The sequence below is a fragment of the Chromobacterium sp. LK1 genome, assembly GCF_001043555.1.
In the GTDB taxonomy this organism is placed as follows: domain Bacteria; phylum Pseudomonadota; class Gammaproteobacteria; order Burkholderiales; family Chromobacteriaceae; genus Chromobacterium; species Chromobacterium aquaticum.
In genome coordinates this window covers 1-53,541 of record NZ_LDUI01000043.1, presented here as the reverse complement: position 1 = coordinate 53,541, position 53,541 = coordinate 1, and the positions used below count along the sequence as shown (strand labels likewise).

Here is a 53,541-nt window from a genome sequence, read left to right as displayed (position 1 = left end):
GGAATACCAGGCGGCGATGCGCTGGTTGGCGCGCATGTCCCAGCCGCCGGAAAAGTCGATCACGCCTCTGACGGCCACGCGCTTGGCGATATAGGCGGCCATGCCGCCGCCTTGGGATTGGCCGGCCAGCACGATCTTGCTCCAGTTTATGGCTTGCTGGTTCAAGTATTGCTCCCAATGGCCTTGCGGGTCGGTCTTGGACAGGTAGCGCAGCAGGGCGGTCAGCCGATAAACAATGGCGTCCTTGGGCTGGTCCTGGATCAGCGTGGTGGCGTTTTCGCCAAAGGCGCGCTTACGGCGCAGTTGTTCCGCGCAGTCTGGCTGGCTTGTCAGCACCGGCCGGGTGCAGACCTGGGAAACGGCCGGGGTATCGATATAGGACAGGATGATGAAGCGGTAACCCTGGGCCAGCGCGGTGTCGATGAAGGCCTGTTCGCCCACCACGGTGCGAGTGGTTTCGCCGCCGGTTCCGGGCAGGAAAACCAGCAGCGGCGCATGCCCGCCCTTCTCCGCTGAGAAAACAATGTGCGGCCCGCTGTTCTTCACGATCCCGCCATCGGTGTCCGCCGGGGGCACATCCTTGCGGACAACGTCCGCCCATGCCGCCGTGGCGATGCTGAGCAGCAGCGCCGCCGCAACCAGCTTGCAAATCCTATCGGCCAAGACTGTCATTGCATTCCTCAGAACCTGTTTACGATCTGCTGCGCGTCGGCGGGATGGATAGAAATGGGCGTTGAAACCAAGCTCAAAATGCTCATGTACCACGAGTACATTCCGCTTTTTCGCCCGTTTTCGCCTTGTCTCGCCTTAGCTCGCGAGATCGTAAACAGGTTCTCACATCTTAAATGAGTGGATTGAATTGCCCCGACTACCTGGACTTGCATGAGCCCTTGGCTAGTTTGCTCAGACTCTACTCGCGATGCCCGGTGCGCGAAAGCGCGGCGAGCACGCATGGCCACCGCGGCGCAATCTCCAAACCGGCTTGACCGCTGGCTGGCCGCCAAGCCTTGGGCGATGGGATGCAGACAAAACAAAACCCTCCCGGCTGGGAGGGTTTGGCGTGTACCAGGCGGGTGGTATCAGTGCTGATGCCCGTGCTCGCCATGCACATGCTGGTGAGCAATTTCCTCTGCCGTTGCCGCGCGCACGTCGACGACTTTAACCACGAAGCGCAGGGCTTTGCCGCACAGCGGGTGGTTGCCGTCCAGCAAGACGGTGGGGCCTTTGATCTTGGTGACGAAGTAGTAACGCGGCTCGCCATCCGGGCCGAAGCGCTGGATCTGTCCGCCTACCTTGATGCCGGGCGGGAAGTCGGCCTTGGGCATGGTGGTGACCAGGGCTTCGTCGCGCGCGCCGAAGGTGTCTTCGGTCGCCAGTTCCAGCGAGGTTTGAAAGCCGGCTTCCTGGCCTTCAAGCGCGGCTTCCAGCTTGGCGAACAGGTTGTCGTAATCGCCATGCAGGTAGGAGACGGGCTTTTTGCCATCGTCGTAAACCAGGCCCTGGCTGTCGGTGACTTTCATGCGCAGGGTGACGGCGGTGTTGGCGGTGATTTTCATGGCGGGCAATAGCAAAAAAATGGAAGCCGGAAGGTTGGCAGTTCAGTGGCGGGGTGTCAACTGAATCGCCCCGCGTTTGTTTGGTGCGTCTGGGCTTGGAGCCGCCGCCGCGACCGGAAACGGTTTCAAGGGAGACGGTTTCAACGCCGTATCGCCGCAGAGCAGCAGACTATGAACAGGCTCTAAGAACCTGTTTACGATCTGCTGCGCGTCGGCGATACAGCGTTGAAAACAGCTTCGAAATGCTCATGTACCACACGTACATTCCGCTTTCTCAGCTGTTTTCGCCTTGTCTCGCTCTAGCTCGCGAGATCGTAAACAGGTTCTAAGCCCCCAGCCGCGCGAAAAAGTCCCGATACACCTCCGCTTCGCTCACCGGCTTGGTGCGGGAATCACCATTGCTGTCCCAGATGGTGCGCTGGAAACGGGCGCGCAGCCAAACGCCCTGGCCGCCAGCGGCCGGGCGCAGGGTGATCAGCGCTTCCAGGCTTTGGTGGTCCGGTTTGCCGGGCAGGCCCATTTTCATTTTCAAAAGGCCGCGCAGCACTTCCCGGCTGGTGCTGACCAGTTTTTCATGGCGTTCGGCGCGCAGCAGGGAGAAATCCGCGTCTTCTTCCAGCCGGCCGTACCCCATCGCCGCCAAGGCCTTGCCGCCGGCGCGCAGCGCTTGCGCCACGGTGGCGCCGCGCCAGTAGAAATCGCGGGCGTTCTGATAGGCGGCGTTTTCGGCGGCGTCCAATTCCACCCGCACCTGGGTGGAGCTGTAGCGCAGTATGCGGCCGCCATCACCCACCACTTGTTCCTTGTCCGCCGCGCAAACGGCGGCGCTCAGGCTCAGCGCCGTCAGCGTCATGGCGAAGGCGGCGCGGCCGCGCCGGACGTCAAACGCGCCACGGCGTGACGCTGGGCGTTGTTTTAAGCGCAACAGGAGATGCAAGCAGGATGTTTTCATCGCGTCCGTATTATTTTGACATTTGAAAACTTTAACACAGACATTATGGCGTTTAAATTGCCAACAGCATGACTTCTGTCTTGGGTGGCGCCCTGCCCGGCCATGGGCCCGGTAACGTCCGCGCCGGCCCGGACATACACCCTATGTTCCCACTTTGCGATGCAAAAATAACCATTAGGACTATCGGTGCGGCGTGAATTATGATTGGGCCCATTCAATGAACGTCGCACCGCTTCCGCCTCCGTCACGAGGAGGGGCGCTGGCATTGAAACACTCCGTCGCACCGGCCTGTGGGCCCATTCCTGATGTTCCAGAATCCCGGCCCCGGCTGGAGTCCGTGCCAGCATGAAGCGCTGCGTCTTCACACATTGATGCAATCGCCAATTCATATGCGTTTGCTATGAAAAAAGATGAATATCAGCGCCAATGGGGGGCATTATGTTAAGTCAATTCACGATCGGGCAGCGCATCGCCGCGCTGGCGGGCAGTCTGCTGTTTGCAGTGGCTCTGGTGGGCGGTTCCGGCTGGTGGTCGTTGAACCAGATGGATGGCGAGCTGACCTCGCTGTTTGACCAGAAAATCGCGTTCCGCTATCAGATGAACGCCATGCAAAGCAGCATGCTGCACATCCGCCAGGATGAGAAGAACATCTTCATCAGCATCGGCAATCCGGACAACTCGGATCAGAGCATCCAGACCAACAAGCAGTTGCTGGACAAGCATATCGCCGAGTTCAAGAACCAGGCTTCCACCGCCAAGTCCATGGCCATGGCGGCGGATCACCAGAAAACCTTCGACAGCATGCTGACCGGCCTGTCCGGCTATGAGCAGGGCATGAACGGGCTGTACCAGAAGATCGCCAGCGGCGAGATCAGCCGGGCCAATGTCGGCGACGAGGGCATCACCCCGTTCAAGCCCAAGCTGTACGAGGCGCGCGACGCGCTCAACAGCCTGAGCAAGCTGGCGGACGATTCCGCGCAGGCCGCGGAGGACGCGCTGGCGGTCAGCATGAAGAACACCCGCAATATGATGCTGACCATCCTGGTGCTGGCGCTGGTGGTGGGCGTGGGCCTGGCTTTCGCCATCGTCCGCTCCATCACCCGCCCCTTGCAGGCGATGCAGCAGACCATGCGCCACGCGGCGGAACAAAACGATTTGACGGTGTCGGTGGATCAGACCGGCCGCGACGAGGTCAGCGAAACCGGCCGCGCGCTGGCGCAACTACTGGGCAATCTGCGCGCCTTCCTGCGCCAGACCCGCGACGATGCCAAGCAGGTGAACGACACCGCCCACGCCTTGTCCGGGGTGTCCAAGCGCATTGCCGAGGCGTCCCAGGTGCAAACCGACGCCTCTTCGTCCACCGCCGCCGCGGTGGAAGAGATGACGGTGAGCATCAATCTGGTGGCCGAGCACGCGGTGGAAATGGCCGGCGAGGCCAAGAGCAGCATGAACGAGGCGGTGAGCGGCAGCGAGGTGGCCGGCCAGGCCGCGCAGCAGATGTCGGAAATCGCCAGCGTGATCAGCCGTTCCGAAACCATCATCATCGGCCTGAACCAGCGTTCCGATGAGATCGGCAATATCGTGGACGTGATCCACGACATCGCCGAGCAGACCAATCTGCTGGCCTTGAACGCGGCCATCGAGGCGGCGCGCGCCGGCGAAACCGGCCGCGGCTTCGCGGTGGTGGCGGACGAGGTACGCAAGCTGGCGGAGCGCACCGCTCAGGCCACCGGCGAGATCTCGGAAAAAATCAAGGCGGTGCAAGGCGACACCACCACGGCGGTGGCCAGCATGCGCGAAGCCACCGAGCGGGTGGAAGCCGGCGTGGCGCTGAGCGGCACGCTGTCGGAACGCCTGGCGCAGATCCGTGTGCTGTCCACGCGCTTGCTGGAGAAAACCAGCGAGATCGCGGAGGCGATGCGCGAGCAGAGCACCGCCAGCAACGAGGCGGCCAAGAACGTGGAGCGCATTGCCAATATGGGCACGGAAAACGGCTTGTCGGTGGAGGAGTCCTCCGCCATGGCGCAGCAGTTGTCCGGCCTGGCGCATGGGCTGGATGCGGCGATCAACCGCTTCCGCGCGGATTGAGATAAAAAGCGTCGCGCTTGAGCAGCTTCCATCAGGTCTAGCTTCTCCATCATGAGGGCGCGTCCGGCTTGGTCCGGGCGCGCCCGCAGAACGTGTTTACAATCTCGCGAGCAAGAGCGAGACAAGGCGAAAACGAGCGAAAAAGCGGAATGTACAAGTGGTACATGAGCATTTTGAGGGCGTTTTCAACGCTGTATCGCCGAAGCGCAGCAGATCGTAAACAGGTTCTCATGCCACAATCCAGGTTTTCGCCCGCCCTCTTCTTCCCATGTCCGTCCTCGAGCCGCTGTACGCGCCGTTCGCCTCCTCTGCCGCCGTGCTGCTGTGGCCGGCGCTCTTCCTGCTGCTGAGCCGCCAACTGCGCCGTCGCGCCTGGTTCTGGCCCTATGTGGCGCTGTCGCTGCCGGGCACGGTGCTGCACGAGCTGTGCCATTTCCTGGTGGGCTGGCTGCTGCGGGCACGCCCCAGCCGCTTCAGCGTGTGGCCGCGCCGCAACGGCCGGCAGCTGACGCTGGGCCAGGTGGGCTTCAGCCGGCTGACGTGGTGGAACGCGCTGCCCATCGGCATCGCGCCCTTGCTGTTGCTGCCGCTGGGCTGGGGCCTGCTGGCGCTGGCGGCGCGCGGGCCGTGGCTGAGCCCGGCGGCGGCCGGCCTGGGCTTTCTGGCGGCGCAGTGCTGGGACGGCTGCCTGCCCAGCAGCACGGACTTAAGCCACGCCGGACGCTCCGCGCTGGCTTACGGCGCGCTGCTCTGTGCGCTGTTTGGCGCTTACTCGCTGCTGCACTACGGTTTCCGCGCGCTGGCGGGGCAATAAAAAACCGCCGGGAGACCGGCGGTTCTTAACTGAAGAAAACGCGGACTTAGGCCGGCGCCATCCCCATCCAGCCCTGCGGGATGGACTCCAACAGCTTACGGGTATAACTCTGCTGCGGTTCGCGGTAGATCTGGTCCGCGTCCGCCTGCTCCACCACTTCGCCCTTGTTCATCACCATCACCTGGTCGGAGATGTGCTTCACCACCGCCAGATCGTGCGAGATGAACAGATAGGACAGGCCGTATTCGTCCTGCAGGTCTTGCAGCAGGTTCAGTACTTGCGCCTGCACCGACACGTCCAGCGCCGACACCGATTCGTCGCAGATCAGCACTTCCGGCTTCAAGGTCAGGCAGCGCGCAATCGCGATGCGCTGACGCTGGCCGCCGGAAAATTCGTGCGGATATTTCTGCAGCGCTCCGGCCGGCATCCCTACTTTGTCCAGCAGCTCCTGCGCCAGCTTGCGCCGCTCGCCGCCGTCGCGGCCGATGCCGTGCAGCTGCATCGGTTCGCTCAGGATCTGCTCCACGGTGAAGCGCGGGTTCAGCGAGGCATAGGGGTTCTGGAAGATGATCTGAATGCGGCGCTTGTAGGCGTGGAAGGCCTTGGCGTCCATGCCCAGCAGGTCCTGGCCGTGGAACAGCGCCTGACCGCCGCTGGCCTGGTGCAGCCGCACCAGGGTCAGCCCGACGGTGGTCTTGCCGGAGCCGGATTCGCCGACGATGCCCAGGGTTTTACCCTTGGCCAGCTTGAAAGACACGTCCTTGACCGCGTGGAACTGGCGCTTGCCGAACAGGCCTTCGCGCACGTCGAAGGATTTGCTGAGCCCGCGCACGTCCAGGATGATTTCGTCGTCGTCCCGGTAGCCGCGCTCGCGCTGCGGCGGCTCCACATAACCGCCCGGCCGCAGGAAGTCGTCGATCACCGCCAGCCGCTGCGGCCGCCGGTCCAGATGCGGGCGGCAGGCCAACAGCGCCTTGGTGTAGGCGTCCTGCGGCGCGTCGAAGATTTGCTGCACGCTGCCCTGTTCGCGGATTTCGCCGTGACGCATGACGATGACTTCGTCGGCGAACTCGCCCACCACGCCCAGGTCGTGGGTGATGAACAGCACCGCCATATCGTGCTTCTTCTGCAGATCGGCGATCAGTTGCAGGATCTGCTTCTGAATGGTCACGTCCAGCGCGGTGGTGGGTTCGTCGGCAATCAGCAGCTTGGGTTCGCAGGCGATGGCCATCGCGATCATCACCCGCTGCTGCTGACCGCCGGACAGTTGGTGCGGGTAGCTGTCCACCTTGCTTTCCGGTTCCGGCAGGCCCACTTCGCGCAATAGTTCGATCGCACGCCGGCGCGCCGCGCGGCGGCCCAGCTTGGCGTGTAGCATCAAGGCTTCCATGATCTGCTCGCCGACGCTGAACACCGGGTTCAGCGAACTCATCGGCTCCTGGAAGATCATCGCGATGTCCTTGCCGCGCAGCGCGCGCATCTCGGCGCCGCTGGCGCGCAGCAGGTCGCGCCCGTGCAGCAGGATCTGGCTGTCCGGGTGGATTTGGGCGTGCTGCGGCGACAGCAGGCGCATGATGGCCATCGAGGTCACCGATTTGCCGGAGCCGGATTCGCCCACCAAGGCGACGGTGCGCTTGGCCGGGATGTCGAAGCTGACGCCCTTGAGCGCCTGGAATTCGCCGCCGTTCTCCTGGCGGAACGCCACTTTGAGATTGCGTACCGACAGCAGGGTCTGGTTCTGGGTCATGGTCTGTTCTCCCCCTCTCACTTCACGGCCGCGCGCGGGTCCAGCGCGTCGCGCAGCGCATCGGTCAACATGCTGAAAGCGGTGACCAGGGTGGACATGAACAGCACCACCATGGCCAGTTGCCACCAGAAGCCTTGCAGCAGTTCTTCCGGCACTTCCGCCAGCATCGAGCCCCAGCTCACCTGGCGCACATCCACGCCGAAGCCGAGGAAGGACAGGATCACTTCATACTTGATCAGGCCCACCATCAGCAGGGAGAACTGCACCAGCAGCAGATGGGAGATATTGGGCAGGATGTGGATGAACATGCGCCGGCTGTGGCTGGCGCCGATCGCATCCGCCGCCTGCACGTACTCGCGCGAGCGGTTCTTGATGAACTCGGCGCGCACCAGGCGGAAGGTACCGGTCCAGCTGGTCAGCGACAGCACCAGGATGACGGTGGCGATGCCGCGGCCGGCCACGGCGGCGAAGGCGAGCAGCAGCAGCATGTCCGGCACCGAGGTGAACACACTGTAGAACCACATCAGGAAATCGTCCACCTTGCGGCCGAAATAGCCGGCCATCGCGCCCAGCGTGCTGCCGATCAGGATGGACAGCAAGGCGCCGAAGAAGCCGACCAACAGCGAGGTGGCGGTACCCTTGATCACTTTGTCCAGAATGTTGCGGCCACGCTGGTCCGCGCCAAAGGGCAGCGATTCCACTTTCTTCACTTCCGGCTGGGCATACTCGGCGGCATGCGGGCGCGCGGCTTCCATCCAGTCGTGGATGGGGTCTTCCGACGGTTTCAAGCGCTCGGTGGGCACGATGGCGGTGGAGGCCGCGCCGCTGGTGGCCGGGGTTTCCTGCTGGCGGTATTTCTCCAGCAGCAAGGTCGGCGGCGCGTAGGAGGCGGCGATTTCGTCGTTCCAGCCGCGGCCGGCCAGGTTGAGCCAGCCGGCGGCGGCCAGCAGCATGAAAGCCACCACCACCCACAGCGAGAAGAAGCCGATGCGGTCGCGCTTCAGGCGTTGCCAGCCCAGCGCCCACAGGCTGCGCGAGGGGGCGGCCGGCGCGGCGCCGGCGGTATTTTGCAATGTCGTCATGTCTTGTGCTCCGCGCTTACTTGAGTTGCACGCGTGGATCGATCCACTTGTAGATGATGTCGGCCAGCAGGTTGAACACCATGGCGGCGCCGGCGATGGTCACGGTAATGGCCTTGATCACCGGGAAATCGCTCTTGTCCACCGCCATCAGCAGTTCATTGCCCATGCCGGGAATGCCGAAGAAGCGCTCCAGCAGCATCGAGCCCAGCACCAGGAAGGGCAAGGACATCATCACCGCGGTGACCACCGGGATCAGCGCGTTGCGCAGCACATGCTTGAACAGCACGGTTTTTTCCGACAGGCCCTTGGCGCGCGCGGTGCGCACATAGTCGTGGCCCAGTTCTTCCACCACGAAGCTGCGGTAGAAACGCACATTGGGCGCCAGCGACACCAGCATGCCCAGGATCAGCGGCAGCGGCACGTAGATCAGCAGGCTGCGCAGCAGGCTGTCGTCGTCCCAGCCCATCACCGGGAACCAGTCCAGTTTGAAGGCCAGCAGGTATTGGCCGACGATGATGTAGGCCAGCGAGCTGACCGACATCGCCACGGTGCAGATCAGCGTCACCATGCGGTCGGTCAGCGTGCCGCGGTAGTAAGCCACGGCGATGGCGATGGGCAGCGCGGTCAGCAGTTCGAACACCAGCAAGGTGCCGGTCAGCGTCAGCGAGGGACCGATGCGCGAGGCCAGCGTGGCGGTGACCGATTGCTGGGTGGACCAGGAGGTGCCGAAGTCGAAGGTGGCCACTTGCTTGACGAAGAGCCAGAACTGCTGCGGCAGGCTCAGGTCCAGGCCCAGCTGGGCGCGGATATTGGCCATGATTTCCGGCGTCAGGCGTTTGCCGGCCAGGATGTAGGTGGGGTCTCCGCCCACCCAGTTGAATAGCACGAACACCAGCAGCATGACGCCGAACATCGTCGGCACCATCTGCCAGATCCGGCGGATGATGAAATTGAACATCTGCTTCTCCAGAATATAGCGGCGCGGCTGCGCCCCGGATCAAGATAGTTAGCGGCGCTTGCTCAGGTCGATGTCGACATAACGCCAGGACGCCCCTATCGTGGCCAGCGGATGCGGTTTGTAACCCTTGAGATAGTCGTGGCTGACGACGTTTTCGAAGCGGGTCACGCCCAGCACATAGGGCTGATAGGCGGCGGCCACCCGATTCATGCGGTCGAACAGCGCGTCGCGCTCAGGGCCGTTGGGCAGCACTTGCGATGCTTCATAAGCCTTGTCGAACTCCGGCCGGCTGAAGAACGGCAGGTTGGCGATGCCAATCTGCTTGCTCCACAAGCCGGTGACGAAGTCATCGCCGTCCGGAATGGCGGCGGAACCACCCAAGGACCACATCTGCACCTTGCCGGCATAGGCGGCCTTGAGGTTTTCGTTCCACTTGGCCACTTTGAAGGTGACGCGCAGCTTGATGCTGTCGAAAGCCTTCTGCCAGATCTGGTTGAACTGCTTGTCGAATGCGCTGCCCTGGGTGGACTGGGTGATCAGCAGCGGCTGACCGTTGGGCTGGCGGCGGTAACCGTCCGGGCCGATCTTGTAGCCGGCCTGATCCAGCAAGGCATTGGCCAGCGCCGGATCGAAGTCCGTCGCGCCGTGGAAGCGCGGATCGTTGCCCACCATGTTCAAGGGCACCAGATTCTGCAACTGGATGGCTTGGCCGCTGTACAGCAGCTTGATCACTTCCTGGCTGGGGTAGGCCATGGCGATGGCGCGGCGCAGCGCGATCTTTTGCTTGCTGTAGCCCCCTACCACCGGGTCGCGCATATTGAAGAAGGCGTAAGTCAGGTCCATGCCCAGATTGTGATGCAGGCGGATGCCGCGCTGCGCCAGCGTCGGGTTGAGGCTGGCCTGGAAGGGATTGGCCTCGCTGCTGTGCACGGTGGACGGAATCGCGGACTTGGGCACGCCGATGTAGTCGATCTGCTTGTTGAGGAAGGACAGCCAGCGCGGCTGTTCTTCTTCTATCACCTTGATATCGATGCGGCCGATGACCGGCAGGGTCTTGCCGCGCAGTTGATCGGCGATTTCGCGGTCCTGCGGCGGCGCGTCGGCGGCCGGCTCGTCGGCGAACACTTCCTTGCGATAGCCGGGGTTGGCTTCCAGGATGATGCGGTTGCCCGGCTTCCATTCCTTCAGCACGAACGGCCCGGTGCCCACCGGGTGGGCATTAGTGTTGCTGTCGTAGGCTTCAATCACCTCGCGCGCCACCGCGCCGCTGAATTTGGCGGCCACGGTGTAGAGGAAGTTGTAATTGGGCTTTTTCAGCGTCAGCTGCAGGGTGTAGCGGTCCAGCGCCTTGATGCCATCGATGGGCTTGTCGTAATCGAAGCGCCCTTTTTTGCTGGCGGCGCTGCCCGCCTCCGCCAGCCCCAGCACGTAGTCGGTATAGGAGGTGGCGTTGGGCGAGCTGACCTTGGGATCGGCGAAACGCTTGATGCTGTAGGCGTAGTCCGCCGCGGTCAGCTCGCGCTTCTTGCCCTTGAAGGCCGGATCGTCGGCAAAATAGATGCCGGGCCGGATTTTGAAAGTGAAGACCTTGCCGTCCGCCGATATTTCCGGCAGTGCCTGGGCGGTGCCGGGTTTGAGCTTGAGCGGCCGCGCCAGATAGTCGTACCTGAGCAGGTTGTCGAAGATGTTCTCGATCACGCCCAGCGAATAGATGTCACTCATCTTGGCCGGGTCGAAGCCGGTCTCGGGCGCCAGGAAGGACACCTTCAGCGTCTTGGTCATATCGGCCGCCTGCGCGGACGCGAACAGGCCCGCCCCCGCCAGCAGCAGGGGCAGCCATTTCCAGCGATTCATCTCGCTTACTCCTTTGTGTCACGGAGCCGGGAATCCCGGCATCTCAATATTTGTTATGCCTGCTCCGGCATGAGCAAATGCCATGAGCAAGTGCCGTGACTGTAAAGCGAATCGCCAGACTAGATCAACAAGAAACTATCAAAATGTCATCTAAGAAAAAACATGACTATGCATAGAAAAACTCATGCTAAGCCAAAGACTTGGCCGTGCATCAGGTCGCCGCGCGCAAGGCCCAGTCAAAACAACGGGTTGGCAACAGACGCCGCAGCCACCAGTACAGCTTGGTGGGGAAAGTCACCCGATAGCGCGCCGCCGGCTTGGCCGCGGTAATCGCGCGATACACCGCCTCCGCCACCGCGCTGGCCGGCAAGGTGAACGGCGCGGCGTGGCCCTCTTTCTTCAGCCGCGCCAGCTGCTGCTGATAGGCGTCGCGGTGACAGCTGGCGTCGATGTCCACGTTCTTCAGGAAACGCGCCAGCGCATTGGGGCGGAAGCGGCTTTCTATCGGCCCCGGCTCCACCAGCGACACATGGATGTCGCTGCCGTGCAACTCGTGGCGCAGGGTGTCGCACAAGCCTTCCATCGCGAACTTGCTGGCATTGTAGGCGCCGCGCCAGCGCATGGCGGCGAAACCGAGGATGGAGCTGTTGAACACGATGCGGCCATGGCCCTGGGCGCGCATCACCTTGAGCGCGGCGTTGCTCAGTTCCCAGGGGCCGAACAAATTGGTCTCGAACTGCTCGCGCATCGCGGCGCGGCTGATGTCCTCCACCGCGCCGGGCTGGCCAAAGCCTGCATTGTTGAACAAGGCGTCCAGGCGGCCGCCGGCCAGCTCCAGCGCCTGGGCCAAACCGGCGTGTATGGAACCGGTATCGTTCACATCCAGCTGGATGCAAGTCATGCCCTCGCTGCGCAGGCGCTCCACGTCGGCGGCGGCGCGGCAGCTGGCGATCACGCGCCAGCCGCGCTGGGCCAGGATGATGGCGGTGTGATAGCCGATGCCGCTGGAGCAGCCGGTAATGAGTATCGATGCTTGAGATTGCATGCTGGCCCCTGTCGTTTTCTATTGGCGACACCCTACCGCAAATGCGGACGACGGGGAATTGTCCGCTAGGCGCGTTCCCTTCCTGGACGATTACCATTCCAACCGCGTCCCGGCTTGCCAAAAGCGCTCAATCGCCTCTGTCGCCACACCGGGAAATTGGACTAGAATGACGGCCTTAAAGAGCCGCCCGCGCCCACGCGACACCAATAGAAAACGCACGGCCCGGCCACCACAAAGCACAATAAGGAAAACGCCATGGCTAAAGCCAGCAAAGCGCCGGCCAGTTTCGAAACCGCACTGGCCCAACTGGAAGACATCATCCAGGCGATGGAAAGCGGCGACATGCCGCTGGAAACGGCGCTCGGCTCCTACAAGCAGGGCATAGAATTGATCAAGTTCTGCCAAGGCAAATTGGCCGACGCGGAACAGCAGCTGAAAATACTGGAAAACAACGAACTCAAAGCACTGGAATTGTCCAATGGCCAATAAACCGTTCATGGCCTGGATGACCGAGATCCAGCAGCAAGTGGAAGGCGCGCTGGAACGCCTGCTGCCCTCCGGCCAGCACACGCCGCAAAAGCTGCACGAGGCGATGCGCTATGTCAGCCTGGGCGGCGGCAAGCGGGTGCGGCCGCTGCTGGCCTTCGCCGCCGGCGAACTGGTGGGCGCCAGCGCCGACAATCTGGCCCGCGTGGCCGCGGCGGTGGAAATGGTCCACGTCTATTCCCTGGTGCACGACGACATGCCCTGCATGGACGACGATGTGCTGCGCCGCGGCAAGCCCACCTGCCACGTGGCTTACGACGAGGCCACCGCGCTCCTGGTGGGCGACGCGTTGCAAACCCTGGCTTTCGACGTGCTCTCCACGCCGATGGCCGGGGTGGAAGCCCGCGCGCAGCTGGCGATGACGCACACGCTGGCGCGCGCCGCCGGCCACGCCGGCATGGCCGGCGGCCAGGCCATAGACCTGGCCAGCGTGGGCAAGGCGCTGAACCAGCCGGAACTGGAATACATGCATTTGCTGAAGACCGGCGCGCTGATACGCGCGTCGGTGCTGCTGGGCGCCATGGCCGGCCGGCCGCTGAGCGAGAACGAAACCGCCCGCCTGGACGTGTTCGCCAAGCGCATGGGCCTGGCCTTCCAGGTGGTGGACGATGTGCTGGACTGCGAGGCGGATACCGCCACGCTGGGCAAGACCGCCGGCAAGGACGCCGCCCACGACAAGCCCACCTATGTCAGCCTGATGGGGCTGGCCGAAGCCAAGCAGTTTGCCCGCGACTTGCGCGACGAGGCTTTTGCCGCGCTGGAAGGATTTGGCGATTCCGCCCAACGATTGAAAGAACTGGCCGACTACATCGTCGCGCGCTCGTTCTGAAGAAGCTGAAAACTATGTACCCCTTGCTCGAGACCATTCAAAGCCCTGCCGACCTGCGCAAGCTGTCGCGCCAGCAGCTCACGCCGCTGGCCACGGAACTGCGCGACTTCCTGGTGGAAAGCGTCAGCAAGACCGGCGGCCACTTCGCCTCCAACCTGGGCAGCATCGAGCTGACCATCGCGCTGCACTATGTATTCAACACCCCGGACGACCGCCTGGTGTGGGACGTGGGCCACCAGACCTACCCGCACAAAATCCTGACCGGCCGCCGCGAGCGCATGGGCAGCATGCGCCAGAAAGGCGGCCTGGCCGGCTTTCCCAAGCGCGACGAATCGGAATACGACACCTTCGGCGTCGGCCATTCCTCCACTTCCATAGGCGCGGCGCTGGGCATGGCGGTGGCGGCCAAGACCCAGGGCATAGAGCGCAAATGCGTGGCCATCATCGGCGACGGTTCGATGACCGCCGGTCAGGCCTTCGAGGCGCTCAACAACGCCGGCGCGATGGACACCGATCTATTGGTGGTGCTCAACGACAACGAGATGTCGATCTCCCCCAATGTCGGCGCGCTGAACAACTACCTGGCCAAGCTGATGTCCGGCCGCTTCTACGCGGCGATGCGCGAAGGCTCCAGCAAGGTGCTGGGCATCGCCCCGCCATTGAAGGAGATCGCCAGCAAGGTGGAAGAGCACGTCAAGGGCTTCTTCACCCCGGGCACCTTGTTCGAGGAATTCGGCTTCAACTACATCGGCCCGATCGACGGCCACGATGTGGACGTGCTGGTGGACACCCTGAGCAATATCCGCAGCCTCAAGGGCCCGCAGTTCCTGCACATCGTCACCAAGAAGGGCCACGGCTACAAGCTGGCGGAAAGCGACCCGGTCAAATACCACGGCGTCACCAAGTTCGACCCCAGCAACGGCCTGGCCAGCGGCAAGGGCGGCGGCAAGCCGCAATACACCCAGGTGTTCGGCGACTGGATCTGCGACATGGCCAAGCGCGACCCGCGCCTGATCGGCATCACCCCGGCGATGCGCGAGGGCTCCGGCCTGGTGCGCTTCGAGCAGGAGCACCCGGACCGTTATCACGATGTGGCCATCGCCGAGCAGCACGCGGTCACCTTCGCCGCCGGCCTGGCCTGTGACGGCGCCAAACCGGTGGTGGCGATCTACTCCACCTTCCTGCAGCGCGCATACGATCAACTGATCCACGATGTGGCGCTGCAGAACCTGCCGGTGCTGTTCGCCATCGACCGCGCCGGCCTGGTGGGCGCGGACGGCCCCACCCACGCGGGCGCCTTCGATCTGTCCTTCCTGCGCTGCATCCCCAATCTGACGGTGATGGCGCCATCGGACGAAGACGAATGCCGCCAGATGCTGTACACCGGCTTCATGCTGAACAGCCCAGCCGCGGTGCGCTACCCGCGCGGCACCGGCCCCGGCGCCGAGATCCAGGCCGAGATGACAGCGTTGCCGCTGGGCAAGGGCCGGCTGCGCCGCGAAGGCGAAAAAGTGGCCATCCTCGCCTTCGGCAGCATGGTGACGCCGGCCCTGGCCGCCGCCGAGGCGCTGAACGCCACCGTGGCCGACATGCGCTTCGTCAAGCCGCTGGACGCGGAACTGGTATGCCGGCTGGCGGAAAGCCACGACCTGGTCATCACCGTGGAGGAAAACGTGGTGATGGGCGGCGCCGGCTCGGCCTGCCTGGAGGCAATGCAGGCGATGGGCATCCTCAAGCCGGTATTGCAGCTGGGCCTGCCGGACGATTACGTCGAGCACGGCGATCCGGCCGGCATGCTGGCCGATTGCGGCCTGGACGCCGCCGGCATCGAGCGCAGCGTGCGCCAGCGGCTGGCGATGCTATAAGAAGGTTTGTCGTCCAACTTCAACGCCCGGCTCCGCCGGGCGTTTTGCTTTGACGACGCGAGCCCACCCGCCTAACGCCACGAACGGCCTGCCGCACCCCCTGCCCTACACGACATGTTCAGCATTTGTCAGCTGCGCCAATTTGCCAATGACATAGAATTGATTCGGTGCGCGACACCGCCGCGTCATTCAACTTCCATGGAGTCATTCAATGTCAAATAATTGGGATTATATTGCCGAGTTTAAGCATGATATCGATGAACTGCTGGAGAAGATCAGACAGCGCACCGATGAATTATCGCGGGCCAATCATCACATCATCGCCGCCGTAGCCGACGAGAAAGAAAATCCGGCCAAGGGCGTGGTGTTTTATGCGCCGGCCAACCAGGGCAATATCCAGAAGAACAATGCCGGCTGGCAAAAATTCTATATCGAGGCCAAGCCCAAAGGCGACGATCAGGCCGCCTACAACGCAGAACTATTCGACAAGATTCGCAACAAACTGAACAACTTGTCGCCGTCCGAGGCTTTCGGCGCCAAGCTCTTGCTGTCGGACAGCAAGGAGGGCAAGGCCACCATCACCCTGTTCTATCCCACCACCTACATCAAACCACCCATTCCGCATACTCCCTGGCTATACACCTGCGACTTCGAGCGCTATATCGAAAACGTGGCCGACAAGCTGAACTTCGCCCTGAATCACATCGACCCCAGCTTCTCCCTGCTCGCTTACTCCGACGAGGATGGCTCTGACGCCAAAGGCGTCATTTATCACAAACTGGGACTGGCCAACCCCGAGCTAGCTCATGTCGGCCATGCTTGGGCACTGAAAACCTACTCCACCGAGGCCGACGGCAAGTCCCAAGCCACCTACAAGGCCGAGCTGTTCGACAAGATCAAGACCGACCTGAACTCCCTGCCGGAACAGCATCTGCTGTTGGCACAGCTGTTCTTGACCGACCGCTCCGGAGGCAGGGCCCATATCGCCCTGCTTTACCCGCAAGAAATCCGTCCCATCTAGCCCGCCTAGAAGCGGCAGCGCTTCGCCGCTCAAACGCAAGCAGCAGTCAAAACGGAAGCCCGCGGGCTTCCGTTTTTTGCGCCGCCGGATCCCGGCTCAGGCCTCCAGCAGGTCCAGTATCCTCCGCGCCGTTTCCACCGGCCGTTCCAGCGGAAACAGATGGCTGCCCTGCTGCATCTGCACCTCGATATTGAAGTGCTTGCGCATGAAGCGCAGATCCGCCGGCTTGAGTACATCCGAACCGGTGCCGGCAATAAAGGTGGCCGGCACTTTCAATTGACCGCGATAACGCGGAAAATCATGCGGCAGCGCGCAGTAGATTTCATGCTCGATCTGCGGACGGAACTTGAGCTTGCGTCCGCCCTGGCCGTCGTCCACCGTGCCGTGCTCGGCGTAGTCGGCCAGGCAGTCCGGGTCGAAGCGGGCGAACATCGGCTTGCGGGCGAAGTAGTCGTGAACCATGGCCACCGACGCCCAGTTGTCGCGCCGCTTCAGGGTATTGCCGCCCGGGGTGACGCGATCGATGAAGCCCAGCTTCTTGGCCAGCCAGATGCCGCGCGAGCGGAACGGCCCCATCAGCGGCGAATCCAGGATCACGATGCGTTTGAACAGCTCCGGCCGGCGCAAGGCGGCGTAGAACATCAGGAAGCCGCCCAGCGAATGGCCGACGCCAACCACCGGCCCCTGGCTGTGGGCTTCGATATGGGCGATGGTTTCCTCCACCAGGTGCGGCCAGCAATCGGTGACCGGATAGCGGGGATCGTGGCCGATGGCGTCGAGGAAACCCACCTGGTGGCGTTCGCCCAGCGTGGCCAGGAACTTGCGGTAAACCGAGGCTGGAAAACTGTTGGCATGAGCAAAGTGAATCGTTTCTCGCATGATGTCTGGTGTCGTACCCTAGTTTTTATATAAATATTCTATCTTACCGTTTGCCCGTGAATTGAATTTAATGCATATTGTTTTCGCATAGCAAGATGCGGTCGCGACCAAAACCGCCGCCTTCCGCGCCCCGCCCGGCCGCCACGGAACCAATGCCTGTGCGCGCCGGTCATTCAAACGCTAACGACCATAAACCATAGAGTCATCCCGTGCCAATCAACTTATCGCTACTCTCATCCCGAATCGTGGGCTTGCTCGCGATCTCGCTGGCCTGCCTGGGCTTGAGCCTGCCCGCGCACGCCATCAACCAGGACGACCTGCTGCCGGCCGAGCAAGCCTTCGCCGCCAAGGTGGAACGCGTCGGCGACCAGCTCAAGCTGACGCTGGACGTGGCCCCCGGCTACTACCTGTACCGCGACCGCACCCAGATCAGCAGCCAGCCGGCCAATCTGGTGGGCGCGCCGCAATTCCCGGCCGGCAAGGAAAAGAACGACCAGTACTTCGGCAAGCAGACCGTGTTTCTCGGCAAGAACGTGGTGACCGTGCCCCTGCAGCCCAACGCGCCGGCCGAGTTCGAGCTGCAGGTCAAGCTGCAAGGCTGCGCCGACGCCGGCGTCTGCTACCCGCCCTACACCCACAAGCTCAAGGTGGGCGGCACGCCGGCCGCCGGCGGCAAGCTGGGCGAATGGCTGTCGGAGGCCTCCCCGCAGGGAAAGTCCCCGGCCGGCAACAATGAGCTGGCAGCCCAGGGTTGGCTGACCACATTGGGCACCTTTCTGCTGGCGGGCATAGGCATGGCCTTCACCGCCTGCATGTATCCGCTGCTGCCCATCGTTTCCTCATTGATTGCCGGCCAGGGCGCAACACTGACCCGTCGCCGCGGTTTCCTGCTGTCCTTCACCTATGTGCAAGGCCTGGCGCTGACATACACCTTGGTCGGCGTCATCGCCGGCCTCACCGGCTCGCTGCTGACGGTATGGCTGCAACAGCCGGCGGTGGTGCTGAGCGCCAGCGCGCTGATGGTGGTGTTCGCGCTGTCCATGTTCGATCTGTTCACCATCCAGCTGCCGTCGGCGCTGCAATCGCGGCTGGCCGACACCTCCAATCATCTGTCCGGCGGCAAGTTCGCCACCGTGTTCGCGATGGGCGCGCTGTCCGCGCTGATCATCGGTCCCTGTGTCGCGCCGCCGCTGGCGCTGGCGCTGGGCTATATCGGCAGCACCGGCGACGCCGCCCTGGGCGGCGCGGCGCTGTACGCGATGGCGCTGGGCCTGGGCCTGCCGCTGATCCTGATCGGCACTTTCGGCGGCCATGTATTGCCGCGCGCCGGCGGCTGGATGAAAACCGTCAAGGCCGGCTTCGGCGTGGTGATGCTGGGCCTGGCCATCTGGCTGGCCGCGCCCTTCCTGCCGGGCGCGCTGGTGATGCTGCTGTGGGCCTTGCTGCTGATAGGCAGCGCGGTGTCGTTGGGCGCGCTGGAAGCGCTGCCTGGCAACGCCGGCGCGCCGCGACGGCTGGGCAAGGCCGCCGGCGTGGCGCTGCTGTTGATAGGCGCGGCGCAGTTGGCCGGCCTGCTGGCCGGCGCCGACAATCCGCGCTATCCGCTGCGCTGGCTGGGTCAAGGCCAGGCGGAGGCCCGCGCCGAGGCCGTGTTCCAGCCCGCTGCCAGCAACGCACAGCTGGACGCCTTGCTGGCCAAGGCCAAGGCGGACGGCAAGCCGCTGCTGCTGGACTTCTACGCGGACTGGTGCGTGTCCTGCAAGGAGATGGAGGCGGAAACCTTCCCGGACCCGGCGGTCAGCCGCCAGATGCAGGGCTATGTGCTGGTCAAGGCCGATGTCACCGCCAATAACGCCGAGCACCAGGCGCTGCTCAAGCGCTTCGGTCTGTTCGGCCCACCCGGCATCATCCTGTTCGACAAGCTGGGCCAGGAGGCGGACCGCGTGGTCGGCTTCACGCCGGCGGCGGCCTTCGCCAAGACCCTGGCCGCGGCGAACCCGCAATAGCCGCAAGCGCCAATTGCATTCAGCTCCATTGCATTGCAGAATCAGCGGGCCGATCCAGATCGGCCCGTTTTTCATTTTCCGAGAGCCCCATGGCCATCAATAAAGCATTCCCCAATGTCAGCATTCTGGCGGTGTTCCAGATCGCCATCATCGCCCTGCTGGTGATGTCCTGCCTGCGCGTGATCCAACCGTTCCTGGGCGCCCTGACCTGGGCCTCCATCATCGCCATTTCCGCCTGGCCGCTGCATTGCCGGCTGCGGCAAAAACTGGGGGAACGCCACAAGCTGGCCGCCCTGCTCATCGTGCTGGCGCTGGCCCTGGCGCTGGCGATTCCCATCGGCCTGATGGCGCTGACCCTGGCGGACACCCTGCCCCATCTGTCCGGCCTCACTCACGACCTGACCCAGCTGACCCTGCCCAACGCGCCGGCCTGGCTGGCCAATATCCCGGTGGTGGGTGAAAGTCTGCAAAAGCTGTGGGGCAGCGTGCAGGCCGACCTGCCCGGCTTCTTCGAAAAAATCCGCCCGGCGGTGAACCAGGGCGCGCTGTGGCTATTGTCCGGCGGCGCCAATCTCAGCCTGAGCCTGCTGGAAATCGTGCTGGCCATCATCGTATCCGGCCTGCTGCTGATCAACGGAGACCGGCTGTGGGACATGGTGGAGCTGATCGTGATCAAGCTGGGCGGAGCGCCGGCCGGCGAGCTGCCGGACGTGATCGCCCGCACCATACGCAGCGTCACCACCGGGGTGGTGGGCACCGCGCTGGCGCAGACCATTCTGTGCGTGATCGGCCTCTTGATCGCCGGCGTGCCCGGCGCGCTGGTGCTGGGCTTCCTTTGCTTCATCGTCGCGGTGGCGCAGATGCCGACGCTGATCGTCTGGCTGCCGGCCGCCGCCTGGGTGTTTTACACCGGCAACACCGGCCTGGGCATCTTTCTGCTGGTCTGGGGCTTTTTGCTGATCAACACCATAGACAACATCCTGAAGCCCTTGCTGATCAGCCAGGGCGCGCAGATGCCGCTGTCGCTGATCTTCCTCGGCGTGATCGGCGGCCTGATCGCCTGGGGGGTGATAGGCTTGTTCATCGGCCCCACCCTGCTGGCGGTGGCGCTGACCATGCTGCGCCACTGGCTGCGGCCGGAGTGCCCGGAGCCCAAGAACGCAGATGAAGACTGCGCGGAACAGACCGCCGATTAAGCGCGTGCAGACCATCCCGCGAGCAAGAGCGAGACCTTGAACAGGCTCAAAGCCGCTGCAACAGGAGAATCCCGACCATGACCCTCGCTACCCTGCTCGCCTTCGCCTTCATCATGGCCGTGGGCATTCTCACTCCGGGGCCCACGGTCTTGCTGGCGCTGAACAATGGCTCCCGCTTCGGCCTGCGCTACGCGCTGTATGGCATGCTGGGCGCGGTGCTGGCCGACTTGCTGCTGGTGCTGTTGGTGGGCCTGGGTTTCGGCGCGCTGCTGGCGGCATCGGAAACCCTGTTTCTGATCGTCAAATGGCTGGGCGTGGCCTTTCTCGCCTATGTCGGCCTGCAAATGCTGCGCGCCAAAAGCGGGCTAGCCTCGGTTGATGACGCCGCGCGCCAGCCCTCGCGCTGGGCCGCCGTCGCCAAGAGCTTTTCCGTGGCCATGGGCAACCCCAAGTATTATTTCTTCATGTCCGCGCTGCTGCCGCAGTTCGTCGCGCCAGCCGAGGCCCAACTGCCCCAGTACCTGGCCTTGGCCACCGTGATCGTGGCGATAGACGTGCTGGCGATGAGCGCTTACGCGCTGCTGGGCGCGAAATCGCTGCAGCTGTGGCGGGAAAACGGCGTGAAGTGGCTGAACCGCGTCAGCGGCGGCGCCTTGCTGGCCTTGGCGGGGTCGATCGCGCTGTACCGCAGGAGCGCTTGAGCGACCAATGCAATAAACAAGGGCCCCTACGGGCCCTTTTTGTTGGCGCTCAAAACGCCGGACACTCCACTTCCCAGTCGTCATCGCTCAGATGCAGATGACAGGCCAGCCGCCACGGCCGCGCCTCGGTCCAGCTTTCGCTGGCGGCCTGGGCGGCGTCAATCGCGCCGGCGCGCAGCAACACATTGCGCTCCTTGCGGCTGGGCCGCTGCTCCGCCTCCGGCGTCGCCAGCCTCACCTTGCAGGTGCCGCAAGTGCCCTGGCCGCAACGCCAGTGCAAGGGCACGTCCGCCAGCCGCGCCAGGTCCAGCAGATTGTCGCCGGGCGCCGCCTGCTGTTCGCCGAGCAGCGCGCCGTTTTCATCGACGAAGCGGATGGTGGGCACGGCTCACTGCACCAGCGGCAGATAGGCCAGCATGTCGCCGCACGCCACCGCCTGACCCGGCTCCAAGCGCACCAGGCCGTCGGCCCAGGCGCAGGACATCAGCACGCCGGAGCCTTGCTGCGGGTACAGTTCCAACTGCCAGCGGCCGTCGACGCACACGCGACGCACGCGGATGAACTCGCTGCGGCGCGCATCCGGCCGGGTCCAGTCAAAAGCCGCCGGGTACGGGCCTTCCGGCGCCAGCGCCGATACCGGCAGGCCGGCGCGACGCTCCAGGAAGGCGCGCGCCAGCACCTGGAAGGTGACGAAGCCGGATACCGGATTGCCCGGCAGGCCGATGAAGTCCGCCTGCCCCACCTTGCCATAGGCCAGCGGCTTGCCCGGCTTGATCGCCAGTTTCCACAGGTCCAGCGAGCCCTCGGCCTCGACCGCGGCCTTGACGTGGTCTTCCTCTCCCACCGACACTCCGCCGCAGGTCATGATCACGTCGGCGGCGTCGGCGGCGTCGCGCAGCGCCTCGCGGGTGGCGCCCAGGGAATCGCGGACGATGCCCAGGTCTATCACCTCGCAGCCCAGACGCATCAGCGCCGGCGCCAGCCAGTAGCGGTTGGAGTTGTAGATCTGACCGGCGGCCAGCGGCCGGCCCGGCTCCACCAGCTCGTCGCCAGTGAAGAACACCGCCACCCGCAGCGGGCGGCGCACCGTCAGCGTTTCCACCCCGATGGACGCGGCCAGGCCGATGTCGGCCGGGTTCAGCACTTTGCCGGCCGGCAGGATTTCCTGGCCAACGCGGATGTCTTCGCCGCGACGGCGGATGTTCTGGCCGGCGCTGGCCGGCTGGCTGAAGCTGACCGTGCCGTCGGCGGCGGTTTCCGCCTGTTCCTGCATGATCACGGCGTCCGCGCCGGGTGGGATCGGCGCGCCGGTGAAGATGCGCGCCACGCTGCCGGCGATCAATGCCTGCGGCACGCTGCCGGCCGGCACCCGCTGCGACACCGGCATCGCCGCCGCTTGTTCGGCGGCGCGCAGCGCGTAGCCGTCCATCGCGCTATTGTCGTGCGGCGGCACGTCCAGCGTGGCCAGCACCGGTTCGGCCAGCACGCGGCCGGCGGCGGCCAGCAGTTCGACTTGTTCGGTGGCGCTCAGCGGCTGGGCGCGCTGCAGCAGCCAGTCGCGGGCTTGTTCAAAGCTCAGCATGGGGCAGATCCAATCGTGTAATCAGGAAGGCGGCGACGGCGTCGGCGTCGTCGCGGTGAAACCAGGGAAGGTCCAGCGTTTGCGGCAGATCGCCGACCACGGCCAACACTTGGCCATCATGCAGATGCAACGCCGGCGCGGCCAGCGCGCTGTTGACCACTTCTATCTTGGGAATCGCTTCGTGTTTGAAGCCTTCGGCCAATACCAGATCGCAAGGACCCAGCATCGCCAAGTGGGCGGCCAGCGGCAAATCATTGCTGTCCGCCAGTTCCTCCACCAGCATGCGGCGGCGGGCCGAGGCCAGCAGCACTTGGGTGGCGCCGGCCTGGCGATGGCGCCAGCTGTCCTTGCCCGGCGTGTCCCAGTCCACATCGTGGTGGGTGTGCTTGACCACGGCGACGCGCAGGCCGCGCGCGGTCAGACGGGGAATCAGTTTTTCCAGCAAGGTGGTCTTGCCGCTGCCGGAATAGCCGGCGAAACCCAACACGCGCATGACGCCGACCCCCATAAAGATTCAGGCGGCCATGATAGCATGGCCGCCCGCGGGCTTGACTCCTACCAAAGAGCTAGCCGTCTAAGCCGCGTGAGCGAGCTTACCGGCCTGCTCCGGCGTCTCAAAACGCTTCCAGTCCACGATCATCACCTGGGTCAGGCCGCAGTCCACCGCCAGCTGCGCCTCGATTTCCTCCAGCACCTGATGGCAATGGATCACGCCGTTGATCACCACTTCGGCCCGGCGCATCACGCTGTCGTCCGGCGTGACAAACCATATGCAGTAATGGCCCATATTCGCTCCCCCAGGTGGTTTCATCACGACGACGAGCGCGTTTGGCCATCGTCAACTACAAATATCGTCCCAGTTGCCGCCAAACTTCAAGTTTTCTGTCAAACGCCAGCGTATGCGCCGGGCTGGAAGAAGGCAAGGCCAGAATGTCCAGCCCCAGGCCATCCAGCTGTCCGGCCGCGCGCGCGGCGGTGGCGCCGTTGAAGGCGACCGCGCGCAACCGCGGCAGGCTCTGCGCCAGCTCGCGCAGATCGTTGGCGCGCTGATCGCGGATGGAGGTATCCAGGCTGCCGCGCCGCCGCGCGCTGGCGATCACGTCCCACAAGGCCACGCCGGCTCCTTGCAGCGCGTCCAAGCGTTCGGCGTAGGCCAGTTCGACCAGCGGCCGGCCGGTGATCGCCTGCAGCAGCGGCCAGAATTGATTGCGGGGGTGGGCATAGTACTGGCCGGCCTGCAGCGAGGCGTCGCCGGGCAAGGAGCCCAGCACCAAGACGCGGGCATCGGCGCGCGCCACCGGCGGGAAACAGGATTTGGCGGCCTCGCCGCTCAAAACAATTGCCCCTGCTGCCGCGCCAGCCAGGCCTTGACCGGGCCGAAGCTCTTGCGATGCGCCGGCAAGGCGCCGTGCTGCTCCAGCGCGGCCAGGTGTTCCGCGGTGGGATAGCCTTTGTGGCGGGCGAAACCGTATTGCGGATGCAGCGCGTCCAAGGCCACCAGTTCGGCGTCGCGCGCGGTCTTGGCCAGGATGGACGCGGCGGAAATGGCCGCCACCTTGGCGTCGCCCTTGACGATGGCTTCGCCCGGCACCGGCAGGCCCTTGGGCACGCGGTTGCCGTCGATCAGCGCGCGCGTCGCCTGCGGCTGCAGGCCTTGCACCGCCCGCGTCATCGCCAGCATGGTGGCGTGCAGGATATTGAGCTTGTCGATTTCCTCGACGCTGGCGCTGGCGATGCACCAGGCCAGCGCGTCACGCTTGATCAACAGCGCCAGCTCGTCGCGGCGGGCCTCGCTCAGCACCTTGGAATCGGCCAGGCCGGCGATGGGTTTGGCCGGGTCCAGAATCACCGCGGCGGCGAACACCGCGCCGGCCAGCGGGCCGCGGCCGGCTTCGTCCACTCCGGCGATCAGTTCCAGATCAAGCCCGCTCATTGCCGCCCCACCACGTGCAGCACCGCTTCCGCCGCCAATGCGGCGGTGTCCTGGCGCAAGGACTGATGCAGTTCGGTGAAGGCGTCCACCATCTCGCGGCGCGCGTCCTGATCCTCGTACAGTCTTTGCATTTCCGCCGCCAGCTTGGCCGGCGTCGCTTGCTTCTGCAGCAGCTCCGGCACCACGAAGCGGCCGCACAGGATATTGGGCAGGCCGACGTAAGGCAGGCGGATCTTGCGCTTGACCAGGCGGTAAGTCAGCGCGGACAGCTTGTAGCTGATCACCATCGGTTTCTTGGTCAGCGCCACTTCCAGCGTGGCGGTGCCGCTGGTGACCAACACCGCGTCGCTGGCGATCATCGCCATCTGCGCATGGCCGAACAGCTTGCGCAGCGGCAGGTCCCAGCCCTTGTGGCGGCTCAGCATGCGGTCGAACAGCGCCATGGTGGGACGGGTGGCCAAGGGCACCAGGAACTGGGCGTCCGGATAGGTTTTCAGCAGCAGTTTGGCGGTTTCGATATACAGCGGCGCCATGTGTTCCAGTTCGCTGACGCGGCTGCCCGGCATCAGGGTGAACACCGGCGCGCGCTGCGGCAGGCCCAGCTGCTCGCGCATCGCGCCCTGGTCCGGCCGCAGCGGAATCTCGCTGGCCAGCGGGTGGCCGACATAGGTGACCGGCACCCCGGCCTGGCGGTACAGCGGCGGCTCCATCGGAAACAGGCACAGCATGTGGCTGACGCTGCGGCCTATCTGCTGCACCCGCTCCGGCCGCCAGGCCCAGACCGAGGGGCTGACGTAATGGATGGTGGGAATGCCGGCGCGCTTGAGCGTGGCCTCCAGGTCCAGGTTGAAGTCCGGCGCGTCGATGCCGATGAAGACGTCCGGCTTTTCGGCCAGCAATCTATCGCGCAGGGTGCGGCGGATGCGCAGCAGCTCTGGCAGGCGCTTGAGCACTTCGGCATAGCCCATCACCGCCAGCCGGCTTTGCGGCGCGTGGCTGACGAAACCCCGCGCTTCCATGCGCGGGCCGCCGATGCCGGCGAACTCGATGTCGGGATGGCGCGCCATCAGCGCGTCCATCAGGTGGGCGGCAAGAAGGTCGCCCGAGGCTTCCCCAGCCACCATGGCGACCTTCAGTGCCCGCTTGCTTTTGAACAAAGTGTCGGGCATGGATCTCAGCGAATGATGCCTCTGGCGGACTGGCCAAAGAAGCGGGTGAACGGCGCCAGCTCATCGTGGCCGGCGGCGGCGTCCGCCAGGATGGCGGCCTTGGCGTCCTCGAAGGACAGGCCCTGGCGGTACAAGGTCTTGTAGGCGCCCCGCACGCGGCGGATCTGCTCGGCGCTGAAGCCGCGGCGCTTCATGCCTTCGGCGTTGATGCCGGAGGGCACCGCGCGGTTGCCGTGCGCCATCACGAACGGCGGCACGTCCTGGGCCACGGCGCTGGCGAAGGCGGTCATCGCGTGCTCGCCGATGATGGCGAACTGATGCACGCTGGTGAAGCCGCCCAGGATCACCCAGTCGCCCAGCTGCACGTGGCCGGCCAGGGTGGCGTTATTGGCCAGGATCACGTTATTGCCCACCTGGCAGTCATGCGCGACGTGCACATAGGCCATCACCCAGTTGTCGTTGCCGACACGGGTCACACCCACGTCCTGGGCGGTGCCGGTGTTGAAGGTGCAGAATTCGCGAATGGTGTTGTTGTCGCCGATTTCCAGGCGGGTCGGCTCGCCGGCGTACTTCTTGTCCTGCGGCTGGGCGCCCAGCGAGCAGAACTGGAAGATGCGGTTGTTCTTGCCGATGGAGGTGTGACCCTCGATCACCACATGAGGGCCCACCCAGCTGCCGCTGCCGATGCTGACATTGGGGCCGATGATGGTGTAAGGGCCGATTTCCACGTCGGCGGCGATCTGGGCCTTGGGGTCGACGATGGCGGTTGGATGGATGGCCATGATCACACCTCGCGCTTGGCGCACATGATTTCGGCTTCACAAGCCAGCTGGCCGTCCACCAGCGCGCGCGCGGAGTACTTGCCGATGCCGCGCTTACTGGTGATCAGTTCCACTTCGAAGGTCAGCTGGTCGCCCGGCACCACCTGGCGCTTGAAGCGGGCGTTGTCGATGCCGACGAAGAAGTACAGCTCGTTCTCGGCGCGCTCGCCCTGGCTGCGGATGGCCAGGATGCCGGCGGCCTGGGCCATCGCCTCGATGATCAGCACGCCCGGCATCACCGGGTATTGCTCGAAATGGCCAACGAAGAACGGCTCATTGATGGTCACGTTCTTCAGCGCCTTGATGCGCTTGTTTTCCTCGAACTCGGTGACACGGTCCACCAGCAGGAAAGGATAGCGATGCGGCAGATAGCGCATGATCTCGCGGACATCGATGGTGATGGCGTGTTCAGACATTGGGGGATTCCTCCTGATTCTTCATTTCTTTGAGCTCGCGTTCGAGCTGTTTGAGCCGCTTGGCCATATCGTCCAGATGACGGACGTGCACCGCGTTGGCCAGCCACTCTTTCATAGGTTGCAAGGGGTAGGACGAGGCATAGGTGCCCGGCGTCTTGATCGACTTCGACACCAGGGTACCGCCGCCGATATGGGTTTTATCGCAGATTTCAATGTGGCCGACGAACATCGCCGCGCCGCCCACGGTGCAGTAAGCGCCAATCTTGGCGCTGCCGGCGATGCCGACGCAGCCGGCGATGGCGGAATGCTCGCCGATCTGCACGTTGTGGGCGATCTGCACCAGATTGTCGATCTTGGCGCCACGCTTGACGACGGTATCCGCCATCGCGCCGCGGTCCACCGTGGTATTGGCGCCGATTTCCACGTCGTCCTCGATGATGACGCGGCCGGTTTGCGGAATTTTGAACCAGTGGTCCTTGTCCCAGGCCAGGCCGAAACCGTCGGCGCCGATCACGCTGCCGGAATGCACGCCGACGCGATGACCCAGCACGCAACCATGGTAAAGCGTGACGTTGGGATACAAGACCACGTCGTCGCCCAGCACGCAGTCGTCGCCCACCACCACGCCCGGCAGCAGCCGGCAGCGCTCGCCGATGACCACGTTGCGGCCGATGCTGACGTGTTCACGCAGCTCGGCGCTGGCCGCCACCCGAGCGCCCTCGCCCAGCACCGCGCTGGGGTGAATGCCGGCATGCGCCGTCGGCTGCGGATGGAACAGCGCGGCCAGGCGCGCGAAGTAAAGATAGGGGTCGGCGGCGACAATCCAGGAACGCTGGTTCCAAGCCGCGCTTTGCGCCAGCTCTTCCGCCATTTTGGGCGCGACGATCACCGCGCTGGCGCCGCTTTCGTCCAGTTGCTTGCGATACTTGGGGTTGGCCAGAAAGGCGATGTCGCCGGACTCGGCCGCTTCCAGCGGCGCCAGTCGGTTGACGCTCAGGTCCGGACCCGCCAGTTCTCCGCCCAGCTGCCCGGTAATGAATGAGAGGGTATAAGCCATCAAAAACGAAAGCCGACCTGGGGTCGGCTTGCTCCCATAATGTGAGTTGGCGCGCGGCCATGGCCGCGCGCATCCGGGACGGCCATTACGCCGCCCTACCCTGCCTTCAGCGCTCCAATTCCTTCAGAACCTTGGGCGTCAGGTCATACTTGGGGTTCACATACACCACATCCTGCAGGATCAGGTCGTACTGCTCGCGCTCGGCGATCTGCTTGAGCGCGCGGTTGGCGCGCTCCTGCACCGAGGCGAACTCCTCGTTGCGCCGCTGGTTGAAGTCCTCGGACAGCTCACGGCCCTTGGCCCGGTAGTCCCGATCCAAAGCCGCGTATTCACGCTCGTAACGCTTGCGGTCGTCGGAATTCAAGCTGCTCTTGGCCAGCTGGGACTCCAGCTCCTTGGCGCGCGCCTCCATCTTCTTCAACTCGTTGCGACGCTCGGCGAACTCTTTGTCCAGGCGTTTCTGGATGGCGATCGCCGGCGCCGCCTCGCGATAGATGCGCTCGGTGTTGACATAGCCCATCTTGAGCTCGGCCGCCTGAGCCGACAAAGCAGCCATCGACAAGAGCACGGCCGCCCATTGCAATGTTTTCATATAACAACCCCGTCAATTTTAGAACACGGTACCCAGCTGGAATTGGAAGCGCTGGACTTTGTCGGTGTCCTTCTTCTTCAGCGGGTTGGCGATACTGAATTTCATCGGGCCGATCGGAGACAGCCAGGTCAGCGCCACGCCAGCGGAATAGCGCAGACCGTCGCCAGCGGAGCTGCCCGCCACCGACGGATCCCACAGAGTACCGGCATCCATGAACATGCTGGCGCGCACCGACTTATTGTCCTTCATTCCCGGGAAGGGGAACAAGATCTCGGCATTGGCCACCGCCTTGCGGGTACCGCCCAGATAGTCGCCATTGGTGTCGCGCGGACCGATACTGCTGGTGTCGTAGCCGCGCACCGAGCCCAGGCCGCCCAAGTAGAAGTTCTGGAAGAACGGCAGGCGCGAGGTCTTGCCGTAACCATCGGCATAGCCCAGCTCGCCATTCAGCATCAGCGTGAAGGTCTTGGTCATCGGGAAGAACCAAGTCTGCTGATGGGTCAGGCGGTAGTATTGCAGATCGCCGCCCGGCAGGCCGGCGTCGGCGCCCACCTTGATCACCGCGCCGCGAGTCGGCCACAGCGCGCTGTCACGGGTATCGCGACCCCAGCTGATGGTGCCCAGCAGCGTGTTGTTGCTGGCGCCGTACTGGTTGACGAAGTCGATATAGCGCTGCGGGCTGTTCGAATAGGTGGTGATCTTGGTGTTTTCCGCGCCAATGCTGAAGTTGATGCGGTCATACTCGGTCACCGGCACGCCGAAACGCACCGCGCCGCCTATGGTGCTGGTCTTGTACGCGGAAATATTGGTGGCGTCCGGGTTGTAGACGCGGTTGTACAAGTCATAACCCAGGCTGACGCCGTCCGGCGTGAAGTACGGATCGGTGAAGGACAGCGAGATATTCTTGTTGACCTTGCCGGTGGACAGACCCAGCGACATATACTTGCCGGAGCCGAAGATATTGCTCTGCGACAGGCTGGCGGACAGCTGCACGCCCTCGCCCTGCACAAAGCCGATACCCGCGGACACGCTGCCGGTGGAGCGCTCTTTCAGGCTGATGTTCATGTCCACCTGATCGGCGGCGTCCGGCACCGCCGGCGTTTCGATGTTGACGTCCTCGAAATAGCCCAGCAGTTCCACGCGCTCCTTGCTGCGCTTGATCTTGTCGGCGCCGTAGGGGGCGCCTTCCAGCTGGCGCAATTCGCGGCGGATCACTTCGTCGCGGGTCTTGGTGTTGCCGGCGATGTTGACGCGGCGCACATAGGTCTTGCGGCCCGGATCCACGAAGAAAGTAAAGGCCACGGTCTGTTTGTCGTGGTCGATGTCCGGCAGCACGTTGACGTTGGCGAAGGCATAGCCGGCCTGGCCCAGGCGGTCGCTCAGCGATTTAACCGATTCGGTGATGCGCTCGTTGTTGAAGGTATCCCCGGCCTTGGCCTGGATCAGTTTGCGCAGATCCGCTTCCGGCACTTTCAGATCGCCGGCCAGCTTGATGTCGGAGATGGTGAACTTCCTGCCTTCGTGAATATTCACCGTCAGGAACATGTCCTGCTTGTCGGCGCTGATCGATACCTGGGTGGAATCGATGTTGAACTCCAGATAGCCCTGGTTCTGGTAGAAGGCCTTGAGCTTTTCCAGGTCGCCGGTCAGCTTCTGCTTGGAATACTGGTCGTCCTTGGTGATCCAGGACAGCCAGCCGCCGGTGGTCAGGCTGAACAGGTCTATCAGTTCGGACTGCTTGAAGGCGCTGACGCCGACGATGCGGATATCCTTGATGCGCGCGGTCACGCCCTCGTTGATGTCCAGCGTCACCGCCACGCGGTTTCGTTCCAGCTTGGTCACCGACGGCGTCACTTCCACCGAATACTTGCCGCGGCTGTAATACTGGCGCTTGAGCTCCTGCACCGCGCCGTCCAGCAACGCCTGGTCGAAGATCAGCGATTCGGCGAAGCCATTGTCCTTCAGCGCCTTCTTCAGCTGGTCCTTGCTGAATTCCTTGGCGCCGTTGATATTGAGCTGGCTGACCACCGGGCGCTCGGCCACGGCCACGATCACCACATTATCGCGCGACTCGATGCGCACATCATTGAAGAAGCCGGTGGCGAACAAGGCCTTGATCGCCTCGTTGGCCTTCTGGTCATTGAAGGTGTCGCCCACCTTGACCGGCAGATAATTGAACACGGTGCCGGGCTCGGTGCGCTGCAGGCCCTCGACACGGATGTCTTTGATGACAAAAGGATCAGCAGCCCAGGCCAAGGAGGCCGAGGTCAGGCCCAGTACGGCTGCTGCAAGCAATTTCAATTTCATAGATCGGTTTTAACCCCCAAATAGGCGGCTGAAATCATTCAGCAAGGCAAACGCCATCAAAGACGCCAGCAAGATGAAGCCAATTTTTTGTCCGAACAATTGCGCCCGCTCACTGACGGGGCGGCCTCTGATCAACTCCGCGACATAATACATTAAGTGCCCGCCATCCAGAACTGGAATCGGCAGCAGATTCAGCACGCCGATGCTGATGCTGATCAAGGCCAGGAACTCCAGATAAGGCGTCAGGCCCTCGCGCGCGGTCTGGCCGGCGACATTGGCGATGGTCAGCGGGCCGGACAGATTATCCAGCGAGGCCTGGCCCATCAGCATGCGTCCCATGAACTTGACGCTCATCCAGCTGGTGTCCCAGGTCTTGGCCAAGGCGGCCAGCGCCGCCTGCGGCACAGAGTAATGCTCGGTGTACAGCAGCTGGCGCCCCCAGTCGGCATCGGCCTGCGGCGCGGCGCCGATGCGCCCCACCACTTCGCCGTCCTGCTGATGCGCCTGCGGCCGAACCTTGATGTTCAGCGTTTCCGCGCCGCGCAGGACTTTCACGTCCAGATCGCGCCCCGGGCTGTTGCGCACCTGGGTCACCCAGCCTTCCCAGCTATTCAAGGCCTGGCCGTTGAGCGCCAGCAGCTTGTCGCCCGCCTTGAGGCCGGCGCTCTGCGCGGCGCCGCCGTCTTCCAACGCGCCTATCACCGCCAGAAAGCGGCCCGGCGTCAGGCCGGTGCTGCCCTGCTGCATCGCGGTGACCGCCTTGTCGCCGAAGCGGGCGGGGTCGATGCGGCGTTCGGCCTTGGCGCCGGCGGCGGTTTCCACCCGCACCACGGTGGCGTCCGGCGACATCGCCGCCTCGACGAAGGCAAGGCGGATCTGCTGCCAGTTGGCCACTGGCTGGCCGGCTATGCTCAGGATACGGTCGCCAGGCGCGAAGCCGGCCGCCGCGGCCGGGGTCTGCGCCACCACGGTGCCGACCAAGGGCTTGACCTGGCTCACGCCCTGCCCCAGCACCACCCAGTACAGCAACACCGCCAGCAAGAGATTGGCCAGCGGCCCAGCGGCCACGATGGCGATGCGCTTCAACACATGCTGATTATTGAAGGCCCGCGGGCGCAGTTCCTCCGTCACCGGGCCCTCGCGCTCGTCCAGCATGCGCACATAGCCGCCCAGCGGGATCGGACAAATCACCCACTCGGTGCCCTTGCGCCAATACGTCCACAGCGGCTTGCCGAAGCCGATGGAGAAGCGCAACACCTTGACGCCGCACAAGCGGGCCACCCAGTAGTGGCCCAGTTCGTGAAAGGTCACCAGCAAGCCGATGGCCGCCAGGAAGGCGAGCAAGGTCAGCATGCGGCCACCCTTTGCAGCGCGAAGGCTCGCGCCTCCTCATCCTTGGCCAGCAAACCCTCGACCGAGTCGCTGCCGGCCAGGCTGACACCCTCAAGTGCGGCGGATACCACGGCGGGAATGTCGAGGAAACGCATGCGTCCCTGCAGGAACGCCTCCACCGCGACTTCGTTGGCGGCGTTCAACACCGCCGGCGCGTCGCCGCCCAGGCGCAACACCTCGAAAGCCAGTTTGAGACAGGGGAAACGCTCCAGGTCCGGCGCTTCGAAAGTCAGATTGGACATGGAGAAGAAGTCCAGCGAGCCCACGCCGGCCTCGATGCGCTCCGGCCAGGCCAGCGCGCAAGCGATGGGCGTGCGCATGTCCGGCGAGCCCAACTGGGCCATCACCGAACCGTCGCGGTACTGCACCATGGAATGGATCACGCTTTGCGGATGCACCACCACTTCGATGCGTTCCGGCGGCGCGGAGAACAGCCAGTGCGCCTCGATCACTTCCAGGCCCTTGTTCATCAGCGATGCCGAGTCGACGGAAATCTTGCGCCCCATCACCCAGTTGGGATGGCGGCAGGCGTCGTCGGGCGTGACATGCGCCAGCGCCGCCAGCGGCGTCTGACGGAAAGGCCCGCCGGAAGCGGTGAGAATGATTTTGCGGATGCCGGCGGCGTCCAGATTGCCGGCGTAATCGTGCGGCAAGGACTGGAAAATGGCGCTGTGCTCGCTATCCACCGGCAGCAGGGTAGCGCCGTGGCGGCGCACCGCGTCCATGAACAGACAGCCGGCCACCACCAAGGACTCCTTATTGGCCAGCAAGATGCGCTTGCCGGCGCGCGCCGCCGCCATTGCTGACGGCAGGCCGGCGGCGCCGACGATGGCTGCCATCACCACGTCGGCCTCAGGCAGCGCCGCCACCTGGACCAGAGCGGCCGGGCCGTGCAGCACCTCGGTCTCCACGCCGGCCTCGTCCAGCCGGCCGCGCAGTACATCGGCGGACGCGGCGTCGCCGGTCACCACGTAAGCCGGCCGGAATTGCAGCGCCTGCTCGAACAGGCGCTGCACCTGGAGGTTGCCGCTCAGTGCCACCACCCGGTAACACTCGGGATGACGCGCCACCACGTCCAGAGTATTGACGCCAACGCTGCCGGTGGCGCCGAGAACGACAATCCCTTGCGGTTTCGTCATTTGAGTTTCCTGCGGTTACATGCCGCCCAGAGCGCGCAGCGCGTTGCTGACGGCGAGGACGGCGATAAGACTGTCGATACGGTCGTACACGCCGCCGTGACCGGGCAGCAAGCTGCTGCTGTCCTTGATGCCCGCCGCGCGCTTGAACCAGGATTCCAGCAGATCGCCCATCACGCTGACCGCGGTCAGCGGCAAGGCCAGCAGCAATAGCGCCCAAGTCGGCAGGCTGATGTCTATCCAACCCAGATGATCGACCAGCGCCACGTACAGCGCCACGCAGATCACGCCACCGTACACGCCTTCCCAGCTTTTACCCGGGCTGATCGACGGCGCCAGCTTGCGCCGGCCAAAGGCCTTGCCGGAGAAATAAGCGGCGATGTCCGCCACCCACACCAGGCCCATCACCGCCAGCAGCGCGAAAGCGTCGGCGGCGCCAGGCTGCGGCCGCCATTCCAGGAAGGCGAACCAGGCCGGCAGCATCAGCAGCCAGCCCAGCAGCCAGGCCATCGGCCCTTGGCGGATGCGCCAGCGCTTGGCCAGCCAGCACGGCACCAGCAGCAGCCAGAACGCCAGCGTCAGCGCATGCTCGACCGGGCCCAGCCGATAATGGCTAAACCAGGCCGCAGCGGCCAGGCCGCTGCTGACGGCCAGATACAGCCATTTACCGGCGCCGGCCATGCCGGCCATGCGGCTGAACTCCCACAAGGCCAGGATGATGATCAGCCAGGAGAAGCCGGCCCAGGCCTCGGCCGGAAACAGGAACAGCGCCGCCAGCATCAAGGGCAGCAAGACCAGAGCGGTCAGTACGCGTGTCAGCAGCATGGCTTAGCGCCCATCCCGGCGCAGATGCTCCGGCAATTGTTCGCTGGTGCGGCCAAAGCGGCGTTCGCGGCATTGATAGGAATCGATCGCCGTTTCCAGCGCCGCGCGGTCGAAATCCGGCCACAAGGTCTCGGTGAAGTAGAGCTCGGAATAAGCCAGCTGCCACAACAGGAAGTTGCTGATGCGCTGTTCGCCGCCGGTGCGGATGAACAGGTCCGGCTCCGGCGCCCACGGCATCGACAGACGCTGGCTCAGCGCCTCTTCGTCGATCTCGGTGACGCCCTCGGCGATCAGGCCGTTGACCGCGTTGAGAATGTCCCAGCGGCCGCCGTAGTCGGCAGCGATGTTCAAGGCCAGGCCGTCGTTGCCGGCGGTCTTGTCCTCGGCGCGGCGGATGCGCTCCTGCAAATCGGCGCTGAAGCGCTCGCGCGAGCCCAATACCCGCAAGCGGATATTATTGCTGTGCAGCTTGCTGACCTCGTGTTCCAGCGCGCGGATGAACAGGTCCATCAAAAAGCTGACCTCGTCCTGCGGGCGCCGCCAGTTCTCGGTGGAAAACGCGAACAGGGTCAGGCATTCGACGCCCAGCTCCTTGCAGGCTCCAACGATCTCGCGCACGGTGTCCAGACCACGCTTGTGGCCTGCCACGCGCGGCAGAAAGCGCTTTTTGGCCCAACGGCCGTTGCCATCCATGATGATGGCGATGTGCCGCGGCACGGAGCGCACCTCCGGCACATCCTTGGTAGAGCTTGCAAACAAGGTACGGCGCTCCTTAGACGGCCATCAGGTCAGCTTCCTTGGCGGCCAGGGCCTTGTCGATTTCGACGGTGTATTTGTCGGTCAGCTTCTGGATCTCATCCTGGCCGCGACGCTCGTCGTCCTCGGTGATGGCCTTGTCTTTGAGCAGGTTCTTGAATTCGTTGTTGGCGTCGCGGCGGATATTGCGCACGGCCACGCGCGCGCCCTCGGCCTCGCCACGCACCACTTTGATCAGATCCTTGCGGCGCTCTTCGGTCAGCATCGGCATCGGCACGCGGATGATTTCGCCCATGGAGGCCGGGTTCAGGCCCAGGTCGGAATCACGGATCGCTTTTTCGATCTTGGCCAGCATCGGCTTTTCCCAAGGCTGCACGCCAATGGTGCGCGCGTCCACCAGGGTAACGTTGGCCACTTGGCTTACCGGCACGTCGCTGCCATAGTAGTCCACCATGACATGATCAAGAATGCCGGTATGGGCGCGGCCGGTGCGCACTTTGCTCAGGTCGGTCTTGAATGCTTCCAGCGACTTCTGCATTTTCTGCTCGGCCGATTTCTTGATGTCGTTAATCATGTCCACTCCAAATCGAAACTTAAAAAGACAAGGCGAAAACGGCCATTGCCGCTTTCGCCTTCAGCAATTTTCAAACTCAGCAGTGTACCAGCGTGCCTTCGTCTTCGCCAAGCACGACCCGAGTCAGCGCGCCGCTCTTGAAGATGCTGAACACCTTGATGTTCAGGTTCTGGTCGCGGCACAAGGCGAAGGCGGTGGCGTCCATCACCTTCAGATTGCGCGAGATCGCCTCGTCGAAGGTCAGGGTCTGGTAGCGCACCGCGTCCGGGTTCTTCTTCGGATCATCGGTGTACACGCCGTCCACCTTGGTGGCTTTCAGCATGATGTCCACGTTCATTTCCATGCCGCGCAGCGCCGCGGCGGTGTCGGTGGTGAAGAAGGGATTGCCGGTGCCGGCGGCGAAGATCACCACCTTGCCCTCTTCCAGATATTGCATCGCCTTGCCGCGCACATAGGGCTCGGCGATTTGCTGCATGGTCAGAGCCGACTGCACGCGAGCGATCAACCCAGCCTTGGTCATCGCGTCCTTCAACGCCAGCGCGTTCATCACCGTCGCCATCATGCCCATGTAGTCCGCGGTGGCGCGGTCCATGCCCGCGGCCGCCGGCGCGACGCCGCGGAAGATGTTGCCGCCGCCGATCACCACGCCCACTTCCACGCCAAGCTCCACGACTTCCTTGATCTGACCGACGATCTGCTCGATCGTGGCACGGTTGATGCCGTAGCTGTCATCGCCCATCAGGGCCTCGCCGGAAAGTTTCAGCAGGATGCGTTTATAGGCAGGAACTTGGCTCATGGTAACCTCTGGTTTGGCTGGATATTCGGTTTTCAGTTTGCAAAACGGCACCCTGCAGGCAGGGTGCCGTCAATACGTCTCGCGACTGGGTGCTTACAGCTTGGCGGCTGCGGCCACTTCAGCGGCGTAGTCTACTACTTTCTTCTCAATGCCTTCGCCCACTACGAACATGGCGAACGCCTTGACCGAGGCTTTCTTCTCGGCCAGCAGTTTTTCCACGGTCAGGTCCGGGTTCTTGACGAAAGGCTGGCCCATCAGGGTCACTTCGGCCAGGAATTTGTTCACGCGGCCTTCAACCATCTTGGCGACGATATCGGCCGGCTTGCCGGATTCGGCGGCCTGAGCGGTGTAGATCTTGCGCTCTTGTTCCAGGATGTCGGCGGAAACCTGATCCTTGGACACGCAGATCGGCTTGGAAGCGGCGATGTGCATGGCCACGTCCTTGCCCACTTGCTCTTCGCCGGCGAAATCGACGATCACGCCGATCTTGGCGCCGTGCAGGTAGGTGGCGATCGCGCCTTCGGTCTGGTAGCGAACGAAGCGACGGATGGTCATGTTCTCGCCCAACTTGGCGATGGCGGCCTTGCGGATGTCTTCAACGGACTGACCGTCGATTTCCACGGCGGACAGCGCTTCCACGTCGGCCGGGTTGGCTACGACCACAGCCTTGGCGGCGGCGGCGGCCAGGGCCAGGAAGGTCGGGTCCTTGGCAACGAAGTCGGTTTCGCAGTTCACTTCCACCAGGGCGCCAACGCCGCCTTCAACGAAGGAACCGATGATGCCTTCGGCAGCCACGCGGCCAGCCATTTTGGAAGCCTTGTTGCCGGACTTGATGCGCAGGATTTCTTCAGCCTTGGCGGCGTCGCCTTCGGCTTCCACCAGGGCTTTCTTGCACTCCATCATGCCGAGGCCGGTAGCCGCGCGCAGATCCGAAACCATTTTTGCGGTAATGTCCGCCATACTTCTCACTCCTGAATGATTTTGATTACGTGGGTCTAAAAAAAGGGGCTTGCGCCCCCTTTTTCGTCTGCTTACTCGGCTTGAGCCGATTCAGCAGCCACGATCTCTTGCAGAGACTGGGCGCGGCCTTCCAGCACCGCGTCGGCCATGCCGCGAGCGTACAGGCGGATGGCGCGGCTGGAGTCGTCGTTGCCCGGGATCACGTAATCGATGCCGTCCGGGGTGTTGTTGGTATCAACAACGCCGATAACCGGGATACCCAGTTTCTTGGCTTCGACGATGGTACCTTTCTGGTAGCCAGTGTCGATAACGAAGATGGCGTCCGGCAGGCCCTTCATATCCTTGATGCCGCCCAGCGAACGCTCCAGCTTGTCGACTTCGCGTTGCAGGTCCAGCAGTTCTTTCTTGTTGTAACCGGTATCGCCGGCGGATTCCAGGATGGCGCGCTTTTCTTCAAGACGCTTGATCGACTGCTTCACGGTCTTGTAGTTGGTCAGCATGCCGCCCAGCCAGCGGTGGTCAACAAACGGCATGCCGCAACGGGCAGCTTCTTCACGTACGATCTCACGAGCCTGACGCTTGGTGCCCACGAACATGATGGAACCTTTGTTGGCGGCCAGACGACGCACATATTCCTGAGCTTCCACGAACAGCGGCAGAGTCTTTTCCAGGTTGATGATGTGAATCTTGTTGCGGCTGCCGAAGATGTACTTGGCCATCTTCGGGTTCCAGAAGCGGGTTTGGTGGCCGAAGTGAACGCCGGCCTCAAGCATTTGACGCATGGTAACGTTGGTGGACATGCAAAAACTCCTTAAAGGGTTAAGCCTCCATCCGCGCAGACAACCTCGAAGCGAGGCACCCTTTGGCGCGGATGTGCGTAATAGATGATTTTCCCCCGCCAGTATGGCAAGGGACGCGGGATTCTAGCACCGGACGCCGATTCGCTCAAGCCTCCTCGCGCGCGGCGCGGGCTTTTTCACGCTGCAGGCGCAGTTTGCGCCGCGTCATCCGCGCAACAAAAAAGGTGGGCAACACCCCCAGGAAAAACAAGGTGGACAGCGAAGCCAGCACGCTGTGCTGCGCCACCGCCAGCATCAGCACCACGTAGAGCCAGCCCAGCAACACGATCAGCAGCATATTTAAACAATCGTTTGAATTTTCCGGCAAAGCCGACAACAATGACAGCGCCGGGTCAAACCCATTGCGCCCGCCAACCTCAGACCGACTGACATTGTAAAGCGAGCCTCGCCCCATGCAAACCGCCATCACCCGCCTGCTCGGCATCCAGCGCCCGCTGATCTGCCCCGGCATGAGCTATATCGCCACCCCGGAACTGGTCGCCGCCGTCGGCAACGCCGGCGGCCTCGGCATACTCGCCACTGGACCGCTGACGCCGGAGCAGACGCGACAAGCGATACGCCGCGTGCGCGAGCTGAGCGACACCCCCTTCGGCGTCGGCTGCACACTGATGATGCCGGGCGCCAAGGAAAACGCCATGGTCGCGCTGGAAGAGCGCGTGCCGGTAATCAACTTTTCCCTGGGCAAGGGCGATTGGCTGATTGAGCGCGCCCACGCCTACGGCGGCAAGGTCATCGCCACCGTGGTGACGGAGAAGCACGCGCGCTCGGCGCAGGCGTCCGGCGCCGACGCCCTGCTGGTCACCGGCCACGAGGCCGCCGCCCACGGCGGCGCCGTCACTTCTCTGACACTCATCCCGGCCATCCGCAAGGCCTGCGAGCTGCCCATCATCGCCGCTGGCGGTTTTGCCGACGGCCGAGGCCTGATCGCCGCGCTGGCGCTGGGCGCCGATGCGGTGGCCATGGGCACGCGACTGGCGATGAGCCGCGAAAGCCCAGTGCATCAGCGCACCAAGGAGATGATTCGCCAACGCGGCGTGGCCGACACCTTGTATTCCAAGAATTTCGACGGCCTGTGGTGCCGGGTGATGGACACCCCAGCCGCACGCCAGGCCACGCGCAAGCCACTGGGCCTGCTCGCCGCCGCCTGGCGCGCCAGCGCCGCCGCGCGCAAGCTGGGCATGCCCATCGCCAAAGTGGTGTTGGGCGGTCTGCTGAGCCAGCCGCAGGCCTTGCGTCAGCTGGCGCAATTCGGCGCCGCCACCGAGTCCATCCGTCTGGCGATAGAGGACGGCGACCTCGACAAGGGCGTGCAGCTGATCGGCCAGGCCCAGGGCTTGATCGACGACGCACCCAGCGTGGCCGAGCTGTTCGAACGCATCCTGGCCGAGGCGGACGCCTGTCGGCGACGGCTGAACGCCTTAAGCGACTAAGAGCCTGCTCAATGCCCGCCGCGCCCCGTGAAGCGCCGCACGGCGAGCACAAACTCCAAGACATAAAAAAACCGCCGCCCCATCAAGGGTACGGCGGTTTTTGCCAGGCCTGCGTCGATCAGGACGCGGCGTTGGCCTTGGCCATCTTGCGGCGATCCGATTCGTTCAGGTAACGCTTGCGGATGCGGATGGACTTCGGCGTGATTTCCACCAGCTCGTCATCATCGATGAATTCAACGGCGGATTCCAGCGTCAGCTTGATCGGCGTGGTCAGACGCACGGCTTCGTCGGTGCCGGAGGCGCGCACGTTGGTCAGCTGCTTGCCCTTGACCGGGTTCACCACCAGGTCGTTGTCGCGGCTGTGAATGCCGATGATCATGCCTTCGTACAGCTTCTCGCCCGGAGCCACGAACATGCGGCCGCGGTCTTCCAGCTTCCACAGCGCGTAAGCCACCGCTTCGCCGTTCTCCTGCGAGATCAGCACGCCGTTGTGACGGCCCGGCATGTCCGGCTTGACCGGAGCGTAGTCGTCGAACACATGGCTCATCAGGCCGGTGCCGCGGGTCATGGTCATGAAGTCGGACTGGAAGCCGATCAGGCCGCGCGCCGGAATATGGTATTCCAGGCGGGTACGGCCATTGCCGTCGGATTCCATATTGGTCAGCTCGCCACGGCGACGACCGATTTCTTCCATCACGCCACCCTGGTGATCATCTTCCAGGTCGATGGTCAGGTTCTCGTACGGCTCGCACTTCTGACCGTCGATTTCCTTGAACACCACGCGCGGCTTGGCCACGGCCATTTCAAAGCCTTCGCGACGCATGTTTTCCAGTAGAATGGTCAGGTGCAATTCACCACGACCGGACACACGGAACACGTCGGAGTCGCCGGTGTCTTCCACGCGCAGCGCCACATTGGTCAGCAGTTCCTTGGTCAGACGGTCGCGGATTTGACGCGAGGTCACGAACTTGCCTTCGGTGCCGGCCAGCGGCGAGGAGTTCACCATGAAGTCCATGGTCAGCGTCGGCTCGTCCACGGACAGCATCGGCAGGCCTACCGGCTGCTCCTTGTCGCAGATGGTCACGCCGATGCCGATGTCTTCCAGGCCGGAGATGATGATGATGTCGCCTGCTTCGGCTTCTTCAACCGGCACGCGGTCCAGACCCTGGTAACCCAGCACCTGGTTGATGCGGCCCGTGGCCACTTGATCGTCGTGGTTCATCACCACCACTTGCTGACCCGGCTTGATGCGGCCGTTCAGCACGCGACCCACGCCCAGGCGGCCAGTATAGGTGGAGTAGTCCAGAGCGGAAATCTGCAGCTGTAGCGGCGCGTCGGCGCTGCCCGGCGGGGTCGGCACGTGCTTGAGCACGGTGTCGAACAGCGGGCGCATATTGTCGGAAACCTCTTCCAGCTCCAGCTTGGCGAAGCCGTTCAGGCCGGAAGCGTAGATGATGGGGAAGTCCAGCTGTTCGTCAGTCGCGCCCAGCTTGTCGAACAGGTCGAAAGTCTGATCCACCACCCAGTCCGGACGCGCGCCCGGACGGTCCACCTTGTTGATCACCACGATCGGGCGCAGACCCAGCGCCAGCGCTTTCTTGGTAACGAAACGGGTTTGCGGCATCGGGCCTTCTACGGCGTCCACCAGCAGCAGCACGCCATCCACCATGCCCAACACGCGCTCAACTTCGCCGCCGAAGTCGGCGTGTCCCGGAGTGTCGACGATATTGATGTGCACGCCTTCGTATTCGATGGCGGTGTTCTTGGCCAGAATGGTAATGCCGCGTTCTTTTTCAAGATCGTTGCTGTCCATTACACGCTCGTCCACTTGCTGGTTCTCGCGGAAGGTGCCGGATTGGCGCAGCAATTGGTCTACAAGCGTGGTCTTGCCATGGTCGACGTGGGCGATGATGGCGATATTGCGAATTTGTCGGGTCATTTTAGGAAGGAGGATGGATACAGAAAAATCGCTGGATAATAGCACAAAAAACTGTCCATACCAAAAATTCCAGCGGGCGACAAGCGCTGGGCTTTTGCGTACACTGCGCGACAAACTGATTTTCGACTGAAGGAAATGCGCGATGTACGACTGGAACGCCTTATGGCATGAACACGAGGCCTATCGCACCGGCTACGCCGTTCAGCACAACGATGCCAACCAACTGGCCGACGCGCTGTCCGCCCAGCTGATCAAGCCGGCCGCGGACATCGACGACGTGGCCGTCTACGACAGCGGCGACCGCTACCTGCTGGCCGGCCACCAGGACGGCTTGCAATTGCTGGAGATCGCCAAGCACAGCCTGTTCGACATCACACTGCGCTTCGTCACCGATGACGAAGACCAGGACATCGCCCCGCCCTATGTCGAGATCCACGTCGACAACCTGGCCACCGAGGAACAGGCGGTCTGGCGCGCCGCGGTCAGCCGCGACGAGGAAGGCCGGATCTGGGTGGGCAAACGCTCGCTGGACGAGAACGTGATTCCGGCCATGCCCTTCGACGAGCTGTCCTTCACCGACAACGCCCGCTTCCGCGAAGAACTGGCCCGGGTCTGGCATGAAGACCTGCCGCAATTGAAGCCGGCACTGGAGGCGTGGTTCCAGCACGGCGCGCTAAGCGCCCCGGACGAGGAGCCGGCCCATTACGGCGACGCCGCGCGGGTACAGCAGATCTGCGACCGCTACGCCGAGATCGTGCGCCGCGAGCAGGCGCTGCTGTCGCGCCAGTTCAGCGATCCGGAACTGCACCTGATCGCCCAGGTACTAAAAGGCGTGCGCTTCGACGATGCCGCCGCCTGCCGCGGTGTGTGGCTGGCGGTGGAGGCGCGCATCATCGAGGAAGAACTGGACCAGCAATGGAAAGTGGACGGCGAAAAACTCCTGGCCAAGATGAAGGCGCTCAGCTACGCGCAGGAAGTGGCCTTGATAGAAGCGCTGTCGCCGCTGGCGTCCAACTGAACACCTAGAACCGGATCGCGGGTAGAATGCCCCCGAATTCGAGCAATCACTCCAACGCATTCAAGTGGCCGGCCCCGCCATCACGCGCCGCGCCGGCCCACATCGAGAAAGAGTAAAGACATGGCTCAAACCAGCGCCCTGAGACAGCTTCCGCAAAGCACCCTGTTCCGCCCCGGCGACGTCTTCGTCCTGTTCGGCGAACTGTTCGGCCGCGGCTACGCCAACGGCCTGATCAATGAAGCGCGCAAGGCCGGCATGGACATCATCGGCATGACCGTGGGCCGCCGCGACGAGAACAACCAGCTGCGCCCGCTGAACCAGGAAGAACTGGCCGCGGCCGAAGCCAACCTTGGCGGCCGCGTGATCAATGTGCCGCTGATGGCCGGCTTCGACCAGGACGGCGCGCCGACGCCGACCGAGCTGCTGGCCTCCCTGACACTGAAAAGCTGGCAGGACGACAAGCTGGACTGGGAACACATCGAACAATGCCGCCGCATCGGCGTGCAGCGCTTCAAGGACGGCGTCGCCCAGGCGATGGCGCAGCTGGACGGCATGATAGCCGACGGCCGCAATGTGTTCTTCGCCCACACCATGGCCGGCGGCATTCCCAAGGCCAAGGTGTTCCTGGCCATCGCCAACCGCGTCTACAAGGGCCGCGGCGAGCGCTTCCTGTCCACCCAGGCGCTGCTGGACAGCGATCTGGGCAAGCTGATCCTGCAAAACTTCGACGAAGTCACCGCCAACACTTTCCAGCATCTGATCGACGGCAGCGCCGCGCTGCGCGGCCGGCTGGAAGCCGCCGGCGGCCAGGTGCGCTACACCGCCTACGGCTACCACGGCACCGAGATCCTGATCGACGGCGACTACCAGTGGCAAACCTACACCAACTACACCCAGGGCTACGCCAAGATGCGGCTGGAAAACGTCGCCCGCGCCGCCTGGGAGCAAGGAGTCAAGGCCACGGTGTTCAACTGCCCGGAAATCCGCACCAACTCCTCGGACATCTTCGTCGGCGTGGAGCTGCCGCTGCTGGCGCTGCTGCGCGCGCTGAAGCGCGAGGACGGCGGCGCCTGGGCCGACGCGCAATGGCAGGCCTGCGCCGCGCTGCTGCAGGACGGCCACACGCTGGAAGAGGTGCTGGAGAAGATAGACGCGCTCAATAGCGGCGAGGTGATGCGCGGCTTCCGCAATTTCGAAGCCTGGCCGATGCCGAACAGTCCGGAGCTAGCCGAAGTGATGATAGGCACCTCCGACGCCATCGTGGACCTGCACCAGGACAAGAAGGCCTTGATCACCGACCACCTGAGCAGCCTGGTGATCGACGCCACCGGCCCGCTGATGTTCCACGAAGCCGCCGCTCCGGCCGGCCCGGTGCTGTGGCTGAACCATGACATCATCGCGCGCCAGCTGAACCGGATGCATGCTTAAAACCACCTCGGCCGATGGCTGACAAAGCGGCGCGCCCATTCGGGCGCGCTTTTTTTTAAGGTGTCACCCAGCCAGCACCGGAAACAGCGTCAACACCACCTTGCCCAGATTGCGATTGGCCTCGACATAGGCGTGCGCGTCGCCCACCTGAGCCAAGGGGTAGCTGGAATCCAGCGTCAGGCGCAGCCTGCCCTGCTCCAGCGCCGGCAAGATCCGGGTTTCCAAAGCCCGCGCCAAGCGCGCCTTCACTTCCAGCGGCTGCGGTCGCAACGTGGAGCCGATCAGCGTGATGCGCTTCATCAGCAGCGCGCCCAGGTTCAGTTCCGCCTTGGCGCCGCCAAGCAGGCCGATATTGACCAGCCGCCCATCCGGCTTCAAGGCCGCCAGATTGTCGCCCAGATAGCTGGCGCCCACCGGGTCCAGCACCACGTCGGCGCCCCCCCAGTCCTTGACCATGGGACCAAAGGCCGGCGTCTGCCGATAGTTGAACACCTGGGTCGCGCCCAGCTCGCGGCAAAACGCCGCCTTTTCCTCGCTGCCCACGCTGGCGAAAGCCTGAGCGCCCAACAGACCGGCCAGTTGGATCGCCGCCGCGCCGACGCCGCTGGCGCCGGCATGCACCAGCACGGTCTCTCCGGCCTGCAAGCCGGCTTTTTCCACCAGATTGAACCAGGCCGTCATCCAGGCCTCGGGCAGGCTGGCCGCCTCCACCCAGGACAGCCAGTCCGGCTTGGCGATGGCCAAGGCCTCGTCCAGCAGCGCGTATTCGGCGTAAGCTCCACCGCCGATCAGGCCGAACACCGCGTCGCCGGGTCTAAAGCGCGAATCCGCGTCCGCCTCCTCCACCACGCCCGCCACTTCCAGGCCCAGAATCGGGCTGGCGCCCGGCGGCGGCGGATAATGCCCGGCGCGCTGCGCCAGGTCGGCGCGGTTGATGCCCGCCGCCATCACCCGCAACAGCAATTGCCCGCCGCCGCGAGCCGGCGGCGCGATCTCGTCCAAACTCAAAGTATCGACTCCGCCCGGAGCCGATTGCACGACTGCCAACATACCCCCTCCTTTCGCTCTCAAGCGACTGATTAGCAATACGAAAGCCCTTTGCCAAGGCGGACAAGGACGAGTATCATTTCCGCCCTCGCCTTGATCCGCAACGCCGGACCGGGCAAACCGATCAGCACTGGGTTCCCTCACCCCCATTCAACAAAAAGGCCGACATTATGTTTAGCTTTACCCGCCAACAGCGGCTGTCCGCGCTGCTGTGGCTGTCCTTGTTCCACATCGCCATCATCGCGTCCAGCAATTACCTGGTGCAATTGCCCATCACCGTGTTCGGCTTCCACACCACCTGGGGCGCGTTCACCTTTCCCTTTATTTTCCTGGCCACCGATCTGACCGTGCGCGTATTCGGCGCGCCGTTGGCCCGTCGCATCATTTTCGCGGCGATGCTGCCGGCGCTGGCGATCTCCTACCTGGTCTCCACCCTGTTCTATCAGGGCGCCTGGCAAGGCGCGTCGGCCCTGACCAGCTTCAATCTCTTCGTCGCCCGCATCGCCGTCGCCAGCTTCGCCGCCTATGCGCTGGGCCAGATTCTGGACGTGCAGGTGTTCAACCGCCTGCGCCAGCTGAAAACCTGGTGGATCGCCCCCGCCTCGGCGATGCTGTTCGGCAATATCAGCGACACGCTGGCCTTCTTCTTCATCGCCTTCTACCAGAGCAGCGATCCCTTCATGGCCGCCAACTGGGTGGAGATCGCGCTGGTGGACTACAGCTTCAAGCTGCTGATCTGCCTGCTGTTCTTCCTGCCCATGTACGGCGTGATCCTGAACCGCATCCTCAAGCAGCTGAGCTTGCGCGGCGTGGAACCTCGATTGCATGCCGCTTAAACGACTCCAACCCCGGACCGGACGCCCCCAATAAATGGGGGCTGGCGCGGCCTATTCCAACAAGCTAGCGCAAGCCAAACGCGGCCGGATTGATTACAATCGGCCATCATGAGTGAAAACTGCTTCCACTGCGGCCTGCCGGTGCCGCCCGACGTCCAGTTCCCGGTCAAATACCGCGAAGTCGACCAGCCCACCTGTTGCGCCGGCTGCCAAGCGGTGGCGGCCACCATCATCCAGTCCGGCCTGTCCGATTACTATCAGCACCGCACCGAGGGCGCGCGCCAGGCCGAACCGGTGCCGCTCGAGCTGCTGGAGCAGATCAAACTCTACGATTCCGACGAGCTGCAACGCAGCTTCGTGCGCTTCGAGGCCGAAAACCTGCGCGAGGCCTCGCTGATGCTGGAAGGCATCACCTGCGCCGCCTGCGTCTGGCTCAACGAGCAGCACATCCGCCAATTGCCCGGCATCGTCAGCGTCGACATCAACTACAGCAATCACCGCGCCCGCGTGCGCTGGGACAATAGCCGGATCCAGCTGTCCGCCATCCTGGAAGCGGTCAGCGCCATCGGCTATCGCGCCCACCCCTACGACGCCGAACGCCAGGAAGCGCTGAACCAGAAAGAGCGCAAGCAGGCGATCAACCGCCTGTGGGCGGCCGGCCTGTCCATGATGCAGGTGATGATGTACGCGGTGCCCATCTACCTGGCGCCGGACGGCGAGATTTCGCCGGACTTCCTGTGGCTGCTGCACTGGTCCAGCTTCATCCTGACGCTGCCGGTGGTGCTCTACTCCGCCGTGCCCTTCTACCGCGCCACCTGGCGCGACCTCAAGACCCGGCGCGTGGGCATGGACACCCCGGTGACCATAGGCATTCTCACCGCCTTCTTGTCCAGTTTCTGGGCGCTGATCAACAAAGTGGAGCACGGCGTCTATTTCGACTCGGTGTCGATGTTCGTGTTCCTGCTGCTGGGCGGCCGTTATCTGGAAGGCGTCGCCCGGCGCAAGGCCGGCGAAGCCACCGAAAGCCTGGTCAAGCTGATCCCGGCCTTCGCCCACCGCCTGGCCGGCTGGCCGGCCAGCCGTCAAAGCGAGGAAACCACGGTGGCGCAGCTGCGTCCCGGCGACGTGATCCTGATCAAGCCCGGCGAGACCATTCCCGCCGACGGCGTGGTGCTGGACGGCCACAGCGCCAGCAATGAGGCGCTGCTGACCGGCGAGAGCCGTCCGGTCAGCAAGGAGGTCGGCGCCGCGGTGATCGCCGGCAGCGTCAACGCCGCCAGCCCGCTGGTGGTGCGAGTGGACCAGACCGGCCAGGACACCCGGCTGGCCGGCATCGTGCGGCTGCTGGACCAGGCGCTGGCGGAGAAACCCCGGCTGGCAGTGATCGCCGACCGCTTCGCCAGCTGGTTCGTCGCCCTGCTGCTGCTGGCCGCCGCCGGCACTTATATCGGCTGGCATTACATCGAACCGGACCGCGCGCTGTGGATCATGGTGGCGGTGCTGGTGATTTCCTGTCCCTGCGCGCTGTCGCTGGCCACCCCGGCGGCCTTGACCGCCGCCTCCGGCCACCTGGCGGCGCTGGGCGTGCTGACCACCCGCGGCCACGCGCTGGAAACCCTACCCAAGATCAGCGATGTGGTGTTCGACAAGACCGGCACCCTGACCCACGGCGATATGAGGCTGCTGGACAGCTGGACCGCCCCCGGCCGCGACGCGGCGGCGGCGCTGGCGACGGCGGCGGCGCTGGAACAGGGTTCGGAACACCCGGTGGCGCGCGCGCTGCTGGCCGCCGCCGGCGATGGCCCGCACCAGGCGGCGGACACGCTGCGCAACCATCCCGGCCAGGGCGTGACCGGCCAGCTGGATGGCCATGCCTGGCGGATAGGTTCGCCGGAATTCATCGCCGCCCAATTGGGCGACTGCCCGTTGCCCGCCGTCGACTGGCACGGCGACAAGACCTTGATCGCGCTGGCGGACGAAACCGAACTGGTGGCGCTGTTCGCCATCGGAGACGCGGTGCGCGCCGACGCGGCGCCGCTATTGCGCCAACTGAAACAGCGCGGCCTGCGCGTGCACCTGCTCAGCGGCGACGGCGCCGGCGCGGTGGCCAGCCTGGCGCGCCAATTGGACATCGACGCCCACATCGCCCGCGCCGCGCCGGAAGACAAGCTGGCCTACGTCGGCCAGCTGCAAGCCGCCGGCAAGCGCGTGCTGATGGTGGGCGACGGCATCAACGACGCGCCGGTATTGGCCAAGGCCGACGTGTCCATCGCCATGGGCGGCGGCACCGACGTGGCGCGCGCCAGCGGCGACATGGTGCTGATAGGCGATAAGCTGGGCCTGATCGCCAGCGCCTTCGAACTGTCGCGCAAGACCTTGTCTGTGATTCGTCAAAACTTGTGGTGGGCCGCCGCTTACAATATCGTGGCGCTGCCCTTGGCCATCACCGGCCATGTCACGCCGTGGATCGCCAGCCTGGGCATGGCGTCCAGCTCTCTCATCGTAGTCGGCAACGCCCTCCGGCTGGTCAAACGGAAATCCTGATGGAAAGCTTGTATCTGCTCATCCCGCTCAGCCTGGTGCTGGCCTTCGTCATCGGCGGCATTTTCTGGTGGGCCACCCGCAATGGCCAGTTCGACGACATGGAAGGCCCGGCCCACCGCATCCTGATGGACGACGACAAGCCCAAGGACGGCGACGCCGACGCGCGCCGCGACTGAAACTCCCGCCAGCCGGAGCCCTCGCGCTCCGGCCCCTCCTCCCGCCCCATCCAAACTGAATAAAATCAAGAACAAAGCGTCACAATCGCTTTTGTTTTCCGGTTTTTGCTGTAAAATCGCGCACCTTGAGCAATATTAGCTAATCATCATCTAATTATCGTTGGATCCGCCTTGTCCGGCGCAGCGCCGGCCTGTCAACTTCCGCATCTTCATCTCAGGGTTGTTCGTGAATACCATACAAGCTCTCATCGGCATGCTGTTCCTGCTCGGCACCGCATACGCGCTTTCCACCAATCGCAAGGCCATCAACTGGCGCATCGTGCTGATCGGCCTGATCATGCAAAGCACGCTGTTCCTGGTCATCAACTATGTGCCCGCCGCGCGCGCGGTGTTCGAAGCCTTCGGCTCCGGCTTCGCCAAAGTGCTGACCTTCTCCGGCGAAGGCGCCAGCTTCGTGTTCGGCGACCTGGCCAAACCCAGCGGCAGCATGGGCTTCTTGTTCGCCTTCATGGTGCTGCCGGTGATCATCTTCTTCTCCGCCTTCAGCGCCCTGCTCTACCATCTGGGCATCCTGCAGCGCGTGGTGGCCGGCATGGCCTGGGTGATGAAGCGCAGCATGGGGCTGTCCGGTCCGGAAAGCCTGACCGTGGCCGGCAACATCTTCCTCGGCCAGACCGAGGCGCCGCTGCTGATCCGCCCCTATATCCAGCACATGACCCGTTCCGAGCTGGCTTGCGTGATGATCGCCGGCATGTCCACGCTGGCCGGCGGCGTGCTGGCCGCCTACGTCGCCTTCCTCGGCGGCAGCAATCCGGCGGAGCAGGCCAAGTTCGCCACCTATCTGCTGATGGCCTCCTTCATGAACGCGCCGGCGGCCGCGGTGTTCGCCAAGATCATCTATCCGGAAACCGACCGCGACCACGCCTCCGGCGACAAGCTGGACTACAGCCAGGACGACGATCAGGGCAGCTTCATCAACGCCATCGTCAACGGCGCGATGTCCGGCATGAAAATGGCCGCCGCGGTGGCCACCATCATCCTGGCCATCGTCTCCATGATCGCGCTGGCCAACTTCGTGGTGAAGGACGGCATCGGCGCCGCGCTGGGCGTCAACGAAATGATCAAGGCCTCCACCAACGGCGTGTTCGACGGCCTGACGCTGCAATACCTGTTTGGCCAGGCCTTCCGCGTGTTCGCCTTCATGATGGGCGTGAGCTGGCACGAAACCCTGGAAGTGGGCAGCCTGCTGGGCCAGAAGATCGTGGTCAACGAGTTCATCTCCTACCTGGACCTGGCCAAGATGAAGGCCGCCGGCACCCTGTCACCGCAGGCCATCCTGATCTCCACCTTCGCGCTATCCAGCTTCTCCAACTTCAGCTCGGTGGGCATCTGCGTCGCCGGCATCGGCGCGCTGGCGCCGTCGCGGCAGAAGGAACTGGCCCAGATCGGCATGCGCGCGCTGGCCGCCGCGGTGATGGCGGGTTTCATGACCGCGACCACGGCCGGCCTGTGGATGTCGATTTTCTAAGAGCCTGCTCAAAGTCTGCTGCGCTTCGGCGATACGGCGTTGAAAACGAGCTCAAAATGCTCATGTACCACCTGTACATTCCGCTTTTTCGCTCGTTTTCGCCTTGTCTCGCTCTTGCTCGCGAGACTTTGAACAGGTTCTAAAAACAATCGCCGCGCACAAAACGCCTGATACTGCATTGCGCCGACTTGCCATACCACTTGTACTGTCTGCGTCGGCGCGCCTTGTCTCAGGCGTTTGTCCGCGGCGTCTTAATCTTTATGCAACCCCGCGCTCCGGCGCGGGGTTTTTCATGAACCCGCGGCGGCGTGCTAAGCTGCCGCCATTTTCACGCGCGGCACCGTCAATGGAACGTAAAAACTGGGACATCTTCTGCGCCGTGGTCGACAACTACGGCGACATCGGCGTCGCCTGGCGGCTGGCGCGCCGGCTCGCCCATGACTTCGGCCTGGAAGTGCGGCTGTGGGTGGACGACCTGGCCAGCTTCGCCCGCATCCTGCCGGAGCTGGACCCGGCGCTGCCGGCCCAGCGCCTGGCCGACATCGACATCCGCCACTGGCCGGCGGACGGCCCGCCCGCGGATACCGTGCCCGCCGAGGTGGTAATCGAGGCCTTTGGCTGCCGGCTGCCGGAACGCTTTGAACAGGCGATGGCCGCCAAGGCGCTCAAGCCGGTGTGGATCAATCTGGAATACCTGTCGGCGGAAGACTGGACCCGCGGCTGCCACCGCCAGCCCTCGCCGCATCCGCGGCTGCCGCTGACCAAGCATTTCTTCTTCCCCGGCTTCGAGGCCGACACCGGCGGCCTGATCTGCGAGCAAGGCCTGCTCGATACCCGCCGCCAGTGGCAGGACGACGCGCTGGCGCGCCGCGCCTACTGGCAGCTGCTGGAACTGCCCGAGCCGGCCGCGGACGAGTGGCGGGTCAGCCTGTTCGCCTATGAAAACCCGGCCGTTACCAGCCTGCTGGCCACCTGGGCGCTGGGCGAGCGTCCGGTCACCTGCCTGGTGCCGGAGGGCAAGGCGCTGCCCGACGTCGCGCGCGTGTTCGGCCACCCGCTGCGCGCCGGCATGCTGGCGCGCCAGGGTCCGCTGACGGTCAAGGTGCTGCCGATGACTGACCAGGACAGCTACGACCTGCTGTTGTGGTCCTGCGACCTCAACCTGGTGCGCGGCGAAGACAGCTTCGTGCGCGCGCAATGGGCCGGCCGGCCGTTGCTGTGGCATATCTACCCGCAGGACGACGCAGCCCACCTGGCCAAGCTTGATGCCTTTTTGTCACAGTACGGCGCGGCGCTGCCGAATCCAGCGGCGCAAGCGCTGAGCGCCGCCAGCCATGCGTGGAACCACGGTGCCGACATGGCGACCGCGTGGACGGAATTGGCCGCATGGCTGCCGGTTTGGCGCGAGCATGCCGTGGCTTGGCCGGAAAAATTGCTGGCCGATGGCGATCTGGGCGACAGACTGCTGCACTTTGTCCGGGAAATCGGCTAGAATACGCCGTTTTTCGGAAACCTTTTTTTCCGACTTCAATCAAGAGTTTGGGACTTTTAGTAATGAAAACCGCACAAGAACTCCGCGCCGGCAACGTATTCATGGTAGGCAGCGACCCGATGGTCGTGCAGAAGGCTGAATTCAGCAAATCCGGCCGCAACGCCTCCGTTGTGAAAATGAAGATGAAGAACCTGTTGACCGGCGCCGGCAGCGAAGCCGTATACCGCGCCGACGACAAGTTCGACGTCATCGTGCTGGACCGCAAGGACTGCACCTACTCCTACTTCGCTGATCCGATGTACGTGTTCATGGACACCGAATTCAATCAGTACGAAGTGGAAGCCGACAACCTGGGCGACACGCTGAACTTCATCGTCGACGGCATGGAAGAAGTGTGCCAAGTGACCTTCTACGACGGCAAGGCCATCTCGGTTGAACTGCCGACCACCGTGATCCGCGAAGTGGAATACACCGAACCGGCCGTGCGCGGCGACACCTCCGGCAAAGTGCTGAAGCCGGCGCGCCTGGTGGGCACCACCTTCGAAGTTCAGGTTCCGGCCTTCGTCAACACCGGCGAAAAGATCGAAATCGACACCCGCACCAACGAATTCAAGAAGCGCGCCTAAGCGCCCTCTTGCTTCGCAGTGCCCAAAGCCGCCCGGCGCCATGCGCCGCGCGGCTTTTGTTTTGAGCGGCGCCGGACGACGCCTCAGCGTCCGGCCGCGGCGAGCGCCTCGTCCTGCCCCGCCGGCAAGGCCCGCCGCCGCGCGAATTCCAGCCACAGCGCGGCGACGCGGCGCGGCTGCTCCAGCATCGGCAGATGACCCACCTGCTCCAGTATCTGCTTTTCGCTGCCGGCGATGGCGGCGGCGAAGCAATCCGCGTCCTCCACGTGCAGGATGCGGTCCTCGCGCCCCCAAACGATCAGCGTCGGCGCCTGGATGCTCGCCAACAAGGGCCGCTGATCCACGCTGTCGAACAGGTCATCGAAAATTTTGCGCTCCACCTCGACGCGCTCCGCCTTGCGCGCCGCCGCCACCTCGATGGCGAAGCCGGGCACTCGCGGCGGCTGGTACATCGCCCAGTCCAGCATTGCCCGCACCCCTTCCGCGCTCGTCATGTCCAGCATCGGGTTTTCACCGCTACGCTGCCACAGCTCGGCCATTTCACTGGCGCTGACGCCAGCGCCGGCGGCGTTGAGCAAGGTCAGGCTGGCCACCGCCCGCGGATAGCGCGCAGCGAAGTTGGCGGCGATGGCGCCGCCCATGGAGTTGCCGATCAAATGGACATGCTCCGCGCCCCAAACCGCCAGAAAGGCGCGCAAGCGATCCGCCTGCGCCTCCACCCGGTAGCTGATGTCCAGGCCGGACATGCTGTCGCCGTGGCCGGGCAAATCCGGCACGATCAGCCGGAAGGTCTTTGGCAGGCAGCGCGCCAGCATCGCCCAGTGGTCCTTTTCCGCGCCAAAGCCATGCAGCAACACCAGCACCGGCGCACCAACCGGCGCCGCGCGCTCCAGCCAGCTTAACTCGCCCTGCTCCAGGCTGCGCCGCCGCGGCCTCAGCCCGGCCCAGCGCCGTTGCTGACGCACGCCCCAGTCAAACAACCATTGCTTGCCATTCCAGATCCAGCGTCGCCACATTGCAGCCTCCTTGGAAAACCATCGATGGTGAATAGTGCTTAGAGCCTGTTCAAAGTCTCGCGAGCAAGAGCGAGACAAGGCGAAAACGAGCGAAAAAGCGGAATGTACACGTGATACATGAGCATTTTGAGCTTGGTTTCAACGCC

50 protein-coding genes and 1 pseudogene are annotated in these 53,541 nt (G+C 64.0%); 18 read left to right on the top strand and 33 right to left on the bottom strand.

Annotated elements, in window-relative coordinates:
* From VI26_RS18755 to VI26_RS18745, 3 genes are all read right to left on the bottom strand, one after another.
* A partial coding sequence (locus VI26_RS18755) for an alpha/beta hydrolase (RefSeq protein ID WP_048411280.1) occupies window positions 1–672 on the bottom strand: 672 nt, incomplete at its 3' end.
* Between the two features lie 407 nt (window positions 673–1,079).
* Window positions 1,080–1,556: a peptidylprolyl isomerase gene (locus VI26_RS18750; RefSeq protein WP_048411279.1), complete on the bottom strand. Its 477-nt coding sequence runs from the start codon at window positions 1,554–1,556 to the stop codon at window positions 1,080–1,082.
* A gap of 325 nt (window positions 1,557–1,881) precedes the next feature.
* Entirely contained in the window at window positions 1,882–2,409 is a 528-nt protein-coding gene (locus VI26_RS18745) for a hypothetical protein (RefSeq protein ID WP_048411278.1), read from the bottom strand.
* 537 nt (window positions 2,410–2,946) lie between these two features.
* On the opposite strand from VI26_RS18745, the gene VI26_RS23390 reads away from it, so the two are divergent.
* Both VI26_RS23390 and VI26_RS18735 read left to right on the top strand, forming a co-directional pair.
* A complete protein-coding gene (locus tag VI26_RS23390) occupies window positions 2,947–4,596 on the top strand; it encodes a methyl-accepting chemotaxis protein (protein ID WP_053074515.1) in 1,650 nt (549 codons plus the stop codon).
* A gap of 268 nt (window positions 4,597–4,864) precedes the next feature.
* On the top strand, window positions 4,865–5,410 hold the full coding sequence (locus VI26_RS18735; RefSeq protein WP_053074514.1) for a hypothetical protein: 546 nt from the start codon (window positions 4,865–4,867) through the stop codon (window positions 5,408–5,410).
* A 46-nt stretch (window positions 5,411–5,456) separates the two neighbouring features.
* Here VI26_RS18735 and VI26_RS18730 read toward each other — a convergent pair whose 3' ends face one another.
* The 5 genes from VI26_RS18730 to VI26_RS18710 all read right to left on the bottom strand — a co-directional run bounded on the left by VI26_RS18730 (window position 5,457) and on the right by VI26_RS18710 (window position 12,096).
* The gene (locus VI26_RS18730) at window positions 5,457–7,157 is read right to left on the bottom strand and encodes an ABC transporter ATP-binding protein (protein ID WP_048411277.1); all 1,701 of its coding nucleotides are present in this window, start codon (window positions 7,155–7,157) and stop codon (window positions 5,457–5,459) included.
* Window positions 7,158–7,174: 17 nt separating this feature from the next.
* The gene (locus VI26_RS18725) at window positions 7,175–8,239 is read right to left on the bottom strand and encodes an ABC transporter permease (RefSeq protein ID WP_048411276.1); all 1,065 of its coding nucleotides are present in this window, start codon (window positions 8,237–8,239) and stop codon (window positions 7,175–7,177) included.
* A 16-nt stretch (window positions 8,240–8,255) separates the two neighbouring features.
* Complete coding sequence (locus VI26_RS18720) at window positions 8,256–9,197, bottom strand: ABC transporter permease (RefSeq protein WP_048411275.1); 942 nt, start codon at window positions 9,195–9,197, stop codon at window positions 8,256–8,258.
* Between the two features lie 48 nt (window positions 9,198–9,245).
* The gene (locus VI26_RS18715) at window positions 9,246–11,051 is read right to left on the bottom strand and encodes an ABC transporter substrate-binding protein (protein WP_048411274.1); all 1,806 of its coding nucleotides are present in this window, start codon (window positions 11,049–11,051) and stop codon (window positions 9,246–9,248) included.
* Between the two features lie 211 nt (window positions 11,052–11,262).
* Entirely contained in the window at window positions 11,263–12,096 is an 834-nt protein-coding gene (locus VI26_RS18710) for an SDR family NAD(P)-dependent oxidoreductase (protein ID WP_048411273.1), read from the bottom strand.
* Window positions 12,097–12,336: 240 nt separating this feature from the next.
* On the opposite strand from VI26_RS18710, the pseudogene VI26_RS18705 reads away from it, so the two are divergent.
* The 4 genes and pseudogenes from VI26_RS18705 to VI26_RS18690 form a co-directional block, all read left to right on the top strand.
* Window positions 12,337–12,585 (top strand): annotated as a pseudogene (locus VI26_RS18705) (exodeoxyribonuclease VII small subunit); the annotation flags it as partial.
* Window positions 12,575–13,471, top strand: coding sequence for a polyprenyl synthetase family protein (locus tag VI26_RS18700; protein WP_048411271.1), 897 nt, complete (start codon window positions 12,575–12,577; stop codon window positions 13,469–13,471). The pseudogene VI26_RS18705 and the gene VI26_RS18700, both read left to right, overlap by 11 nt.
* A gap of 14 nt (window positions 13,472–13,485) precedes the next feature.
* Window positions 13,486–15,336 carry a 1-deoxy-D-xylulose-5-phosphate synthase gene (gene dxs / locus VI26_RS18695; protein ID WP_048411270.1) on the top strand — a complete coding sequence of 617 codons (1,851 nt, stop codon included), beginning with the start codon at window positions 13,486–13,488 and terminating at the stop codon, window positions 15,334–15,336.
* A gap of 211 nt (window positions 15,337–15,547) precedes the next feature.
* A complete protein-coding gene (locus VI26_RS18690; RefSeq protein WP_048411269.1) occupies window positions 15,548–16,357 on the top strand; it encodes a hypothetical protein in 810 nt (269 codons plus the stop codon).
* Between the two features lie 96 nt (window positions 16,358–16,453).
* Here VI26_RS18690 and VI26_RS18685 read toward each other — a convergent pair whose 3' ends face one another.
* Window positions 16,454–17,236, bottom strand: a complete 783-nt coding sequence (locus VI26_RS18685; protein WP_048411268.1) for an alpha/beta fold hydrolase — start codon at window positions 17,234–17,236, stop codon at window positions 16,454–16,456.
* Between the two features lie 209 nt (window positions 17,237–17,445).
* Between VI26_RS18685 and dsbD the strand changes: the two genes are divergently transcribed.
* The 3 genes from dsbD to VI26_RS18670 all read left to right on the top strand — a co-directional run bounded on the left by dsbD (window position 17,446) and on the right by VI26_RS18670 (window position 21,139).
* Window positions 17,446–19,242 carry a protein-disulfide reductase DsbD gene (gene dsbD, locus VI26_RS18680; protein ID WP_156183962.1) on the top strand — a complete coding sequence of 599 codons (1,797 nt, stop codon included), beginning with the start codon at window positions 17,446–17,448 and terminating at the stop codon, window positions 19,240–19,242.
* 89 nt (window positions 19,243–19,331) lie between these two features.
* Complete coding sequence (locus VI26_RS18675; protein ID WP_048411267.1) at window positions 19,332–20,438, top strand: AI-2E family transporter; 1,107 nt, start codon at window positions 19,332–19,334, stop codon at window positions 20,436–20,438.
* Window positions 20,439–20,515: 77 nt separating this feature from the next.
* Entirely contained in the window at window positions 20,516–21,139 is a 624-nt protein-coding gene (locus tag VI26_RS18670) for a LysE family translocator (RefSeq protein ID WP_048411266.1), read from the top strand.
* A gap of 49 nt (window positions 21,140–21,188) precedes the next feature.
* Here the strand turns inward: VI26_RS18670 and VI26_RS18665 are convergent, their stop codons facing one another.
* From VI26_RS18665 to VI26_RS18565, 21 genes are all read right to left on the bottom strand, one after another.
* The gene (locus VI26_RS18665) at window positions 21,189–21,524 is read right to left on the bottom strand and encodes a 2Fe-2S iron-sulfur cluster-binding protein (protein WP_048411265.1); all 336 of its coding nucleotides are present in this window, start codon (window positions 21,522–21,524) and stop codon (window positions 21,189–21,191) included.
* A gap of 3 nt (window positions 21,525–21,527) precedes the next feature.
* Entirely contained in the window at window positions 21,528–22,721 is a 1,194-nt protein-coding gene (gene glp / locus VI26_RS18660; protein ID WP_048411264.1) for a gephyrin-like molybdotransferase Glp, read from the bottom strand.
* Window positions 22,708–23,229 (bottom strand): molybdopterin-guanine dinucleotide biosynthesis protein B, encoded by a 522-nt coding sequence (mobB, locus tag VI26_RS18655; RefSeq protein ID WP_231581053.1) that lies wholly within the window; start codon window positions 23,227–23,229, stop codon window positions 22,708–22,710. Before mobB ends, glp begins: the two co-directional genes overlap by 14 nt.
* 66 nt (window positions 23,230–23,295) lie before the next feature.
* Complete coding sequence (locus tag VI26_RS18650; protein ID WP_048411263.1) at window positions 23,296–23,508, bottom strand: hypothetical protein; 213 nt, start codon at window positions 23,506–23,508, stop codon at window positions 23,296–23,298.
* Between the two features lie 55 nt (window positions 23,509–23,563).
* On the bottom strand, window positions 23,564–24,055 hold the full coding sequence (locus tag VI26_RS18645) for a DNA-deoxyinosine glycosylase (RefSeq protein ID WP_048411262.1): 492 nt from the start codon (window positions 24,053–24,055) through the stop codon (window positions 23,564–23,566).
* On the bottom strand, window positions 24,052–24,654 hold the full coding sequence (gene rnhB / locus VI26_RS18640; RefSeq protein WP_197081535.1) for a ribonuclease HII: 603 nt from the start codon (window positions 24,652–24,654) through the stop codon (window positions 24,052–24,054). The genes VI26_RS18645 and rnhB overlap by 4 nt, the downstream gene beginning before the upstream one ends.
* Complete coding sequence (gene lpxB, locus VI26_RS18635; RefSeq protein WP_048411261.1) at window positions 24,651–25,823, bottom strand: lipid-A-disaccharide synthase; 1,173 nt, start codon at window positions 25,821–25,823, stop codon at window positions 24,651–24,653. The genes rnhB and lpxB overlap by 4 nt, the downstream gene beginning before the upstream one ends.
* A 5-nt stretch (window positions 25,824–25,828) precedes the next feature.
* Window positions 25,829–26,605 carry an acyl-ACP--UDP-N-acetylglucosamine O-acyltransferase gene (gene lpxA, locus VI26_RS18630; RefSeq protein WP_048411260.1) on the bottom strand — a complete coding sequence of 259 codons (777 nt, stop codon included), beginning with the start codon at window positions 26,603–26,605 and terminating at the stop codon, window positions 25,829–25,831.
* 2 nt (window positions 26,606–26,607) lie between these two features.
* Entirely contained in the window at window positions 26,608–27,060 is a 453-nt protein-coding gene (gene fabZ, locus VI26_RS18625) for a 3-hydroxyacyl-ACP dehydratase FabZ (RefSeq protein WP_043639907.1), read from the bottom strand.
* Entirely contained in the window at window positions 27,053–28,117 is a 1,065-nt protein-coding gene (lpxD, locus tag VI26_RS18620; protein WP_048411259.1) for a UDP-3-O-(3-hydroxymyristoyl)glucosamine N-acyltransferase, read from the bottom strand. The genes fabZ and lpxD overlap by 8 nt, the downstream gene beginning before the upstream one ends.
* Window positions 28,118–28,223: 106 nt before the next feature.
* Window positions 28,224–28,709, bottom strand: coding sequence for an OmpH family outer membrane protein (locus VI26_RS18615; protein ID WP_048411258.1), 486 nt, complete (start codon window positions 28,707–28,709; stop codon window positions 28,224–28,226).
* An 18-nt stretch (window positions 28,710–28,727) separates the two neighbouring features.
* The gene (gene bamA, locus VI26_RS18610; protein ID WP_048411257.1) at window positions 28,728–31,016 is read right to left on the bottom strand and encodes an outer membrane protein assembly factor BamA; all 2,289 of its coding nucleotides are present in this window, start codon (window positions 31,014–31,016) and stop codon (window positions 28,728–28,730) included.
* 9 nt (window positions 31,017–31,025) lie between these two features.
* Entirely contained in the window at window positions 31,026–32,369 is a 1,344-nt protein-coding gene (gene rseP / locus VI26_RS18605) for an RIP metalloprotease RseP (RefSeq protein WP_048411256.1), read from the bottom strand.
* Window positions 32,363–33,547 (bottom strand): 1-deoxy-D-xylulose-5-phosphate reductoisomerase, encoded by a 1,185-nt coding sequence (ispC, locus tag VI26_RS18600; RefSeq protein WP_048411255.1) that lies wholly within the window; start codon window positions 33,545–33,547, stop codon window positions 32,363–32,365. The genes rseP and ispC overlap by 7 nt, the downstream gene beginning before the upstream one ends.
* 15 nt (window positions 33,548–33,562) lie before the next feature.
* Window positions 33,563–34,369, bottom strand: coding sequence for a phosphatidate cytidylyltransferase (locus VI26_RS18595; protein WP_048411254.1), 807 nt, complete (start codon window positions 34,367–34,369; stop codon window positions 33,563–33,565).
* A gap of 3 nt (window positions 34,370–34,372) precedes the next feature.
* The gene (locus tag VI26_RS18590; RefSeq protein WP_048411253.1) at window positions 34,373–35,128 is read right to left on the bottom strand and encodes an isoprenyl transferase; all 756 of its coding nucleotides are present in this window, start codon (window positions 35,126–35,128) and stop codon (window positions 34,373–34,375) included.
* Window positions 35,129–35,141: 13 nt separating this feature from the next.
* Complete coding sequence (frr, locus tag VI26_RS18585) at window positions 35,142–35,699, bottom strand: ribosome recycling factor (RefSeq protein ID WP_048411252.1); 558 nt, start codon at window positions 35,697–35,699, stop codon at window positions 35,142–35,144.
* Between the two features lie 76 nt (window positions 35,700–35,775).
* Window positions 35,776–36,495, bottom strand: a complete 720-nt coding sequence (gene pyrH, locus VI26_RS18580; protein ID WP_048411251.1) for a UMP kinase — start codon at window positions 36,493–36,495, stop codon at window positions 35,776–35,778.
* Window positions 36,496–36,588: 93 nt separating this feature from the next.
* Window positions 36,589–37,455, bottom strand: a complete 867-nt coding sequence (gene tsf, locus VI26_RS18575) for a translation elongation factor Ts (RefSeq protein WP_048411250.1) — start codon at window positions 37,453–37,455, stop codon at window positions 36,589–36,591.
* A 71-nt stretch (window positions 37,456–37,526) separates the two neighbouring features.
* A complete protein-coding gene (rpsB, locus tag VI26_RS18570; protein WP_048411249.1) occupies window positions 37,527–38,255 on the bottom strand; it encodes a 30S ribosomal protein S2 in 729 nt (242 codons plus the stop codon).
* Between the two features lie 145 nt (window positions 38,256–38,400).
* Window positions 38,401–38,592: a hypothetical protein gene (locus tag VI26_RS18565; protein WP_053074513.1), complete on the bottom strand. Its 192-nt coding sequence runs from the start codon at window positions 38,590–38,592 to the stop codon at window positions 38,401–38,403.
* A 115-nt stretch (window positions 38,593–38,707) separates the two neighbouring features.
* Here VI26_RS18565 and VI26_RS18560 point away from each other — a divergent pair, with 115 nt between their 5' ends.
* A complete protein-coding gene (locus VI26_RS18560; RefSeq protein WP_048411248.1) occupies window positions 38,708–39,745 on the top strand; it encodes a nitronate monooxygenase family protein in 1,038 nt (345 codons plus the stop codon).
* 118 nt (window positions 39,746–39,863) lie between these two features.
* On the opposite strand, the gene typA is transcribed toward VI26_RS18560, so the two are convergent.
* Complete coding sequence (gene typA, locus VI26_RS18555) at window positions 39,864–41,684, bottom strand: translational GTPase TypA (protein ID WP_048411247.1); 1,821 nt, start codon at window positions 41,682–41,684, stop codon at window positions 39,864–39,866.
* A 142-nt stretch (window positions 41,685–41,826) separates the two neighbouring features.
* Between typA and VI26_RS18550 the strand changes: the two genes are divergently transcribed.
* Together VI26_RS18550 and VI26_RS18545 are read left to right on the top strand one after the other, a co-directional pair.
* Window positions 41,827–42,702 carry a hypothetical protein gene (locus VI26_RS18550; protein WP_048411246.1) on the top strand — a complete coding sequence of 292 codons (876 nt, stop codon included), beginning with the start codon at window positions 41,827–41,829 and terminating at the stop codon, window positions 42,700–42,702.
* 120 nt (window positions 42,703–42,822) lie between these two features.
* Window positions 42,823–44,130 carry a hypothetical protein gene (locus tag VI26_RS18545; RefSeq protein ID WP_048411245.1) on the top strand — a complete coding sequence of 436 codons (1,308 nt, stop codon included), beginning with the start codon at window positions 42,823–42,825 and terminating at the stop codon, window positions 44,128–44,130.
* Window positions 44,131–44,193: 63 nt separating this feature from the next.
* Here VI26_RS18545 and VI26_RS18540 read toward each other — a convergent pair whose 3' ends face one another.
* Window positions 44,194–45,180 (bottom strand): NAD(P)H-quinone oxidoreductase, encoded by a 987-nt coding sequence (locus VI26_RS18540; protein ID WP_048411244.1) that lies wholly within the window; start codon window positions 45,178–45,180, stop codon window positions 44,194–44,196.
* Window positions 45,181–45,347: 167 nt separating this feature from the next.
* Here VI26_RS18540 and VI26_RS18535 point away from each other — a divergent pair, with 167 nt between their 5' ends.
* The 6 genes from VI26_RS18535 to efp all read left to right on the top strand — a co-directional run bounded on the left by VI26_RS18535 (window position 45,348) and on the right by efp (window position 52,379).
* On the top strand, window positions 45,348–46,013 hold the full coding sequence (locus tag VI26_RS18535) for a 7-cyano-7-deazaguanine/7-aminomethyl-7-deazaguanine transporter (protein WP_048411243.1): 666 nt from the start codon (window positions 45,348–45,350) through the stop codon (window positions 46,011–46,013).
* A gap of 108 nt (window positions 46,014–46,121) precedes the next feature.
* Complete coding sequence (locus VI26_RS18530; protein WP_048411242.1) at window positions 46,122–48,557, top strand: heavy metal translocating P-type ATPase; 2,436 nt, start codon at window positions 46,122–46,124, stop codon at window positions 48,555–48,557.
* The gene (gene ccoS / locus VI26_RS18525; RefSeq protein WP_048411241.1) at window positions 48,557–48,733 is read left to right on the top strand and encodes a cbb3-type cytochrome oxidase assembly protein CcoS; all 177 of its coding nucleotides are present in this window, start codon (window positions 48,557–48,559) and stop codon (window positions 48,731–48,733) included. Before VI26_RS18530 ends, ccoS begins: the two co-directional genes overlap by 1 nt.
* 226 nt (window positions 48,734–48,959) lie before the next feature.
* Entirely contained in the window at window positions 48,960–50,261 is a 1,302-nt protein-coding gene (locus VI26_RS18520; protein WP_048411281.1) for a NupC/NupG family nucleoside CNT transporter, read from the top strand.
* 346 nt (window positions 50,262–50,607) lie between these two features.
* Complete coding sequence (earP, locus tag VI26_RS18515; RefSeq protein WP_048411240.1) at window positions 50,608–51,753, top strand: elongation factor P maturation arginine rhamnosyltransferase EarP; 1,146 nt, start codon at window positions 50,608–50,610, stop codon at window positions 51,751–51,753.
* Between the two features lie 62 nt (window positions 51,754–51,815).
* Entirely contained in the window at window positions 51,816–52,379 is a 564-nt protein-coding gene (gene efp, locus VI26_RS18510) for an elongation factor P (protein WP_048411239.1), read from the top strand.
* 83 nt (window positions 52,380–52,462) lie between these two features.
* Here efp and VI26_RS18505 read toward each other — a convergent pair whose 3' ends face one another.
* The gene (locus VI26_RS18505) at window positions 52,463–53,395 is read right to left on the bottom strand and encodes an alpha/beta fold hydrolase (protein ID WP_048411238.1); all 933 of its coding nucleotides are present in this window, start codon (window positions 53,393–53,395) and stop codon (window positions 52,463–52,465) included.
* Between the last annotated feature and the right edge of the window lie 146 nt (window positions 53,396–53,541).

What these genes read in the sequence shown, in the direction of transcription:
- typA (WP_048411247.1), bottom strand. Translation starts at nt 41,684, where the DNA reads ATGACCCGACAAATTCGCAATATCGCCATCATCGCCCACGTCGACCAT.
- efp (WP_048411239.1), top strand. Translation starts at nt 51,816, where the DNA reads ATGAAAACCGCACAAGAACTCCGCGCCGGCAACGTATTCATGGTAGGC.
- VI26_RS18685 (WP_048411268.1), bottom strand. Translation starts at nt 17,236, where the DNA reads ATGCGAGAAACGATTCACTTTGCTCATGCCAACAGTTTTCCAGCCTCG.
- rseP (WP_048411256.1), bottom strand. Translation starts at nt 32,369, where the DNA reads ATGCTGACCTTGCTCGCCTTCCTGGCGGCCATCGGCTTGCTGGTGACC.
- dxs (WP_048411270.1), top strand. Translation starts at nt 13,486, where the DNA reads ATGTACCCCTTGCTCGAGACCATTCAAAGCCCTGCCGACCTGCGCAAG.
- VI26_RS18595 (WP_048411254.1), bottom strand. Translation starts at nt 34,369, where the DNA reads ATGCTGCTGACACGCGTACTGACCGCTCTGGTCTTGCTGCCCTTGATG.
- VI26_RS18735 (WP_053074514.1), top strand. Translation starts at nt 4,865, where the DNA reads ATGTCCGTCCTCGAGCCGCTGTACGCGCCGTTCGCCTCCTCTGCCGCC.
- VI26_RS18560 (WP_048411248.1), top strand. Translation starts at nt 38,708, where the DNA reads ATGCAAACCGCCATCACCCGCCTGCTCGGCATCCAGCGCCCGCTGATC.
- VI26_RS18615 (WP_048411258.1), bottom strand. Translation starts at nt 28,709, where the DNA reads ATGAAAACATTGCAATGGGCGGCCGTGCTCTTGTCGATGGCTGCTTTG.
- VI26_RS18530 (WP_048411242.1), top strand. Translation starts at nt 46,122, where the DNA reads ATGAGTGAAAACTGCTTCCACTGCGGCCTGCCGGTGCCGCCCGACGTC.
- VI26_RS18700 (WP_048411271.1), top strand. Translation starts at nt 12,575, where the DNA reads ATGGCCAATAAACCGTTCATGGCCTGGATGACCGAGATCCAGCAGCAA.
- VI26_RS18745 (WP_048411278.1), bottom strand. Translation starts at nt 2,409, where the DNA reads ATGACGCTGACGGCGCTGAGCCTGAGCGCCGCCGTTTGCGCGGCGGAC.
- VI26_RS18725 (WP_048411276.1), bottom strand. Translation starts at nt 8,239, where the DNA reads ATGACGACATTGCAAAATACCGCCGGCGCCGCGCCGGCCGCCCCCTCG.
- pyrH (WP_048411251.1), bottom strand. Translation starts at nt 36,495, where the DNA reads ATGAGCCAAGTTCCTGCCTATAAACGCATCCTGCTGAAACTTTCCGGC.
- lpxA (WP_048411260.1), bottom strand. Translation starts at nt 26,605, where the DNA reads ATGGCCATCCATCCAACCGCCATCGTCGACCCCAAGGCCCAGATCGCC.
- ccoS (WP_048411241.1), top strand. Translation starts at nt 48,557, where the DNA reads ATGGAAAGCTTGTATCTGCTCATCCCGCTCAGCCTGGTGCTGGCCTTC.
- VI26_RS18675 (WP_048411267.1), top strand. Translation starts at nt 19,332, where the DNA reads ATGGCCATCAATAAAGCATTCCCCAATGTCAGCATTCTGGCGGTGTTC.
- VI26_RS18710 (WP_048411273.1), bottom strand. Translation starts at nt 12,096, where the DNA reads ATGCAATCTCAAGCATCGATACTCATTACCGGCTGCTCCAGCGGCATC.
- fabZ (WP_043639907.1), bottom strand. Translation starts at nt 27,060, where the DNA reads ATGTCTGAACACGCCATCACCATCGATGTCCGCGAGATCATGCGCTAT.
- VI26_RS18545 (WP_048411245.1), top strand. Translation starts at nt 42,823, where the DNA reads ATGGCTCAAACCAGCGCCCTGAGACAGCTTCCGCAAAGCACCCTGTTC.
- VI26_RS18550 (WP_048411246.1), top strand. Translation starts at nt 41,827, where the DNA reads ATGTACGACTGGAACGCCTTATGGCATGAACACGAGGCCTATCGCACC.
- mobB (WP_231581053.1), bottom strand. Translation starts at nt 23,229, where the DNA reads ATGGGGGTCGGCGTCATGCGCGTGTTGGGTTTCGCCGGCTATTCCGGC.
- VI26_RS23390 (WP_053074515.1), top strand. Translation starts at nt 2,947, where the DNA reads ATGTTAAGTCAATTCACGATCGGGCAGCGCATCGCCGCGCTGGCGGGC.
- VI26_RS18505 (WP_048411238.1), bottom strand. Translation starts at nt 53,395, where the DNA reads ATGTGGCGACGCTGGATCTGGAATGGCAAGCAATGGTTGTTTGACTGG.
- VI26_RS18690 (WP_048411269.1), top strand. Translation starts at nt 15,548, where the DNA reads ATGTCAAATAATTGGGATTATATTGCCGAGTTTAAGCATGATATCGAT.
- VI26_RS18730 (WP_048411277.1), bottom strand. Translation starts at nt 7,157, where the DNA reads ATGACCCAGAACCAGACCCTGCTGTCGGTACGCAATCTCAAAGTGGCG.
- VI26_RS18565 (WP_053074513.1), bottom strand. Translation starts at nt 38,592, where the DNA reads ATGCTGCTGATCGTGTTGCTGGGCTGGCTCTACGTGGTGCTGATGCTG.
- ispC (WP_048411255.1), bottom strand. Translation starts at nt 33,547, where the DNA reads ATGACGAAACCGCAAGGGATTGTCGTTCTCGGCGCCACCGGCAGCGTT.
- lpxD (WP_048411259.1), bottom strand. Translation starts at nt 28,117, where the DNA reads ATGGCTTATACCCTCTCATTCATTACCGGGCAGCTGGGCGGAGAACTG.
- rnhB (WP_197081535.1), bottom strand. Translation starts at nt 24,654, where the DNA reads ATGAGCGGGCTTGATCTGGAACTGATCGCCGGAGTGGACGAAGCCGGC.
- VI26_RS18650 (WP_048411263.1), bottom strand. Translation starts at nt 23,508, where the DNA reads ATGGGCCATTACTGCATATGGTTTGTCACGCCGGACGACAGCGTGATG.
- bamA (WP_048411257.1), bottom strand. Translation starts at nt 31,016, where the DNA reads ATGAAATTGAAATTGCTTGCAGCAGCCGTACTGGGCCTGACCTCGGCC.
- VI26_RS18750 (WP_048411279.1), bottom strand. Translation starts at nt 1,556, where the DNA reads ATGAAAATCACCGCCAACACCGCCGTCACCCTGCGCATGAAAGTCACC.
- rpsB (WP_048411249.1), bottom strand. Translation starts at nt 38,255, where the DNA reads ATGTCCACCAACGTTACCATGCGTCAAATGCTTGAGGCCGGCGTTCAC.
- VI26_RS18715 (WP_048411274.1), bottom strand. Translation starts at nt 11,051, where the DNA reads ATGAATCGCTGGAAATGGCTGCCCCTGCTGCTGGCGGGGGCGGGCCTG.
- glp (WP_048411264.1), bottom strand. Translation starts at nt 22,721, where the DNA reads ATGCTGAGCTTTGAACAAGCCCGCGACTGGCTGCTGCAGCGCGCCCAG.
- VI26_RS18540 (WP_048411244.1), bottom strand. Translation starts at nt 45,180, where the DNA reads ATGTTGGCAGTCGTGCAATCGGCTCCGGGCGGAGTCGATACTTTGAGT.
- earP (WP_048411240.1), top strand. Translation starts at nt 50,608, where the DNA reads ATGGAACGTAAAAACTGGGACATCTTCTGCGCCGTGGTCGACAACTAC.
- VI26_RS18535 (WP_048411243.1), top strand. Translation starts at nt 45,348, where the DNA reads ATGTTTAGCTTTACCCGCCAACAGCGGCTGTCCGCGCTGCTGTGGCTG.
- VI26_RS18720 (WP_048411275.1), bottom strand. Translation starts at nt 9,197, where the DNA reads ATGTTCAATTTCATCATCCGCCGGATCTGGCAGATGGTGCCGACGATG.
- tsf (WP_048411250.1), bottom strand. Translation starts at nt 37,455, where the DNA reads ATGGCGGACATTACCGCAAAAATGGTTTCGGATCTGCGCGCGGCTACC.
- VI26_RS18670 (WP_048411266.1), top strand. Translation starts at nt 20,516, where the DNA reads ATGACCCTCGCTACCCTGCTCGCCTTCGCCTTCATCATGGCCGTGGGC.
- frr (WP_048411252.1), bottom strand. Translation starts at nt 35,699, where the DNA reads ATGATTAACGACATCAAGAAATCGGCCGAGCAGAAAATGCAGAAGTCG.
- lpxB (WP_048411261.1), bottom strand. Translation starts at nt 25,823, where the DNA reads ATGCCCGACACTTTGTTCAAAAGCAAGCGGGCACTGAAGGTCGCCATG.